Below are 52,335 nucleotides of genomic sequence, written 5' to 3'. Positions count from 1 at the left end.
AGTGGTTTTACCCACTACAGAAATTATAGAGCCAAACGAAATCAAAAGAACTCACAATGAATTGTGAGTTCTTTTCGTATTTATATGACTAGAATTTCTTCAATTTTTGATAAATATAAAATATAAGACCATTTTTTTTATCTTTTCCAGAAAATTTTGTATAATAGGAACACCAAAGATGAAGTGAGAAAGAAAAATGTACCAAGTAGTTGAAATGAAAGGGGATTTGGAACCGTGGTGGTTCTTAGAAGGCTGGCAAGAAGATATCATCAGTACTAAGGAATTTGAAAATTTTTATGATGCCCTCAAGTACTATAAAAAACTTTGGTTTGCCATGGAAGAAACCTTGCCAAGTTATATCAGCCGTAGTAGTGTCATGACTGCTTTTTGGGACCAAGAGGATAAACACTGGTGTGAGGAGTGTGACGAATACCTGCAGGTCTATCAATCGATTGCTCTTTTGGATGATTGGCAGGAAATTCCTGAGGAAAAATACCGTCCGGGATATGAAAAGCGAAATGACCTTCCAAATCATGCCCACTGTAAAATTAAACGTTAAACAATGCAGAAGCTCGAATTTTTTTCGGGCTTCTTTTCATTTTCTTAAACTTTTTACGAATAGGTCTATGAGGAGGTCCTTATGGTAACAGAATTTGCTAAGGAAATGATCAAAAATGCTGATAGTTGTGGGGCTCAAGACATCTATGTCATTCCACGTCGGGATAATTACGAGCTCTATATGCGAGTTGGCCAGGAGAGGAGATTAATTGATGTATATCGGCCTGATTTCATGGCTAGTCTTATTGGTCACTTTAAATTTGTGGCGGGAATGATGGTGGGTGAGAAGCGTAGGAGTCAACTAGGTTCCTGTGACTATGATTGTGGTGATGGTCAAAGGGTTTCTCTGCGTTTATCAACCGTTGGGGATTATCGCGGCTTAGAAAGTTTAGTTATTCGTGTTCTACATTCCGAACGTCGAGAATTGGTGTATTGGAATCAAGGAATCCAGCCGATTATGGATGCTTTGGATTATCGTGGCTTGTATCTCTTTGCAGGTCCCGTAGGTTCTGGAAAGACTACGCTTATGCATGAATTGGTTCAGGAGCGTTTTAAGGGACAGCAGGTGATTTCGATTGAAGATCCTGTGGAAATTAAACAGGATAATGTCTTGCAACTCCAGGTAAATCAGGCAATTGACATGACCTATGATAATTTGATTAAGCTATCACTACGTCACCGCCCGGATGTTTTGATTATTGGAGAAATTCGAGATAAGGAGACTGCTCGAGCAGTTATTAGAGCTAGTCTGACAGGAGCGACTGTTCTTTCAACTATTCACGCAAAGAGTGTGGCAGGTGTTTATGAGCGTCTTCTGGACCTTGGTGTAGATAAGTCTGAGTTGGATAATGCTCTTCAAGGGATTGCCTATATGCGTTTGATTAAGGGAGGAGGTGTGATTGATTTTGCCAGTGAAAATTTCCAAAGCCATTCGTCAACCAGCTGGAACCAACAGTTGGAAGGCTTGGTTCAACAAGGATATCTCACTGAAGGAGATATCCAAGGGGAAAAAATTAAAGATTAATCAGCAAGTCAAGGTTATCCAGCTTTTCAAACAACTTCTAAAGGCAGGGTTTACTTTAACTGAAATCGTAGCCTTTTTGGAGCGAAGTCACTTGTTGAAAGAATCGTCATTATCTCTTATGAAAGCAAGCTTAATGCGAGGCGACAGGCTAGACCAGATGTTTGCGTCAGTGGGTTTTTCGGACAATATTGTTACTCAGATTGCCCTTGCTGATAAGCACGGTAATCTTCTAGGGAGTTTAACCAAGATTGAAACCTACGTGCTTCGCATGACCAAGGTTCGTAAGAAACTCATGGAGGTAGCGACCTACCCTATTCTACTCCTGGGTTTCCTGATTCTGATTATGTTAGGACTTAAAAATTATCTTTTACCTCAACTGTTAGAGGGTGATGGTAAGGATAATTGGGCTGTACAGTTGGTTCAAATCTTTCCCCAGCTCTTTTTTGTGACTTTGTGTGGACTTCTTGTATTAAGCTTAATTCTTTATCTATGGGTCAAACACCAGCCAGCCCTTGTCTTTTATCGACGAATGGCAAAAATCCCTTTCATAGGCCAAACTGTCAGGCTATATACGACCGCCTATTATGCTAGGGAATGGGGAAATCTCTTAGGACAAGGCATTGACCTGTTAGACTTGGTTTCTCTTATGCAAGAGCAAAAGTCCAAGCTCTTTCGTGAGCTAGGGGCTGATTTAGAAGAGGCCTTGATGCTAGGACAGAGTTTTCCTGACCGTATTGCTACTCACCCTTTTTTCACTAAGGAATTATCCTTGATTATTGCTTATGGAGAGGCTAATGCTAGGTTGGGCTATGAGTTAGAAGTCTATGCTGAAGAGGTTTGGCAGGCTTTCTTTAACCGTCTTAATAAGGCAACAACCTTTGTGCAACCCCTCATTTTTGTTATTGTTGCTGTCGTGATTGTAATGATCTATGCAGCCATGCTATTACCAATGTATCAAAATATGGAAGGAATGATGTCATGAAAATGATGTTTAAAAAATTGAATGCCGTTAAACTACGAGCTTTTACGCTAATTGAAATGCTAGTCGTGCTTCTCATTATCAGTATCCTCCTCTTGCTTTTTGTTCCTAACTTGAGTAAGCAGAAGGATTCTGTTAAAGAGACTGGAAATGCGGCTGTGGTCAAGGTCGTGGATTCTCAAGCAGAACTTTATGAAATGAAGAATAACAAGACAGCTAGCTTAGCAGCTCTTGTTTCAGAAGGTCAAATCACGCAAAAACAGGCAGATTCATACAATGATTACTATGCGAAACATGGTGGCGAAAGCCGCTCAGTGGCCAATTAGAGCCTTCACCTTGTTGGAGAGTCTGGTGACACTAGCAGTGGTTGCCTTTCTCACTTTGAGTTTGTCAGGCTCAGTGACAGGTGTTTTTCAACAGGTTGAAACTAACCTTTTTTATCTGCGCTTTGAGTACCTATACCGAGATAGTCAGCGCTTGGCAGCGGCAGAAGGGGCCAATGTTGAATTGCAGTTGACCAAGGATAAAATCAGTAACGGAAAATCCAGTCTGGTGATTCCTAAAAGTATTCATCTTGATAAGGGGCAGACGCTAATGTTTGATGCTAAAGGAGGCAACTCGAGCCTCACCAAGATTCGTTTTTCAAGTGATAAGGAGGTGGTGACCTATCAGCTTAACATGGGCAGCGGTAAATATAAAAAGACGGTCTCTTAGAGGCTATATTCTTATCGAAAGCCTGGTAGCAATGGCTGTCTTAGTGCTTGTCAGTGGTCTTATATTAGATCAAATCAATACCAATCGTAGGTTAATGGCTAGGAATCTCCACCAACAGGAGGTCTTGAGTGTGGCAACCATGGCAGTTCAGACCAAACAGGATCAGTTGACCTTAAATGGCATCACAGTGACGGTAAAACGTAGCCAGCAAGGTATCGCGGTTTATGAATCAGGAAAGGAGATTATTCATGTCTCTCAATAGCAAGGTTCGTGCTTTTACCCTCTTGGAATGTCTAGTGGCCTTGTTGGTGATTGCTGGTTCAGTTCAAGTTTATCAAGGTCTGACCACAGTATTGGTGAGCAATGTTAAGCAGGTCAAGCAACAAGAAAGCCAAGACTGGCTTCTATTCGTTCAACAAATGGAGGCAGAATTAGAAGGTTGTCAGTTGGTAAAGGTAGAGGGGAACAAACTCTATGTCAAGCAGGATAATCAAGACTTAGCTTTTGGACTATCAAGTGCTACTGATTTTCGAAAAACAAATGCTGACGGTCGAGGCTACCAACCCATGCTTTTTAATGTAAAAGCTAGTACAATTAGCCAAAATAACCAGATAGTCACCATCCAAGTGACTCTTAAAAATGGGCTACAAAGGAGTTTTGTTTATGCTTTTGAAAAAACAGGTTAGGGGAGGCGTTCTTCTTTACGCTCTTTTTATGGCTGGCATTTTCACACTTCTTCTGCATGTTTATCTGGAGCGGGTGGTTGCTAGCTCTAGACAGAACCAAGCGCAAATGATTTCCAGTCAAAGTCGTCTCATGGCAGAGATGACCATGGACTTGGCGGACAAGAAAGCAGGTGCTTTTAGTTTCTCTCAGGGAACTACGACTTATGAGGTTAAGGACAAACAAGTGATTGTTAGAGTTGCCAGTAAAGGCCAAATCAAGACCTATCGTTATGTGAAGAAGCAGGAGCAGAAATAGAAATTCTCTTTCCTTTTTGATATGATAGAAGGACGGAGGAAATCATGAATTTTGAAGCAATTGAGACAGCCTTTGAGCTGTTGTTAGAAAATGTCCAAACCATTGAAAATGATCTTGGAACCCATGCTTACGATGCGCTTATTGAGCAAAATTCCTATTATTTGGGGGCTGAGGTAGCTAATGAAGTCATCATCAAAAACAACGAGAAATTACGTGCCCTTAATCTAAGCAAAGAGGAGTGGCGTCGTGCTTTTCAGTTCTTGTTTATCAAGCTAGGGCAATTGGAAGCCTTACAAGCCAATCACCAATTTACACCTGATGCTATTGGATTTATCATTCTTTACCTACTTGAAGGTTTGACCAAGGACGACCAATTAGATGTTTTGGAGATTGGTTCGGGGACAGGAAACTTGGCTGAAACTCTTCTAAATAATAGTCAGAAAACCCTTAATTATATGGGAATGGAAGTTGACGATCTCCTTATCGATTTGTCAGCTAGTATTGCTGATGTGGTGAATTCGAGTGCAGTTTACATTCAAGAAGATGCTGTTCGACCACATATTCTCAAAGAGAGTGATGTTATTATTAGTGACCTACCTGTTGGTTACTACCCTAATGATGAAATTGCGAGTCGTTTCAAGGTTGCAGCAACTGGTGAACACACCTATGCCCATCACCTTCTCATGGAGCAATCACTCAAGTACTTGAAGAAAGATGGTATTGCTATTCTTTTGGCACCAACTAATCTTTTGACAAGCCCACAAAGTGACTTGCTTAAGAAATGGCTATCAGGCTATGCTGATATTATTGCTGTTATCACTCTTCCAGAAGCAGCTTTTGGCAATAAACGTAACATGAAGTCTATCTTTGTGCTTAAAAAAAAAACTGAAAATGCTCCTGAGACCTTTGTTTATCCACTTAGCGATTTGCAAAACTCAGAGGTCCTCAAAGATTTTACAGAGAATTTCCAAAAATGGAAATCAGATAATTCCATTTTCTAGCAAAACATGTTAGAATAGGACTATATTATTGAAAGCGTTTTACAAAGAGGTGGCTTATGACAAAAACAATAGCAATTAATGCAGGAAGCTCAAGCTTGAAATGGCAACTATATGAGATGCCAGATGAAGTTGTTCTTGCTAAGGGTTTGATTGAACGTATCGGCTTGAAAGATTCTGTTTCCACAGTAAAATTTGATGACCGTTCAGAATCGCAAACTCTAGATATTGCTGACCATGTTCAGGCAGTAAAAATCTTGCTTGATGATTTGATTCGTTTTGATATTATCAAGAGCTATGATGAAATTACAGGTGTTGGTCACCGTGTGGTTGCTGGTGGAGAATATTTCAAAGAATCAAGCTTGGTGGATGAAGATGCCTTGGCTAAGATTGAAGAATTGTCAGCCTTAGCGCCTTTACACAATCCAGGTGCAGCTTCAGGGATTCGTGCCTTTAAGGAGCTCCTCCCAGATATTACGAGTGTTGCTGTTTTTGATACAGCCTTCCATACATCTATGCCGGAAGTGGCCTACCGTTATCCAGTGCCTAATCGTTACTATACAGACTACCAAGTCCGTAAGTATGGAGCACACGGAACTAGCCACCAATATGTTTCTCAAGAAGCAGCTAAGTTGTTAGGTAAGCCAATTGAAGAAACTAAGATTATCACAGCCCATGTGGGAAATGGTGTTTCTATTACTGCCGTTGATGGTGGTAAATCAGTAGATACGTCAATGGGCTTGACACCACTTGGTGGCGTTATGATGGGAACACGTACTGGGGATCTTGACCCTGCGATTATTCCATTTGTTATTGACCGCGAGCCTGAAATGGCAGATGCTGAGCGTATCCGTCACGTCTTTAATAAGGAATCAGGTCTTCTTGGCATTTCTGAAAAATCAAGTGATATGCGTGATATCATTGCTGGTAAGAATGCTGGCGATGAAAAATGTGCCTTGGCTTATGATCTTTATGTGGATCGTTTGCGTAAATACATCGCTCAATACTTCGGTGTGTTGAACGGAGCGGATGCTATCGTCTTTACAGCAGGTATTGGTGAAAACTCTGCAGAAGTTCGTGCTTCAGTTTTGGATGGTCTCACTTGGTTTGGTATTGAAGTGGATCCTGAAAAGAATGTCTTTGGACATGTAGGCGACATTACAACAGCAGAGTCAGCTGTTAAAGTATTTGTTATCCCAACAGATGAAGAGTTGGTGATTGCGCGTGATGTTGAGCGCCTTAAAACTAAATAAGTTATCAAAAATTTGATAAGACCAGAAAAGTTGGCTGAGTGATTGGCTAGCTTTTTTGAATGCACTGACAGAATCATTCGAATATTTCTATTTATGTGTAATTCTATAAGTAAAGAAAACTTTACAAAAAATGTAAAAAAGACTTTACAAAACATGTAAAGTGAACTATACTATAAATGTAAAGTTAACTTAACAAAGAAAAGTAAGGAGTTTAACTATTTGAGAATAAACGATAAGGTTGAGGTGCCACATGGAAACAAAAATTCAGGAACTTCGCAAGGCTAATAAGATTAGTCAGGCAGAGTTAGCAGATGAGATGGGGGTCACGAGGCAGACCATCATTTCACTCGAAAAAGGTCGCTATAATGCGTCGTTGGAACTGGCTTTTAAAATTGCTAGATATTTTGGAAAGACTATTGAAGAAGTCTTTATTTTTGAGGAAGATTAAGGAGAAAAGATATGTTTAAACAAGTCATGAAGAAAATTGGTGTTATTGTTTTAGCGCTCACTCTACTAATCTTAGATTTAACACTATTAGGTGCTTTCCCGCTACTTACTCAGGATGGTAAGTTTTCACTTGTGGAGCAAATAGGTTACGGTATTTGGGCATTAGGGAGTTTGGCTATTTTTATCGTGATTGCTTATAGATTTAAACTCTTATCGCTTAAAGAGATTAATTGGAGACGTCTCGTTGCGATTGCTTCTCTTAATCTCGTCATCTTTTTCCTAGGTGATCTTCTAGGGTATTTTATTGGTCAGTTAACACACAATGCGACTATGGAAAATCAAGATGCTTTAAATGCTATCTTTGCCCACGTACCATTCTATCTTCACCTAGTAGTCGCCGGTTTTATTATTCCGATTATGGAAGAAATCATTTTTAGAGGACTCTTAGCCAAGGTGCTCTTTGGAAAATACTTTAAGACGGGTCTTGTTATTTCCAGTCTTCTCTTTATGGCTGGTCACTCAGCATTTACGCTTCAGACAATTGTCATCTATGGTATTATGTCAGCTGGTCTTGCGATAACATATTATAAGACTAAGCGTATCGAGTACAGTATGGGTGTTCATATCTTCAACAATAGCATAAGTGTACTACTCAGTCTTTTCGTTTAAGGTGAATGATTAAAGTTATCATTGAAAAAATGTATATTGCTCTTATAAAGGATAATAGAGGGAGTGTTAAGATATGTTAATAAAAATGTTATTAGGAAATAGAAAAACAGAGGCCGAATTTAAGAAATACATTACACGAGTAGCCTGCTCTTTCTTTTCTTTGGGTATTTTGGGATTATTTATTGTTCGCTCTAACAGTCTTAGTGATTATACTCTAGGATTAGTATTGGGATTTACCATTGGGGTTTATGCCTTGTCAATCTATTATTTTGCTATACTTACCCATCCTAAACGTCTTCACCAGATGTATATTGCTGCCTACGATGAGCGAAATAAACAGATTTTAATGGCGACAGCAGTTGCAACTCTGATTTTAGAGTTTTTGCTTATCTTTGCTTTGATTGCTCTATATGCCTTTGTCAATATTCAGTTGCCATATGTTACAGTCTTATCAGTCTTGCTCTATGGCTTAGTATTGGGATTTGCTCTTATTCGTCTCATCCTATCTAAAATAGGATAAGAGTCTATATTATCTTGGAAAACTCCTCTTTCGTTTTCTTTTTGTCTTGTCAAATAAGTCATGTTGTATTATAATAAAAGTACAAACAGATGATGAAAAGAGGTGGATTCTCATGAACAAAGGGTCAATTCTCAAACGCTTTCTTTATTTTTTACTAGCTTTCCTAATACTAATTATTGATCAAGTTCCAACCATCTATTTAGGTGTCAAAGATATAAGGCTGGTCTGTCTCTTAATTTTTATCTTGCTTCTTATGAGCGCAGGAGCTCTTTTCTTAGGAAAACGTCTTGGGCTTTTCGAAGGCTTTAAGGCCCTTTCTTCCCTGAAGGCCTGGGGTATGATTGGCTTGACCTACCTAGGTATTTATATCGTTACTAGGATTGGTTCTATAGTCATGATGATGGAAGGTGTTAGTAATAGCACCAATCAGGCAGCCATAGAAAATGCCCATATGAATCCCTTCCTTCTCATAATGTTTACGGTAATTATGGCACCGATTGTGGAAGAGCTGGTTTTTCGAGGGCTCCTCATGGGACGCGTCTTTAATCCAGATTCTATTGTTGGCTTGATTGTTAGTAGTTTACTTTTTGGCCTTGTTCATATGCCGAATAGTATCGGTGTTTGGATTGTATATGCAGGTATGGGGCTTGCCCTTGGGATAGCATATCGTAAGTTTCAAAAGTTAGAGTACTGTATCATGGCCCATATCATTAACAATAGTATTGCGGTTTCAATGTTGTTACTCTTACAATTTTTAGCGCCATATATCAAATAAAGCTCGGAAGATTCCGAGCTTTATTCTTATAGTTTTTTGGCTTTAGCAATGGTTGTATCAATACTTGAAACTACACTATGGGTGAGGCCTGTACGCTCAAGGTCCATGAGACCGGCGATAGTAGTCCCACCAGGGCTACATACCTTATCAATAAGATCATGTGGACTGTTGCTACCAAGACTGAGATTTTCAGCAGTAGCTAGAACCGTCTGTGTGGCAATGGTCAGAGCGACCTGCTTACTTAGGCCGTTTTTGACACCAGCCTTGGCTAGAGCCTCGATAAAGAGGGCGATGTAGGCAGGGCTAGAACCTGCTAAGGCAGTGAAGGTATCAAAGTCCTTCTCAGCCAATTCAACAGTGGTTCCAAAACTGTCTGTGATTTCCTTGGCAACTGCCAAAAGGTCCTCGGATACCTTATCATTAGTACAAAGACCAGTAGTGCTTTTGAGAATTTGAGCATTAAGGTTCGGCATGATACGAATAAGAGGAATGTCTGGACTGGTGAGGGAAGCAAGGCGTTCTAAGGTCACTCCAGCAGCCATACTTATGATAGGTTGATGGAAATTGAGATCGGCTAGTACCTTATCAAACATTTGAGGTTTGATACCAAGGATGACCAGGTCAGCATTATCCAACAATTCCTGATGGGAAGCAGCCGCTTCAACCTCTAGTTCCTCTGCAATCTGGCGTGAACGAGCCAAGGAAGACCCTGAAATAATGATACGATGTGAGCTTGTATTTAGGCCGTTGATAATGGCTGTTGCCATTTTTCCGACACCGATAAAACCTATAATCATGGGTTACTCCTTGTCTTAGTAGTTTTTAATTAAATCTACTGTCGAGCGATCCAACTTCTTAACAATAGCTTGTAAGAAGGCCTGTGCTTCTAGGAAGTCATCCATCGCATAAAGGGTTTGGTGCGAGTGAATGTAGCGGGCACAAACACCGATAGTTGTTGATGGAATACCAGCATTCTGCAAGTGAGCGGCACCAGCATCTGTTCCGCCCGCAGCACAGTAGTATTGGTATTTGATACCAGCTTCTTCAGCAGTAGTTAAAAGGAAATCTTTCATATTTGGCAACATGATGTGACCTGGATCGAAGAAACGAATAAGTGTACCATCACCTACCTTACCTTGATTACCATAGATATCACCTGCAGGAGAACAGTCCACTGCAAAGAAAACTTCAGGATCAAATTTAGTGGTAGAGACATGGGCACCACGTAAACCAACTTCTTCTTGAACATTGGCCCCAGCGATTAGAGTATTGTTGAGTTCTCGATCCTTAACGTTTTCCAAGAGTTCACGAATCATGAGAACACCATAACGGTTATCCCAAGCTTTAGAAATGACATTCTTTTGATTGGCTGTGAGAATCGTTTCTGATTCAGGAATGATGACATCACCTGGGAAAACGCCGTAGGCATTAGCCTCTTCTTGGTTGGCAAAACCAGCATCAAAGACGATATCAGAAACACTAGGAAGACTTGAAGCTCCACCGCTAGCACGTAAGAAATGAGGTGGCACTGAACCTGAGATGACAGGATAGACACGACCGTCACGAGTGTGTAGGGTGAAGCGTTGTGAGCTGACAACCAGTGGGTTCCAACCACCAAGTTCGACGACACGGAAAGTCCCGTCTGCTTTGATTTCCTTAATCATAAACCCAACTTCATCCATGTGGGCAGCCACAAGCACCTTAGGGGCATTTTCTGCTTGGCTATGCTTGATACCGAAAATACCACCGAGACCGTCTGTTTGGACCTCATCTACAAGTGGGGTGATGTTTTTGCGAAGGTAGTCGCGTACAGGAGCTTCAAAGCCTGAAGTAGCACTGAGTTCAGTTACTTCTTTAATCTTGTCAAATAGGGTAGTCATAAAATCCTCCTTGAGTAGTACTTGCTACTATTTTAGCACGATTCTTAAGAGATAGGTAGCCTCTCCCCATTCATCTAAAATTATGGTAAAATGTTTCTTATGAAACGTAAAACATTGGCCTTGTTTGCTGGAGGCGTAGGAGCTTTAGGTCTCTTGGCAATGGCAGAGAAGTATAGACAGTCACGTGCAGAAATGAAGAAGGCTGCATTAATCCAAGATATTAGGCAAGAATTATCACACCTGGGGACTATCGCAGTCCTTTATACAAATCCCACTGATAAGGAAAATTCAGGGCTTACAGGAGGTATCGTCTTAGAGGATGGACGTGCCTATAGCTTTGTTTATGCAGAGGATATCTTGACCTATGAGGAGGAGCAGGTATGATTATTCCTAAGAATCTTGAAGAACTGGCAAGCTATGTCGAAAGTGATCAAAAGGTGGTTTTCTTTTTCACTGCCGACTGGTGTCCAGACTGCCAGTTCATCTATCCCGTTATGCCTGAAATCGAAGCCCTCCATCCAGATATGACCTTTGTGCGTGTTAATCGTGATGATTATATGGCTTTGGCACAAACTTGGAATATTTTTGGTATCCCAAGTTTTGTTGTGACTAAGAAAGGTCAGGAATTGGGGCGCTTGGTCAATAAAGCTCGTAAAACCAAAGAAGAAATCAATGCCTTTTTGTCGGAGATTTAAAAGATGAAAATCAATCACTTTCCTAATATCTCTTTTGATATTTCAGAAACCAAAGAAAAGTATCTGACAGAAAAAAATGAGAGGATCATCGAAGAATTATGCCAAGTTTTAGTAGAGCATTCCAAAATTGAAAGTGATATCTTCCTAAAACACCAAGAAATAAACACCTACAAAAAGGAAAATAATCTTCCTACACATCAGACTATTCCTGGAGAAATGGAGTTATTTGATGAATTTAAAGTGAAGTTGACTCCTTTAGCTCAAAAACACTTGACTGATAACTGTTATAAAAGAGGTTTTTCAGCTTCTTTTGGTTCTCCAGGCACCTATGATTTTGTGTTAGAGCCCTGTCGAGTTAAGTTTATTATGAAGAGTAAGGCTAAGATGTTTCTTGAATTTTCCTATGGGAATGACTTTTGGTACCACAAACAATTTATCTTAAAATTAACAGAGAGTGACTGGAAAATTGACAAGATTAGTTATCGCTATGGTAGTAACGACGATTCTTGGCATATCAGTCGATTTTAAAATCTAGAAAAAGAATTATTGAAGGAGAATCCATGATTTTGCATATAATAAAGAACAAGTTGGCGACGTTTTGTTGGTTATCTTAGAAGATACTAAAGACATCAAACGTAGCGTAGAACGTAAAGGTAAAGTGGCGCGTGTCACAGCTGATGAAACAGGCAAGACTCTTGCTTGGAATATTTTTGAAGCGTCAAGCCTCATTGATATCGAAGGTAACGGTCAAGTTTTCTTATCAGACCAAGATGTAGCTGTTTTGAACGAGGAATTGGCTAAAGAGGGCTTTGAAGAGCGTTTGGAAAACACACAAGGACCAGTCTTTGTGGTTGGACAAATTGATGAAATGGTTGCACATCCAGACAGTGACCACCTTAACATCTGTCAAGTGAACATTGGTGATAAGAAGGTCCAAATCGTTGCAGGAGCACCAAACGCAGCGCTTGGGCTTAAAACTATCGTAGCCCTTCCTGGTGCTATGATGCCTAGCGGTGCCCTTATCTTCCCAGGAAAACTTCGTGGTGAAGATAGTTATGGTATGATGTGTGCCCCACGTGAGTTGGCACTTCCAAATGCTCCACAAAAACGTGGTATTATTGAACTTGATGATTCAGCAGTAGTTGGTGAGGCTTTTGATCCAGCCAAACACTGGAAAGGGTAAATAAGACAAGAAGCGGTAAGTAAGTCGCTTTTTTTTTCAGGAGAGCTCATCCTGGCAAATGGTTCAAAATTTTCGAGAACCTCTTTATACTTACCAAGTTCATCATCAAAATATAATAGTATTGCTCTCAATCTCTATTATTTGCCAAAACAACTTTATCCGAGCAATTATCTAAAAAATGTGGCTTCAAGTTTATTAATCAAGTTGTGTTTTATTTATCTGTCAGACTCAGATTTGGTGATGATTATAAAAGAAAGGAAAGTTCAATGACTTACAACAAACATAAGGGAGTCCTTGTTTTTATGATTCTCTATACAGTCCTCTTTGTTTTTGATGGTATACGAGTATTTGATGCTCCCTTACCTTCTTCTTTAACGACCTATTTAGTTTATACCATCATGTTTTTGTATGGTTGCTTCCTATTTAAGTCTGAATTGCTCAAAAAGTGGGAAGAGGTCAGAAGTTCTAAAAGAAAATTTTTCTTGGGGGTTTTAAAAGGCTGGCTCTTACTTGTCCTGGTGACCATTTTCTTTGGACTACTATCGGCAATATTGAGGCAGGTTTTGGGACTAAGTGAACAAGGACTAAACGAGGCTAATATACAAAGCACCTTTAAAGAACAACCACTACTGATAGTAGTTTTCGCCTGTATCATTGGACCTTTGGTGGAAGAACTCTTTTTCCGTCAAAATTTATTGCATTGTTTACAGAGACATTTGCCAAGCTGGCTAAGCATTTGTGTGGTAGGATTTGTTTTCGCCTTTACCCATATGCACAGTTTGTCTTTATCAGAGTGGGTCAGTGCAGTTGGTTACTTAGGTGGCGGAGTAGCCCTTTCAATTATTTATGTGAATGAAAAAGGAAATATTTACTATCCCTTGATGGTTCATGTGCTAGGAAATATTTTATCTTTTATAGTATTGGTCATTGGTAGTATGCAATAAGTGGATTCCAAACTATTTCAGCTTACAAAGAAAAAGGCAAAGGACTCTCGTCTCTCTTCTATCAATAAAACAATTTCAAAACGGAGTGTTAAAATTATTTTAAGTGGTAACTCTGGGTCAGCAGAGGATGATTTGAGTAAGTAAACTAATGACAAGTTTGTATGGCAATAACTGTTCTTTGAATCGACAGCTCATACCAAGCTTCCTACTTCCTTTGCTAGTAGCTCAGCTCATCTTCAGATGTCTAATATTTAGTGACAAGTACATTTATTGCAGAACTCATCCTGCTTTTCAACCGAATAGATTTTACTTTTTTCTATTTAATTGAAGTCAATAATGTGATATATATCTTATTTTTATTCTTGCTTTTTCAAAATCTGTCACTTTTTTTACTTCCTCTTACGAATAGATAGGTGGAGGTAAAAAAATGTATAACAAAGTAATTTTAATTGGACGTTTGACAGCTACTCCTGAAATGGTTAAGACTGCTAGCGATAGGTCTTTTACACGTGTCACAGTTGCGGTTAATCGTCGCTATAAGACGCAAAATGGTGAGCGTGAGGCTGACTTTATTACAGTGGTTGTCTGGGGGCCTTTGGCTGAGACCTTAGCCTCTTATGCAAGCAAGGGGAGTTTAATTTCTCTTGATGGTGAGCTTCGTACCCGTAAGTACGATAAGGATGGCCAAACCCATTACGTTACTGAGGTGCTTTGTTCCTCTTTCCAACTTCTGGAGAGTCGTGCTCAGCGTGCTGTTAGGGAGAATAATCCTGATAATGACTTGGCTGACCTCGTCTTGGAAGAAGAACTTCCCTTCTAGTTTATCCTTTGACTAGCTATCTAGGTCTCCTATCTTTGAAGCAACCTCTCTAAAAAATCATTATCTTGTTCCATACCTTGTTTTGAAGAATTGTTGGAGATAAAACATTAAACACCTGTTAGATTAATAAACAGTAAAATTAGATAAGACTTAGGATGATAGGGGTTTAAAAGTATGGATAGAGTAGAGAAAGTTATTTGAAAAACCTTAAAATGTAGTTATAACATGGTTTTTTGCTATTTGGTTAATTAGCCAAAACAGTGTACACAATTAACAGTTCTTTCTCATTTATATCATTGTTTTATTACCAATTTTTAAATTAAATGATAGAGGTTTCGTGATAAACTATAGGTGGGTAAGGAAAAAGCTATAAAAGTTACTTTTATAGTAGGCATTATTTGTTTGGAAGGAAAGTGTGAAATATCACAACTAGAACACTATCCTTGCAATTGTTTGAGGCAGTTGCATTTTTGTTTATTGTTGTGAGGCCACAGGTCCATAATTGATTTCACAGACAATTGACTATGACACTCCGACTGACATATGAATTAGGATGTTAAGCGGTCGTTGACTTTTCGTCTAGCCTTGGGGGAACACATTGGTGTGATTCCTAAGACTCACCAGACTAATGTGTTTGAAGCTAGGATGATTCGTCTTAGCTTTTTTTGTGTCCTTTAAAATGGAGATCTTTGGTATTGATTTTCTTATGCTATAATAGAAGGACTAAGCGAGATAATATCTCGCAAATCTTGGAACGGGAGTGATACTAATGCTTGATTTTACCCAAGAAGAGAAAGACTTTTTTATGTCTGAAGCTCTTAAGGAGGCCGAAAAATCTCTAGATAAAGCAGAGATCCCAATTGGCTGTGTCATCGTTAAAGATGGCGAAGTCATCGGTCGTGGGCACAATGCACGTGAGGAGCTCAATCAAGCTATTATGCATGCGGAGGTCATGGCTATTCAGGAAGCTAATAGGACCGAGGGCAATTGGCGTTTGTTAGATTGTACCCTCTTTGTGACCATTGAACCCTGTGTCATGTGTAGTGGGGCCATCGGCCTGGCTCGTATTCCTAAAGTTATCTATGGAGCAAGTAATCAAAAGTTTGGTGGTGCGGGCAGCCTCTACGATATCCTACGAGACGAGCGTCTCAATCATCGCGTGGAAGTAGAGACCGGTATCATGGAGGAGGAGTGTGCTAAGATTATGCAAGACTTCTTCCGCCAGAGTCGTGAACGCAAAAAAGAAGCCAAACGATTGGCTAAATTGGAAACAATGCAAGATATGTAAACAAAAGTGCAAGTCCCTTTGGACTTGCATTTTTAATGGAAGATGAGTATTTTTGTTTTCCTGAAGACAGTTTAAGTCACTCTTTCTATGCTTTATTTTTTTCTTTCTCTCCTGTTAGAAGAAAAATAGGCATAAAGAGAATCAGAGTACCAAAAGCGGACTTCAAATTAGCATCAATAATTGGTGTTCCTAATCGTATATGAAAGATAAGGTTGATTAGGAGTATCAGAAGTAGGCTACTGATAATTCCAGCTAAAGCTATTTTTACGAGTAAATAGTTATTCATTTTAGGTGATTGATTAGTAGTAGTATCATTTGTTCGATTTATGGTATGTTTCATGAGTTATCATCCTCAAAATCTTTGAGATATCAGGTGAGTTCTGTTAGTTAGTGGGTGAGGTTATAGAAAGATTTACCCGCAGCATAGCTAAGGTCATAAGTCAGTTTCGCAGCAGCCATGCCAACAGAAATAGCCACCCAAGGAACCACTCCACCTGATACAGCTTCAAGTTCTTGAGTAGTCATGTGTTTACGATTGTTAATTGTCTTAGTCATTGTTCATATGTCCTTTCTTTTTATCGTGCAGAGTCCATGTAGCCGTTGTAGGCACCAAGGCAAATCATAGTTCCAATAGGTCCTGAAGCTAGGCAGAGCCCTCCAACGGCAAGGTTAGTCTTCCATCCGCCTCCTGTTACTGAGGCTAAATCAGAAGTGTTCATTTCTTTGTTAGTCATTATTGTTCTCCTTTTTTATTTTTGGTGAGTTTTAAAATCTCGTACCCTCTCACCATGAGTTAAGAGATATGTTAAACATGACTTCTCCTTTCAATAAAGTCAGCCATGTCACTAGCTTTTGGTGCTTTTCTCAAGCTATGGATTTATTATAAGGTGTCGAGAAATAAAAAAGTAGTGACATAAATGTCAACATGGTAAGTCTTATGTTTTATCGAAGTTTAGACTGACCGAAGGAAATAATAGGGACTGATAGGAAATAGGACTAGCTAGTCTTATCATAAGTTCTCTACTTGCAATCACTTCGATTTATGGTATAATATTTTTCGGAGCAACATCTGTGCGTGAAGCGGGTCAGGGGAGGAATCCAGCAGCCCTAAGCGATTTCAGGTGTGTGCTCTTTTTTTGTGTTAAGGAGGATTTATGGCCAAATTTAGTGTTTTTAAAGATCAAGAGAGCCTTTTTGCTTGTCCAATCTGTCAGGTACCAATGCATTTGGATTTGTCTAGCTTGGTTTGTCAGAATAGGCATACCTTTAATATTGCCAAGCAGGGCTTTGTCAATTTTTTAAGACAGACTAAGGGAGATAAGCACTATGATATGGCTTCTTTTGAAAAGAGGAGTCAGATTTTAGCAGCAGGCTATTACGATCCTATCCTGAAGGTGATTTCAGAGCGCTTGCGTGACCTTCCTGGACACTCGCACGTGTTAGATGTTGCCTGTGGTGAAGGCTATTATAGCCGTCAGTTGGCTCAACAGTTTGACAAGGATTTCATGGCCTTTGACTTGGCTAAGGATTCAATCCTTCTTGCGGCACGTCAAAATCCTCAGAAAAACGTAGCTTGGTTCGTTGGTGATTTGGCTCAATTGCCCTTACGTGAACACAGTATCGATGTCATTTTAGATATCTTTTCACCAGCTAATTATCAAGAATTTGGAAGACTTTTGTCTGATCAAGGCTTGATTTTCAAGGTTATTCCTCACGAAGGTCATCTTAAAGAGTTTCGCCAACTGTTACCGGAGGCGCAGGCTTATTCTAACCAGGATGTTCTGGAACATTTTCAAGAGTCTTGTGAGCTTTTGGAGCGTGTGACGATTGCTAAGACTTGGTCTATGCCATCAGAGCATGTTCAAACATTTGCTGAGATGACACCTCTTTTCTTCCATGCCAATAAGGATACTTTGGACCTGACTTCAGTGACGCAATTAACCGTTGCGGGAGAGCTGCTGGTTGGTCGTATTAGAGATGATAAGCAATCCTAACAGTCGTTGGGATTTTTTTGATGGGAAAATATCTCAGTTAGCTTGTTTGGTCTTCCTAAAAGGTGTATGATGGGAGCAATAAGTAAGAAAGTTTCAGTAATGGGTAAAAAGTGATGAAAAATAGAGCCTATAAGAACTACATTTTTGATTTTTATGGTACCTTGGTTGATATCCTAACCGATGAGAAGGATCCTATGTTATGGGATAAATTAGCCCAACTTTACCAAGCTTATGGGGCGGATTATAAGGGTGAAGGTCTTAAAAAATCTTATGCTAAGCGTGTGGCTCAGACTCGTAAGGAGTTAATAGAGATTAAAGGAGTTGCTTATCCAGAAGTTGATTTAGCTCACATTTTCAACCAGCTTTATGTAGATGCTCGGCCTCAGTCTAGTAACTCTAGTCAGCCGGACGATTGGGGAAATTTGATAGCCATGGTCTTTCGCGTCTTATCTCGTAAGCAGTTGTTAGCTTATCCGCATACCAAGGAGGTTTTGACCTTTCTAAAAGAGCAGGGTTGTCGTCTCTATCTCTTGTCTAATGCTCAAGCAGCCTTTACTAATGCTGAGATTGACTTAATGGAGTTAAGACCTTACTTTGATGCCATTTACCTGTCTTCGGATGTGGGTATCTGTAAGCCTCAACCTGAATTTTTAAAGCAAGTTTTGGATGATCATGGGTTAAAGCCATCTGATACTGTCATGGTGGGAAATGACCTGACGACTGATATTGCTGTGGCTGAGGCAGTTGGGATTGATGGTATCTTGCTGAATACCTTCCCTTATTCTCGTCGAGAGTTGGAGAAATCCCCAATCAAACCAGATCGAGTGATTACTGACATAGAGGCTCTAAAGACAAATTTTACATAAAAATACACTCTATTTGGCAAAAGCAAAGACAATTATCAGAATTTTTGGTATAATAATTCCTAACTTTATGTGAATGGAGAATCTCATGACTGCACAAAAAATGTCCGCACAAGAAATTATCGCTTTTATCGGTAATGCTGAAAAGAAAACGAATGTTAAAGTAACTTTTGAAGGGGAATTGGCAACCGCTGTTCCAGTTTCTGTCACTAAGCTTGGTAATGTTCTTTTTGGAGACTGGAAAGATATCGAACCACTTCTTGCGAATTTGACTGAAAACAAGGACTACGTTGTAGAACAAGATGGCCGTAACTCAGCTGTTCCATTGCTTGATAAACGTCACCTTAATGCGCGTATCGAACCAGGCGCTATTATCCGTGACCAAGTAACTATCGAAGATAATGCTGTTGTTATGATGGGCGCTGTTATCAACATCGGTGCTGAAATCGGTGCTGGTACTATGATTGATATGGGCGCAATCCTTGGTGGTCGTGCTACTGTTGGTAAAAACAGCCACATCGGTGCGGGTGCGGTCCTTGCTGGAGTGATTGAACCAGCTTCAGCAGATCCAGTTCGTATCGGTGACAACGTTCTTGTTGGTGCTAATGCTGTTGTTATTGAAGGTGTTCAAGTTGGTAACGGTTCAGTCGTTGCTGCTGGAGCTATCGTTACTCAAGATGTTCCTGAAAATGTGGTTGTAGCTGGTGTTCCAGCTCGCATTATTAAGGAAATCGATGAAAAAACACAACAAAAAACAGCACTCGAAGACGCTTTGCGTAACTTGTAACATATTGATAGTAGAGGCCTGTAAGGCCTCTATTTCTAGATTCTCTATAAAATAAGACAATAAAAAGGACAAAACATGACACTTGATTTAATTAAAATCAGACGCGACCTTCACCAAATTCCTGAAATTGGTTTGGAAGAATTTAAAACTCAGGCTTATCTCTTAGAGCGTATTGCTGGAATGACTGAAGGTAAGGACTTTGTGGAGCAACGTACTTGGCGTACAGGAATTCTTGTCTATCTTCACGGGCATGCTCCTGAAAAAACCATTGGTTGGCGTACAGATATTGATGGCCTCCCAATCGTAGAGGAAACAGATCTTGACTTCAAGTCTACTCATGAAGGTCGTATGCATGCTTGTGGACACGATATGCACATGACCACAGCACTTGGTCTTTTGGACCAGATGCTTCAAGTACAGCCTAAAAATAACATGCTCTTCCTCTTCCAACCAGCCGAAGAAAATGAAGCTGGTGGTATGCTTATGTATGAAGCTGGTGCCTTTGGAGATTGGTTGCCAGATGAGTTCTATGGCCTCCACGTCCGTCCAGATTTCAAGGTAGGTGATATTGCGACTAACACAAGTACCCTTTTTGCTGGAACTTGTGAAGTCCTCGTTACTTTCAAGGGGAAAGGTGGACATGCGGCCTTTCCACATGAGGCCAATGATGCTCTTGTAGCAGCTTCTTACTTTATTACTCAAGTGCAAACGATTGTCAGTCGTAATGTTGACCCTATTCAGGGTGGGGTAGTTACCTTTGGTTCTTTCCATGCAGGAACTACTAATAATGTTATCGCTGAAACTGCAGAGGTTTATGGAACTATTCGTACCCTTACTCAGAAAATGAGTCTCCTTATCCAGAAGCGCGTGCGCCAGATTGCAGAAGGTGTAGCAGCTAGCTTTGGTATGGAAGTGGATATCATGTTGAAACAAGGTGGTTATCTTCCTGTGGAAAATAATCCAGCCTTGGCCAAAGAGTTGATGGCCTTCTTTGATGCTAGCCCAGAAGTTAACCTGATTGATTGTCCACCGGCTATGACTGGAGAGGATTTTGGTTATTTGCTTAGTAAGGTTCCTGGTGTCATGTTCTGGTTGGGAATCGACACGCCATATGCACTTCACCATCCTAAGATGAGTCCAAACGAAGATGCCCTCGCTTTTGCAGTGGCTGAAATTGGAAAATTCCTTAAACACAAGGCAGAAGCCTAATCAGAGTCGATAAAGCTAAAAAATCTACCAAGTCTGACTTTTGGTAGATTTTTTGATATGATAAACCTATGAAAAATGAACTTAGAAAAACAGTCTTGGCTCAATTAACTTCACAAGAACCTGAGACTAAGGCTAAGATAGATAAACATCTTTTGGAGCAATTGATTGCCTTACCTGCTTATAAAGAGGCTCAGGTGATTGCGACTTATTTGTCTTTTCCTCATGAATATGATACCAATCTTTTAATCAATCAGGCTTTAAAGGATGGTAAACGACTTTTGATTCCTAAAACATATAAACAAGGTCGAATGATTTTTGTGGATTATGATCCAGATAATCTTGTTGCAACCTCTTTTGGCTTGATGGAACCTGCGTCTGATTTGGCTGTGGAAAAATCAGAGATTGATTTGATTCATGTGCCAGGAGTAGTTTTCAATGATGAAGGCTATCGTATTGGTTACGGAGCAGGTTACTATGACCGCTATTTGTCTGATTTTGAAGGGGAGACAGTTAGTACGGTTTATCCTTGCCAGAAACATGATTTTCAACCAGACAGCTATGATATTCCTGTTAAGGAGGTCGTCACATGCCAGTAAATGAGTGGAAAAAATACCCAGCAACCTATCTATTGTTGGGGCTTACGACGTTGACTTTTATCTGTCAATATCTTTTAAACGGCTTTCAAGCGACCTCGCCTTTGAGCCTTTTTAAGATGGGAGCTATGTACGGTGCGTTTGTTCAGTACAGTCCCTTGAACCTTTGGCGTCTTGTAACACCAATTTTTGTGCATATAGGTGTTGAGCATTTTCTATTTAATATGCTTACTCTTTACTTTATGGGGAAAATGGCTGAGCAGATTTTTGGGACTCTACGTTTTCTAGGGCTTTATTTGTTAGCTGGTGTTATGGGAAATGCCTTTACCTTACTTTTTACGCCTAATGTTATTGCAGCTGGTGCTTCGACATCCTTGTTTGGACTTTTTGCGGCTGTTGTGATTCTTGGTTATTACAGTCACAGCCCCTTGCTTAATCAGTTAGGCCGTAATTATTTGGCTTTGATTGTTATTAACTTAATCTTCAACCTTTTTACACCTAGTGTTGGGATTACAGGCCATCTCGGTGGTTTAGTTGGAGGTGCTCTTGCAGCTATCTTTTTGGCCAACAAGGTTGAAAGTCGCTTATTTAGTAGAGGTTGGCGTTCTACAGCTCTTTTAACCTATATTTTACTATTGCTGATTCTTCTAGGATTCACTTATTTTTAAGCCATATGAAAAATCCATCGAATGTTATGTTCGATGGATTTTATTTTAGTCTTTTTTAGCTGCTTTGCCTTCAAGTTTGTGGCCCAAGTCAATGAGGTATTGCTTGAGGTTATCTTTAACTTGAGGATGTTTAAGTGCGTAATCGATAGACGTTTTCATGAATCCGAATTTGTCACCGACATCATAACGGTCTCCAGTAAATTCGCGAGCAAAGACGCGTTGTGTCTTGTTAAGTGTATCGATGGCATCAGTCAGTTGGACTTCGTTTCCAGCACCTGGTTTTGAGTTTCCAAAATACCGAAAATTTCAGGTGTTAGAAGGTAACGTCCGATGATAGCAAGATCACTTGGTGCATCTTCTGGATTTGGTTTTTCAACGAAAGTTTCAACGCTATAACGTCCATTTTCGCCTTTGCCTTGAGGGGCGATGACACCATATGAGGAAACTTCTTCGTGAGGTACAGGCATAACTGCAATGGTTGATGCATGTGTTTCCTCATAGTCGTTAATGAGCTGCTTAGTCAAAGGTACTGCTTTGTCATTAGTGATATCCATGAGGTCGTCACCAAGCATGACAACGAATGGCTCATTTCCGACAAATGCTTTGGCTTGAAGAACTGCATCTCCAAGACCACGCGGATGGCTTTGACGGATAAAGTGGAGGTTGATAGCAGTGGTGTCATTAACCAATTTCAACAAGTCTGTCTTACCTTTTTGTTCCAAGTTGTATTCTAACTCGAAGTTTGAATCAAAGTGGTCTTCGATAGAACGTTTTGACTTACCAGTAACCACCAAGATATCTTCAATACCTGATTTGAGGGCTTCTTCAACGATAAATTGGATGGTTGGCTTGTCAACGATTGGCAACATTTCTTTGGCCAAGGCCTTAGTAGCTGGTAAAAAGCGTGTCCCGAGTCCTGCAGCGGGGATGATAGCTTTTTTAACTTTTTGATTCTTCATGAGAACTCCTTAGATTTTTATTTTTTATCCCATTCATTTTCAGAGCGCAATTCATTGGACATCATATTGAGAATAGATTCCTTGATATCAGCACCCTCATAGATAGATTTGTAGATTGCTGTTGTAATTGGCATGTAGACACCGAGTTCTTGGGCGATTTCGTAGGCAACCTTTGTGGTTGAAATACCTTCGATAACCATTCCCATGTTACGTTCAATGTTTTCTAGCTTTTCTCCACGACCGAGCGCATCCCCAGCACGCCAGTTACGTGAATGGATAGAAGTTCCTGTAACAATAAGGTCACCAACCCCAGATAGACCGCTGTAAGTCAAAGGATCGGCACCGAGTTTCACACCAAGACGAGTAATTTCTGCAAGTCCACGAGTAATAACGGCTGCCTTAGCATTGTCCCCATATCCCATACCGTGGAGGGCACCTGCACCTACCGCGATAATGTTTTTAAGAGCACCAGCTGTTTCAACACCAATCACATCTGAATTGGTGTAGAGGCGGAAGTAGTTATTACTGAAAATGCCTTGGACATAGCGTGCCACTTCAAGATCCTTAGATGCTGCTGTAATCAAAGTGATATCGCGAACGATAGTTTCTTCAGCGTGGCTTGGACCAGATACGACAACAATGTCACTGCGAAGTTCCTCAGGAATCTCTTCTTCAAGGATTGTTGAAAGACGTTCGTGTGTTCCGGGTTCCAATCCTTTTGAAGCATGCATGACAACGACTTTGTGGTCCAAAAGTTCGGCAACTTGTTTAGCAACTAAGCGAGTAACCTTGGTTGGAACAACAAAGAGAACAGCGTCGACACTATCTAGGGCTTCAGACAGTTCCTTGTAGGCTTTAATATTTTCATCCAAAACCACATCCTTGAAGTAGCGGGTGTTGGTGTGTTTCTCGTTAATTTCATCAATTTGTTCAGGGATGTTTCCCCAAATACGGACCTCGTGTCCGTTGTCGTTGAGTACCTGAGCAAGGGCAGTTCCCCATGAACCAGGGCCCAAGACAGCGATTTTTTGTTTTTTCATCATTAGGTCTCCCTTTAGGTCCTTTCTAACAAAGTAGAAAAAGACTGTATTCTTTTTCATTATAACATAAGAAAAGCATGTTTGTCTTGTACTCTCTGTTAGGAAGGCTGATGGCCATTTATTTTTTCAGCCAATTTTGGGCAATGTAGCCTCCAATGAGGGCAGCCATGAGCGTTCCTCCAATCAGGATTAAGACATGACTGCCTGTAAAGGGAACCATAACTTGATTGACATAATCTTGAGTTTTCCCTTTGGCCAGGAGCTGTGCGATATAAGCTTTGGGCGCAAGCCACATGGTGATAATGGGTGCTAAGTTCCCTAGGGAAAAAATCATATAGGAGAGTAGATTAAGTTTATTATTCTCATAGTTCCCTTTCTTAGCTAGAAAATCAGCGACAAGGCCGGCTAAAAAGCTAGGAAGAAAGGCTAGAACAAAGTGCCCAGAGGCAAAGAAGAAGAGGGACATAAAGATACCCAGACAGGTAATAGCTCCAAATTGTTTAGTTTTTCTGATAAGCCCCAAATAGACCCAACCTGCAAAGATAGCAGCTAAAGCAGGCGTATGATACATATTTTTGACTTTGAAAAAGATTAAATCAATGGCAACTGCAAGGGCTAGGCAAATAAAATAGAGTAGAATAGCTAGACTGGTTTGTTTGATGAATGTCTTTTGACGCATGAGGTCTCCTAATCAATGTGAGGTGTTTTAGTTTTATTGAGCCAAGAGTATGCCAAACCAATGAAAATACCTCCGCCAATCCAGTTACCGAAGAAAACGACTATCCACTGACGTAGAATATTTGCCAAAGTGAAATTACCTACAGCGTCACGCACACCGTTGAAACCGAGCAACATGAAAGAGGCAAAGTTAGCAATCAAGTGTTCATTAATCAAAAATACAAACATAAAGATAGCTGATAGCGCAATGAAAATTTTAGCAGATTCTTCTTTGAGGAGCATGTAGCCCAAGATGGCAATATTAACGAACATATTCGCTGTAATACCTTCTGTAAAGTTCATCCAATCTGTTTTTCCAAGCTTGGTTGAGACAGCAGTAACTAAGAAGCTCTTGTCAGTCAAATGTTGGAAAGAGAAGGATTGGTTGAAGAACCAGGCCAAGATAAGGGCACCGACAAAATTAAAGAAGGTACAGTAGAGGAGGATGGTACACATCTTGCTCCATTTGATTTTACCATAATAGGCACCACTGGTCAGGAACATCATGTTTGAAGTAGCCAACTCTCCATTGAATATGAGAACGAAGACCAGTCCGATGGCAAAGATAAAGGCAAAGACAAAACGAGAAAGGGCTGGAATACCTGTTGCGATAACATCCGCACCAATAATTCCTACAGCAGTCGACATGGTAAGATAAGCTCCTGCAAGCATAGAACGCAAGGCATAGCGCCCCAGACTTTCGTCAAAGAGAGCTTCTTTTTTAGCACAAGCAGCGAATACTTTTTCTTGAAATTGAGACATAGGTTTACCTCTAAAATATGTGGCATGGAGCATGGCAAATGCGCAAGCTCGAGTGAAACTTAATCTAGGATGACCATGAAAAAAAGTCAGGACAGTTGTCCCAACTTTTCCAAGTCTTAATATGAGGATGCTCCAGATGTGGCATCTGCGGATGGGGCTGCGTCGCCACCATGACCACCCGCATCTGATGCACCAGATGTGGCGTCGCTACCGCCATGACTAGCTGCAGCTGGTGCAAAAGGACCGCTTCCTCCGACAAGGCGTTGACCAGTTGTTTCGAGATACCAGTCAAGCCATGGTTTAAAGTTAAAGACGATTTCATTGATTCCTGCATAAGAACCATCATCATAGTACATAGCCTGATAGTTATGCGTATTGATAACTCCTTCAGGTGACCCAGGAACAATCGTACGAACATATTCTTGGTTACCATTACGCAGTGTACCGATAACCCATTCCACATTTTTCATACGAGCTGGTGGAAGTGAGCCGTGAACAGTTGACATACGGCTACCAGATTGAGGTGGCACACGTTTGGCAAACATAGTGTCAGGATCTTGATGGGCGTTGTTGTAGTAGAGGAACTGGTTGTTATCATCGGCATAGGTCAATTCAAATGGCATAGCCTTGAGGAACATGTCAATTTGATTAACCGTCAAAATACCGTGGTCCAATTTCACGTAGGTATCACCAGATACCGCACCAGTGATTTCAGCTACTTTTTCTACCCACTCTGGATCGTCAGGATCAACTTCGGTAACAGTTGTAGCGATTGGGTTGTTACAATCCAAGTCTTCAGGTTCAATTGGTTTTGGTTTTTTCAATTTAGAAACCACTCCTACATATTGGATGAAATTGTCTAAGCATTGTTCAAGGAAATTAATAGTACCTTCGTTAGTAATGTTCCCCTCAAGGTCAAAAGCTTCTTTAGCCTTTCCAAGCAAGAATTCATTACCTGGAAGTGTATAAGCATTAACACCAGGCGCTTCAAGGATTTTACGCAAATGCACTTGGGCACGTGAAGTTCCTTGGTCGTAGTAAGAAGCACCAACAATCATTACAGGCTTGTTTTCAAAAGGGTGCACTTCGAATGATAGCCACTCTAATACTGATTTAAGTGCTGCAGAGATAGTGTGGTTGTGCTCAGGTGTTGCAATGATGACACCGTCAGCGCGTGTAATTTTGTTATTAAGTAAGCGAAGTTGGAAACTTTCATTCCATTTTTCATCTTGGTTAAACATAGGAACTTCATCAATTTCCAAAACTTCAAGTTCAAATTTAATTTTAAAATGTCTTCTGATAAATTCGAGCAGTTTACGGTTATATGATTGATCATAATTTGCTCCAACGAGTCCAACAAATTTCATATTTTATATTCTCCTGTCTTATAGGCTTTCCCAGTCGAAGTCTTCAGCTTCTTTATGTAATAACTCTGTAGCATGTGAGAGTTTACCAGTAATTTTGACGTAGAGACGGAAGTCATCGAAAATAGCATCTAATTTTTTGATGACATCGAGGTCAACTAAATCGCCGTTGCTATCAAAAGCTTGAAGGGAATGTGAAAGCAAGAATTCGTCTGGAAGCACGTTAGCTTTGATTTCTGGAGCATTCAAAATTTGACGAAGTTGTAGCTGTGCACGAGAAGCTCCTAGAGTTCCATAAGATGCTCCTGTAATCATAACAGGCTTATTCAAAAGAGGGAAAACACCGTATGAGACCCAAGCTAAAGCATTCATGAGAACAGCTGGAATTGAGTGGTCATACTCAGGTGTTCCAATAATAACCCCATCAGCCTCATCGATTTTTTTAACGATTTCAAGGACACTTTCTGGCAATTGTTTGTTAGCGGGTTTGTTAAAGACAGGGAGGTCTTTGATTTCAACAAGTTCGATGTCTGCCTTATCTGCAAAATGTTTCTGAATATATTGCAATAATTGTCTATTAGTTGAACGTTTTGAATTCGTACCAACAAGTCCGATGAATTTCATGACAATTCTCCTTAAAAGTATTATATCTATTATTATGTTAGCGTTTTCCTGGTTAAAAGTCAATCTTCGTTTAATGAGAAAGTGATTAGACTATTACCTTTGTCATCTTATTTCGAATAGATTATAATAGGATAGATTTAAAAGTCTGAAGCTAGCATGGCTAGTTTTACAAGAATTAATTTATAGATGTATCGAAAGGAAAAATAATGACAAAAATTCGTGGATTTGAACTTGTATCAACCTATACCAATCAGGACTTGCTTCCAAAACGGGAGACAGCCCATGCAGCTGGCTACGACTTAAAGGTGGCAGAGCGCACAGTGATTGCACCAGGAGAAATCGTCCTCGTCCCAACTGGGGTCAAGGCTTATATGCAAGCGGGTGAGGTGCTATATCTTTATGATCGTTCTTCTAATCCTCGCAAAAAAGGTCTGGTCTTGATCAACTCTGTTGGAGTTATTGATGGCGATTACTATGGAAATCCAGGGAATGAGGGTCACATCTTCGCCCAGATGAAAAATATTACGGATCAGCCCGTGACTCTTGAAGTTGGGGAACGCATCGTTCAAGGTGTCTTTATGCCCTTCTTAATTGTAGATGGAGATGAAGCTGACGGTGTTCGTACAGGTGGTTTCGGATCGACAGGGAAATAGAGAAAGAATATGGCAGACTATTTATTAGTTGTAGATATGCAGTCAGATTATGTTGCTGTTGGAAAAGCGTATCATGAAGAACTGATTGCAGCTGTAAATGACAAAATTGCTAGCTATCCCAGCGACCGGGTTATCTATATTCTCAATCGTTTTTTCTGGGAGAGAAAAGATAGAAAGAAGAAATTTACGACCGGCTTGCTGCTTGTATCTTCTTGTATCTTTGAGAAGCGTCGGGCTTCTTGCTTTACTAATCCAGATTTAAAAGAGTTTCTGGAGGGGAATGCTGCTAAAAGCTTAGAGTTTATAGGGGTAGATGGCAATGGCTGTGTCAAGGCTTCCATTTTGGCAGCTGTCAAGGAGAATTATCAGGTTTCTGTTGATTTGTCCGCTGTCGGAGTTGCCAACCAGAAGAAATTTAAAAAAACATTGCATAAGTGGCATTCTGTCGGAGTAATCGTAGAAGGAGAATTATCATAGCAAAGAAAAAATCAACTTTTGTTTGTCGAGAATGTGGCTACAATTCACCCAAATATCTAGGGCGCTGTCCCAACTGTTCTTCTTGGTCCTCTTTTGAAGAAGAGGTTGAGGTGCAGGAGGTGAAAAATGCCCGTGTCAGTTTGACGGGTGAAAAGTCTAAACCAACTAAATTAAAAGAAGTATCCTCAATCAATTATGCCCGCATAAAGACTGATATGGACGAGTTTAACCGTGTTTTAGGTGGCGGTGTGGTTCCGGGCAGTCTGGTTCTTATTGGAGGAGATCCAGGGATAGGGAAATCAACCCTCCTCTTACAGGTGTCAACGCAACTGGCTAACAAGGGTACGGTCCTCTATGTATCTGGAGAAGAATCTGCCGAGCAAATCAAATTGCGGAGCGAACGTTTAGGTGATATTGATAACGAATTTTATCTTTATGCTGAGACTAATATGCAAGCCGTTCGCAGCCAAGTAGAGGCCATAAAACCCGATTTCCTCATTATCGACTCTATTCAGACCATCATGAGTCCAGAGATTTCTGGCGTTCAAGGTTCTGTATCTCAGGTTCGTGAAGTCACTGCTGAACTCATGCAGATTGCCAAAACCAATAACATTGCCACATTTATTGTTGGGCATGTGACCAAGGAGGGACAGCTGGCAGGACCACGTATGTTGGAACACATGGTGGATACTGTGCTCTATTTTGAGGGGGAACGTCATCATACCTTCCGTATTTTACGAGCAGTCAAAAACCGTTTTGGTTCAACCAATGAGATTGGGATTTTTGAGATGCAGTCTGGTGGTTTGGTAGAGGTGCTAAATCCTAGCCAGGTTTTCTTAGAGGAACGCCTAGACGGTGCTACAGGTTCTGCCATTGTTGTGACAATGGAAGGTAGCAGACCTATCCTAGCTGAAGTTCAAGCCTTGGTGACACCAACCGTCTTTGGTAATGCCAAGCGGACAACGACGGGACTGGACTTTAACCGTGTCAGCCTCATTATGGCTGTTTTAGAGAAACGTTGTGGCCTTCTTCTCCAAAATCAAGATGCCTATCTCAAATCGGCTGGTGGTGTCAAATTGGACGAGCCAGCTATTGACCTTGCTGTAGCGGTTGCGATTGCTTCTAGTTACAAGGAGCTTCCAACCAATCCACAAGAAGCTTTTATAGGAGAAATTGGGTTGACTGGAGAGATTCGCCGAGTAACTCGCATTGAACAGCGCATTAATGAAGCTGCTAAATTAGGTTTTACTAAGATTTATGCTCCGAAGAATTCCCTGCATGGCATGAAAATTCCAGAAGGTATCCAGGTCGTTGGAGTTACGACAGTGGGAGAAGTACTCAAAAAAGTCTTTTCTTAAAAAAATACCTCAAAGCCAGAATTTGGAAGCGCTTGCAAAAATACCTGTTCGATGCTATACTTTTCTTAAGAATAGGGAGGTATTTATTATGCAATTTTTCACAGACAGCAACATGCAGTTCCCTTTAGTTGAGTTATCTCTTAATCAAGGTGAAACAGTCTTTATCCAGCGTGGCAGTATGGTATATCACACACCGAATGTGACACTGAGTACCAAATTAAATGCCAGTGGATCAGGTTTAGGTCGCTTTGTAAAAGCAGTTGGGCGTTCAATGGTTTCGGGCGAAAGTAGCTTTATTACTCAGGTTGTCTCGCAGTCCAATAACGGCTATATAGCCTTGGCCCCTGATTCTCCAGGTCAGGTGATTCCACTTTATTTAGGTGAAAAACAGTACCGACTCAACGACGGTGCCTTTCTAGCACTTGATGGCACAGCTTACTATACAATGGAGCTCCAGTCTGTTGGTAAGGCTCTTTTTGGTGGTCAGGGTGGTTTCTTTGTGATGACAACCCAAGGCCAAGGAACACTCTTGGCAAATGCCTACGGTTCTATTAAAAAAATTGAGCTAAACAACCAAGAAGTGACTATTGATAATGCTCATGTCGTTGCCTGGAGTCAGACACTTGATTACAATATTCACTTGGAAAATGGTTTCTGGCAGTCTATTGGGACAGGAGAGGGTGTTGTGAATACCTTTAGAGGAACAGGTGAAATTTATGTTCAAAGTCTCAATCTTCAAACCTTTGCAGGCTTGCTTAATAGATACTTACCAAAACGTTCATAGTATAAATTGAAGGAGAGTGGATGCTTGTTAGCATCTATTCTCCTTTTTATATTGCGAACTCAATAGCTGACAAGTTAATAAAAAGATGATAAGATAGTGTTTAAATAATTTGATAGTCAAATTATTTTCTTCATTAGAAAGTGAGTTATTATGTCTTATTTTGAAAACTTTCTCAATGCCAACAAAGCCTATGTTGATCTCCACGGGACAGCCCATCTTCCCTTGAAACCAAAGACTAAGGTGGCTATTGTGACTTGTATGGATTCACGCCTTCACGTTGCCCAGGCCTTGGGGTTGGCCCTAGGTGACGCTCATATTTTGCGTAATGCGGGTGGTCGTGTAACGGAAGATATGATTCGTTCTTTGGTCATTTCTCAACAACAGATGGGGACACGAGAAATCGTAGTTCTTCACCATACAGATTGTGGTGCTCAGACCTTTAAGAACGACGAGTTTACCGCCTATCTCAATAAGGAACTTGGTGTTGATGTTTCTGATCAAGATTTTCTTCCATTCACAGATGTAGAAGAGAGTGTTCGTGAAGATATGGCTATTCTTCGTCAGTCACCGCTTATCCCTGAGGATGTTATCATCTCCGGTGCGGTTTATGATGTAGATACTGGTCGAATGACTCAAGTTTATCCCTAATACCGAAAAGTTTAGCAGGCATGATTGCCTGCTTTTTTCATGGTTTGACATAAAAAAACTCAGCATAAAATATAAATGCTGAGTTAATCTAGTTTTTAAGAAACGATAAAAATGAGAATCACAGTCCCTAAATAGAAAAGACTGGTGATAAAAAAGCTGATACGCCAGAATAACTTAAGAAAACGTTTAAACTTGAAAGATTGTGTTTTTCTTAGCATCTGAATTGTGATAATGATAGCCACCAAGGATAATAAGATAGTGATGTAAGGCAAAAAGCTATGGGTGAAGAAACGGGCTGACACAGCAACCACCTCAATAAAATAAAGAGGGAAGGTAAGGTCAGCAAAATTAAGCCCGAGGTATTTTAAACTGAAGAAGCGGTGGATAATAAAAGCAAAGATAGGTGTTAAAATCAAAAATGCTATAGCAAAGAATTTATATAGAATCATAAGTCTATTTTACCTCGAAAAGTCCTTTATGTAAATTTTTTCCTAAACTTAATAAGAAATTCTTGCATCTAAAAAGAATTTCTGTATAATAGATAAGGTATGTAAAAACATACTTGTGGGAGGTAACAAAACTTACTTACCGCCAAAACCACAATAGGAGGAAATTACAAAATGGCTAAAAAAGTCGAAAACATCGTAAAACTTCAGATTCCTGCTGGTAAAGCGACTCCAGCTCCACCAGTTGGACCAGCTCTTGGTCAAGCCGGAATCAACATCATGGGATTCACTAAAGAGTTTAACGCTCGTACAGCTGACCAAGCTGGTATGATTATCCCAGTTGTTATCTCTGTGTATGAAGATAAATCATTTGATTTCATCACTAAAACACCACCAGCTGCTGTTCTTTTGAAAAAAGCTGCAGGTGTTGAAAAAGGTTCAGGTACTCCAAACTCAGTTAAAGTTGCTTCAGTAACTCGTGCACAAGTACAAGAAATTGCTGAAACTAAAATGCCTGACTTGAACGCTGCAAACATCGAATCAGCTATGCGTATGATCGAAGGTACTGCACGTTCAATGGGATTCACTGTTACTGACTAATTCAGTTAACAAGAAAACCACAGACGTCGTCTCACTTCGCTGAGTGACGTGGAAGATGAAAGTCGTTATGACCACATTACACAAGGAGAAATAATTAACATGGCTAAAAAAAGCAAACAAATGCGTGCTGCTCTTGAGAAAATCGACAGCACAAAAGCTTACAGCGTAGAAGAAGCTGTAGCTCTTGCACAAGAAACTAACTTCGCAAAATTCGATGCTACTGTTGAAGTATCATACAACCTTAACATCGACGTTAAGAAAGCTGACCAACAAATCCGTGGAGCAATGGTATTGCCAAACGGTACTGGTAAAACTCAACGCGTTCTTGTATTTGCTCGTGGTGCTAAAGCTGAAGAAGCTAAAGCAGCAGGTGCTGACTTCGTTGGTGAAGACGAACTCGTTGCTAAAATCAACGGTGGATGGCTTGACTTTGACGTTGTTGTTGCAACACCAGATATGATGGCAATCGTTGGTCGTCTTGGACGTGTCCTTGGACCACGTAACTTGATGCCAAACCCTAAAACTGGTACAGTAACTATGGACGTTGCTAAAGCAGTTGAAGAGTCTAAAGGTGGTAAAATCACTTACCGTGCTGATAAAGCAGGTAACGTACAAGCTATCATCGGTAAAGTTTCATTCGAAACTGAAAAATTGGTTGAAAACTTCAAAGCATTTAACGATGCAATCCAAAAAGCTAAACCAGCTACAGCGAAAGGTACTTACATCACAAACCTTTCAATCACTACTACACAAGGTGCTGGTATCAAAGTTGATCCTAACTCATTGTAAGAGTAGTAAAAAACCTATCTTCGGATAGGTTTTTTTTCTTACTCTAGGCACGAAATTTGAGTAGAAAATAAAAAATATTCAGAAAGTAGTGCTGCTTTTTCGAATTTATGGTATAATTTAAACGTATACACATAATTATTGATTTTGAACTTTTTACGTTGCGAATTAAGGAGGCAATGAATGAAAAAGAGTAAGGTATTTTTACTAGCAGCCGTAGGCCTATTATCTGTAGGTGTTTTAACGGCTTGCTCATCATCAAGTAAGACATCTGGTAAGACTTATAATTATGTTTACGGTGGCGATCCTGCAACCCTAGACTATGTTTCTACAAATAAGAAAAACATGACGACAGCCGTTAGTAACGGTGTTGATGGTCTGTTTGAAAATGACCAATATGGGAATCTAAAACCTTCTGTCGCTGAAAACTGGTCTGTTTCTCAAGATGGTTTGACATATACTTACAAGATTCGTAAGGGTGTCAAATGGTACACTTCAGACGGCGAAGAGTATGCCAATGTAACAGCTAAAGACTTTGTAACAGGTCTTAAGCATGCTGCTGATACTAATTCTGAAGCGATTTATTTGCTACAAAACTCTGTTAAGGGCTTGAATGATTACCTGTCAGGTGCCAACAAGGACTTCTCAAATGTAGGTATCAAAGCAGTTGATGATTACACTTTGCAATATACGCTTAGTCAACCAGAACCTTACTGGAATTCAAAATTGACCTACTCAGTTACTTGGCCTGTTAATGAAGATTTCTTGAAATCTAAAGGTAAAGACTTTGGTAAGTCAACAGACCCAACATCTATTCTTTATAACGGTCCATATCTTCTTAAATCTTTGACAACGAAGTCATCTATTGAGTTCACCAAGAATGAAAACTATTGGGATAAGGATAATGTCTATTTTGATACAGTCAAATTGACTTACGATGATGGTACAGACCAAGAATCCTTGGAACGTAACTTCACTGATGGAGTCTATAACTTAGCTCGTCTATACCCAACTAGCTCAAACTATTCTAAAGTTGAAAAACAGTACAAAGACAATATTTTCTATACACAACCTGGAGCAGCTGTAGAAGGTGTCGGTATTAATATCGATCGTCAAACTTATGACCATACATCTAAAGAAAATGATCAGCAAAAGACATCAACTAAGACAGCTCTTCTTAACAAAGATTTCCGTCAAGCATTAGGTTTTGCTATTGACCGTACGAATTATGCTGCACAACTTAACGGTAAAGAGGGTGGTAGTACTGCCGTTCGTAATATCTATGTTAAACCAGACTTTGTTCAAGCAGATGGTAAGGACTTCGGAACAATGGTAATGGATCAACTTCCAGCTTATGGTGATGAGTGGTCTGGTGTGAATCTTGCAGATAGTCAAGATGGTCTTTATAATCCAGAAAAAGCTAAGGCTGAATTTGCTAAAGCCAAAGAAGCTCTTCAAGCAGAAGGGGTTCAGTTCCCAATCCATTTGGATGTTCCTGTCAATCAGTCAAATAAAATCTTTGTGAACCAAGTGCAGTCACTTAAACAATCTATTGAATCAGCTCTTGGAAAAGATAATGTTGTACTTGATCTTCACCAATTGTCAACTGATGATTTCTATAACATTACCTACTCTGCTTCAAATGCAGCGGCAGAGGATTGGGATTTGTCAGTAGGTGTGGCTTGGGAGCCTGATTACCTTGATCCATCAACTTATCTTGATGTTTTGAAGACTACAAATAGTGAAAATACTAAATCTTTCATGGGTTATGACGATCCAAATAGTCAAGCGGTTCAAAAAGTAGGTCTTAAAGAATATGACCAATTGGTTGATGATGCTTCTAAGGAAACAACAGACTTGACGGCTCGTTATGAAAAATATGCAAAAGCTCAGGCATGGTTGACGGATAGTGCACTTTATATCCCAACGACTACTTATAACGGTGCAGCCGCTGTAGTTTCTCGTATTAAGCCATTCTCAGGAGCTTATGCTCAAGCTGGTGATAAAGGTTCTACATACTACTTCAAGTATCTTAAATCTCAAGATGATATTGTGACTAAGAAACAATACGATTCAGCTTATAAAGATTGGCTTAAAGAAAGAGCGAAATCTAATGATAAAGCTCAAAAAGATCTTGCCAAACACGTTAAGTAATCTATCGAAAACGTCTACCTTTAGGTAGTCGTTTTTTTAACAAAATTTCTCGAACCACCCCTAGATTGTGATATAATAAGAAAGATTGGTACTCGCTTCTAGATTTTTATTTGGAAAGTTTGGGGGATAGAGTTGCCTACTGGTACTTATCATCTTAAGTTAGTCCTAAGAAAGGGACTTTAGGCTCAATAGGTATCCAAAGACTGAAGAATGAAACATAAAAAGGAGATTTATCTTGGCTAAAGATATCCGCGTTCGTTACGCACCAAGTCCAACAGGGCTTCTACACATTGGTAATGCTCGTACAGCATTGTTTAACTACCTTTATGCACGTCATCATGGCGGTACATTTATTATCCGTATTGAAGATACTGACCGTAAACGTCACGTTGAAGATGGTGAGCGTTCACAGCTTGATAACTTGCGTTGGTTGGGAATTGACTGGGATGAAAGTCCTGAAACACATGAAAACTATCGTCAATCAGAACGTTTACCGCTTTACCAAAAATATATTGATCAACTTTTGGCAGAAGGTAAAGCCTATAAGTCATATGTAACTGAAGAAGAGTTGGCTGCAGAGCGCGAACGTCAAGAAGCAGCTGGTGAAACTCCTCGTTACATTAACGAGTTCCTTGGCATGACTGAAGAAGAAAAAGCTGCCTACATCGCAGAACGTGAAGCGGCAGGTATTGTACCTACAGTTCGTTTGGCGGTTAATGAGTCAGGGATTTATAAATGGCATGATATCGTTAAGGGAGATATCGAATTTGAAGGTGGTAATATCGGTGGTGATTGGGTTATCCAGAAGAAAGATGGATACCCAACTTACAACTTTGCGGTAGTTGTTGATGACCATGATATGCAAATTTCACACGTTATCCGTGGAGATGACCATATTGCCAATACACCAAAACAACTCATGGTTTATGAAGCTCTTGGTTGGGAAGCACCTGAGTTTGGACACATGACCCTTATCATCAATTCTGAAACTGGTAAGAAGTTGTCTAAACGTGACACTAACACCCTTCAATTTATCGAAGATTACCGTAAAAAAGGTTACCTTCCAGAAGCAGTCTTTAATTTCATTGCTCTTCTTGGTTGGAATCCTGGCGGTGAAGACGAAATCTTTTCTCGTGAAGAACTCATTAAACTTTTTGATGAAAACCGTCTAAGCAAGTCACCAGCGGCCTTTGACCAGAAGAAATTGGACTGGATGAGTAACGACTACATTAAGAATGCAGATTTCGATAAGGTCTTTGCTCTTTGCAAACCTTTCTTGGAAGAAGCTGGTCGTTTGACAGATAAAGCTGAAAAATTAGTGGAACTCTACAAACCACAAATGACAGCAGCAGAAGAAATTGTCCCTCTTACAGATCTCTTCTTTGAAGATTTCCCAGAATTGACAGAGGCTGAAAAAGAGGTTATGGCTGGTGAAACAGTACCAACAGTACTTAAAGCCTTTAAAGCCAAACTCGAAGCTATGTCTGATGATGAGTTTGTTGTTGAAAACATTTTCCCACAAATTAAGGCTGTTCAAAAAGAAACAGGAATCAAAGGGAAAAATCTCTTCATGCCAATCCGTATTGCTGTTTCAGGAGAAATGCACGGTCCAGAATTGCCAGATACTATTTTCTTGCTCGGACGTGAAAAATCAATCAAACATATTGATCAAGTTCTTGCAACATTATAAAAACAAACCCAACAATTGTTGGGTTTTCGAATGCACATAAACAATGTATCAGCAATTAATGGGGTATTACTAAGAGTGTATTTGTAATATAATGATGATATTTCGTAATCATATCATCATTTTCAAAACTTTAAATTAGTTTTATAATAGATTGGTAATAAAAAGTAGGGAGGAGTGAGCATTATGAGAAGATTTGGTTGGTATTTCTACTACGTCATTGGCATGTACCCATAAAAAGAGGTAATGAGTCAGTTAAAGAGCTTAGAAAAACTAAGCTCTTTTTTATGTTTATGAAAAGTAAGGGATATGGGAAATGGTCTGACGCTCATATTAATAATTGATAGTTCTTAACCGAGAAAAAATAAATTTATATTTTTAGCTTTTTCTAATAGGAGTGACGCTAAATTATATATTTATGTTACAATAAAGTAGGTTGATTTTTGAAAGGAAAGGGGGGAGTCTAGAGATGATCGTTTTGTTTACGGTTCTACGTCTATTGGCTATTTTAATTGTTAGTCACGATATGTCAGGTTTGCTCAAAACTTGGAAGAGTAAATGCTGGTTTATCGCAGGGAGTCTCTTGCTCTCTCTATTTGTCGGAGGTATTACAGGGTCGCTCTTAGCACTTTTGTTCTGCTATCTTTTCTTAAATAAAATATCGAGTAGTGAAAAGAATTCTTTTCTTTTCACCTTTTTGCCGTGGGTTTTTGTTGAAGTCACCTCGAAACTGCTTCAACTTTACTTTTTCCCATGGATTTTTCAAATTAATTATTTACAGGTCAAGGACACCCCAGTACTTATTGCTTTGTCTTATCTCTTGATTTATCCAATTTTTCATCTGATTGTCAAAGTATTCTTTATTGACTTTGGTGCTCTCAATGTTATGGGAAATAACCATACTTACCAAGTTAGGCAACGCTTATTGGTTGGGGTTACTCTGGCTTATATTGTTTTATCTTTAATTATTTTCTATGCCAGTAACATCTTTCCTTACACAGGCCTCTTTATTTATTTAGCAGGCAGTATTACGATTGTTTACTCCATTCTCTTTATTTTGCTCTTTGCTCAGCTTAATATCTATTCTAAGAGAAGAGTGAAAAACCAGTTGGCCGAAGAAATGGCTAGACATGAGGAAAGTTTAGAGGAATATAGCCACCGTTTAGAAAATCTCTATAATGATATTTCTCAGGTGAAGAAGGATTATCTTGAAGGACTTAAAACAATGGAGGTTAGTATCCAACGTCGAGACTTACCTGCTTTGAAACAAGAGTATGCAGAGCTTTTAGAGAAATCTGGAAATAGCTTAACTTTGTCAAATTATGAATTGTCACGTTTGATCAACTTAGAAATCACGTCTCTCAAGAGTCTCTTTTCTGCTAAAGTGCTTGAGGCAGAGAACTTAGGAATTAAGGTCAATTTGGAGTTACCAGATGTTATATCGTCAACTCAGATAGAGGCCTTAGATTTGGTTGTGATTTCTTCTGTCTTCTTAAACAATGCTATTGAGTCGGCGGTGGATTCTGAAGATCCTACTTTAACCATATCCTTCTTTAAAAATCAAGGTTATCTTATCTTGGTTATTGATAATACAACCAGAGAAGAACGTATTCCTGTGTCAAGGATTTTTGATGAAGGGGTTTCTAGTAAAGGTGAAGGTCGAGGACTTGGTTTGTCCAAGGTCGCAGATATACTTAATCGCTATCCAAAAGTAAATCTTGAGACTCGTAGTTGTGACCATCATTTTACTCAGGTCCTCTCTTTTCAGGATAATTGATAAATCAAAGATAATATTTGTGGAGGATAAGGGAAAATAGAAAGGGGAAAAGCAAATGCAACTTGCGATTGATGGCCTTATTGCTTTGGTTGTTGTCGTTTCACATCTTGTGATTTTAGCTAGAATGGCTTATCTAGATGTTTTTACTTACCGTTATATTCCTTATGTAATCGTAGTAACTGCCGTTAAGTGGTTAGCCAAGGTTCTATGGCAAATTGATATTCCAGATGCAATCTATCTCCTAGTCTTTATTTTTCTTGAAAAACCTCAGGCTTTACGAGAAGAAAAGTATTTTTATGCTTTCTTTGCCCCTGTCTTTTGGACCTTGATTACAAGTTTCTTTAGTTTTTATCTTTTCCGAGTTTTCTTTAATAAGCCGGTCGAGTTGGTTCCAAACCATTTAGGAATCTTGGCTGTTGATAGTGTTGTTCTTCCTTTCTTTCTAGGCTTGCAAAAAATGTTCGGTTTAGATAGCTTTTTTAAGGAACCATATCAGGACTTGCAGGATAAATATAAGAGCATGCTTTTGCAAGTTGATCATATTTTAATTATCAGTTATCTGCTTATCCTCTTTAAACAGGAGATATTCTCCTTGCTCCTGAGTCAGACCTACCTCCCGGGTTACCCTCAAATTTATATTTGGGTTGGTTTTCTTATACACATGTATATTCTTGTTCGTTTTGTTTCCTACGGTAAAGATGTTCGTGATAGTAAAATTCTTAGAGAACAAGAGGAGCATTTGAGGAGTCTGGAAGCTTATAATGAAAAAATCGAAACTGCCTATAAGAGTGTACGCTCATTTAAACATGATTATGAAAATATACTCATTAGTATGCAGACAAGTATTGATAGTGGGGATTTTGACCTTATTGAACAAACCTATCAGGATATTTTGAAAAAGGCGGGTCAAGAACTCATTGAAGAAGATGACGAAAATGTCTCTTGAGTATAAACAGGAAATATTATCATGAACTTACAACTTTGGACCATGGTATCTCTTGAAAATAGTATTATTCAGATTATTAGTTTTCATATTACCTGGTTTATTTATAAAAAACTAACAAGGAGCACACTAGCTTACTGGAAAGTATTTTGTTTAAGTCTCTTAGGTATAGTGGTATCACTTGGTAAAGGTGATGGCTTCTATTATCAAGTTGTTATCTTTTTAGCTTTGGCCCTAAAGGAACGTCGGGAACATCGTTTGACGCTCTGGGCAAGCCTCTTTTTTGGAGCTTTCTCGGTTATTTTTACAGATTTATTTGCGACTTTTACACCATATTATGTATTTAATAATTTGTTTACAAATATGACTTTGAGTGAGATTCAAGAAAACTTCTTCCTCAAATTGTTATCTTTTGTACTGATTTACCCATTCTTTCTCTATGTCAATTATCTTTCAAGTTCAGATGTTGATAAGGTCAAGGAATTGATTTATTCACGTGGTCGCGAACGTCTGTTGATAGCCGTTGATCTGACCTTTGCACTCTACATTACTTGTAGTACTATTTTGGTATCAACAGGTAGTGATGTGGGAGAGCCAATTTTTATTGCAATGGCAGTTTATCTCCTAATGGTAACAACCTTGAACCGATATTCTCATAAATTTGTCAGAGAACGTAGTAAGGAAGCTGTGGAGACCTATGTCTATAACTTGGAGGTCTATAATAAACATATTGAGGATCTTTTTACAAAAGTAAAGCCTATTGAAAAAGATTTTGAGAGTCTTTTGGTAGCTCTTGAGACTCCATTGGCTAAAAATCAATTATCAGAGGTTTTATCCGTTTATCATGAGCATTTGAATCATCTTAAACTTGATAATTTGGACTTAAATGATAAGTTGGCTCCTCTGTTCGAGATTCCTTATCCGGTATTAAGAAGTTGGATTGTAAACCAAATCATTCCTTTGGAACAAAAGGGTATCACCGTTAGGTTGGATGTCAACGTTGATGCTTATCCTAACAATTTAAATATTGCAGTTCTTATTAGAGTTTTGGAACGTTGCGTGAACTTAGCTGAAAAACTTTGGGCCAAGGAGCCGGAGACAGATATTGGTTTCCTTATTCAACAGAATGAGGATGGCAATCTCAGCTTTATTCTTGAGAATACCAACCAGGAAGCTGATCCGAAACTAGACGATAGTCTGACTATTAGTCGTGATTTTGCCCAGTTTTGCTGGTCAAACGGTATCGGTTTAACAAATAAAAAAGAATTATTTAAAACCTATCAAATTGTTACGGTAGGACTATAATCGTAGAAAGGAGGATAACTATGCTAGGTAACATCTTATTTCAAATTTTGATGTTTGTCATCATTTGGGATATCTACTTACGTATTGGTGGGCAAAACACTAATCTTAAAAATCGTATGCTTTATTTGTTATTTGATGTTGCTCTATGCATTTGGGGACAACTCATTGGACGCTATATAGGCATAGTACCTCCCTTAGTAGCCATTGTAACATTGACATTTAGTTATCAACTGAATAAAAGTGTCACTTCTGTAGAGCGCTTTTTTCTAGGTTTTTACCCGGTGGTACTCGTCGATTTGGCAAGACGTTTTTTGGCTACCTTCTTCTTCCCACCGATACTTGGCATAACTGCTGCTACTTTAAACAACAATATTTGGTGGTCTATGGTACCACTTTCCTTTGTCATGTTGACGGTCAGAATAGTAGATTTTATTTTACGTCTAGATTTTACAGATATCTTGAAAGTTGCTGCCCAACAAGAAAAAAAGAACCGTCTGGGTTTGGTCAACATGCTTCTTTTGCTTTATTATTTAGTTATCTTTTTGGTGTCGACATTTGATACTTATTTTCCAGAGTTACATCTTGAGAGTAGGTTTCGTGTACCATTGGTAATGGGATATCTCTACTTACTCCTCTTTGTACTAGGAGCTGTGAACCAGTTTGCTAAGGAAAAAATAGAGCAGGATTTGGCCATGAAGCAAGCCAACTATCTTGATGATTTGAAGCGCGAGAATACTAGGGTGGAAGGTTTGTATAGAGACTTGATGCATGTTCGCTCTAACTATAATTTTCTGCTTAATAATTTGAGAGATATCGAAAGAACAGGAGATATTCGTTCTTACAAAAAAGATTTAGTTGATCTTTATGTCAATCGAGATCAGCACAGCTTTTCGACTCAGGTCACAGATTTGGATAATATCCAAAACCCAAGTATTCATAGTCTACTTTCATCAAAATATCATGAAGCTCAGATGTATCGACTCAATATTCATGCAGAGATTCCAGATCCAGTGACTCATAACTATCTAACTGATTTAGATTTAGCTGTGGTTTTGGGTCATCTCATGGATAATGCTATTGATGGTGCTCGTAAAGCCAGTGAGGGTTTCATTAGTCTGGCCTATTTTGATGAAGAAGATTGCCAGAGTTTTATTATTGAAAGTACAATTGCAGATGAGCAAGTTCCACTTTCAATGATGAGTACCCAGACTCCTCATCCTGGGGGTGGTATAGGTGTTAATGCTGTTCAAGATATCTTGGAACGTTATCCGAATACGTCCTTCTCTGTCCGTAGTCAGAATCATAAAATGATGCAAATACTAGAAATGAGGCCCTAATATGAATATTTACATTTTAGAAGATGACTTAATGCAGCAAACACGTATTAGTGACATCATCAGAGAATTGGTTTCAGAGGGCACGTTTTCCGTACGAAAACTTGAAGTTTTTTCTAAACCCCACAAACTATTGTCCGGTATCAACGAGAAGGGTAACCATCAGGTTTTCCTTTTAGATATTGATATTGATGGTGAGCGAAAGAAGGGGCTAGAAGTCGCCTCAGAAATTCGCCAACAAGATGCTAATGCGGTTATTATTTTTGTGACAACTCACTCAGAGTTTGCACCGATTAGTTTTAAATACAAGGTTTCTGCGTTAGATTTTATTGATAAGACAGTTTCTAATGCAGAGTTCAAACAACAACTAAAACAAACATTGACTTTTGTAAATCAAAAAGTTGGAGATGTGGATGATGATGAGATATTTGTGTTTGAAACAGCACAGTCTCGAATCCAAGTCCCTATGAGAGATATTTATTATTTTGCGACTGCTGTGACACCTCATAAGGTGATGCTGATTACCAAAACAGAGCGTTTGGAGTTTTATGCCAATCTTGGAGATATTACTTCGGTGAATAAAAAACTCTTTTCTTGTCATCGTTCGTTTTTAGTTAATTTGGATAATATTTCTCGTATTGATAAGAGTCAGTTGATGATTTACTTTGAGAATGGCGATTCTTGTCCAGTTTCACGTTTGAAAATGAAGGCCTTGCTTAAAAAATGGTCAGATGTAAAAGAACATTAGTCATCGACTAATGTTCTTTTTAGTCTAAAAAAGCATGTGTTTATTTTATAGGTGATTGATTATCTTATAGGTGAGCAAATTCTGTAAAAACACAAAATAGATGTCCTTTAGTGATGGAATTTAGAGATTTATAAAAAAATAACTAAAAAAAATGCAGTTCAGGATGAAAAAACGACATTCTATGAAATCGTGTAGACAATTAAATTGAAAAAAGTTATTATGTAATCAAGATATGTGATTCGGAAATGAGACATCGTCAATCTTATTGAAATCTACATACACTTTATGAAAATAAATAATGTACTTTTATATAACTTTTTCCTAATCCCCATTTTTTATTGGCCGCTCGTCCAATTACATATCTTTTTTATAGAAATTAATAGGCTTGAGAAATCAAGCCTTTTTTGTTTTTAAGGGGATTAGTGCAGATTAGGATAAAAAAATACATTCTGTGAGTGAAATTCGACATTTTAGGAAATGAAGATATACATTTGGGGATTGCATGCTATAATGTAATCAAGGTTAGAGAGCAAGAAGAATGTATGGTTTAAGTTAGTCCCTTAAACATAATAATTTCCCTCATTCATTCTATCTAAAATTGCTGTTGTGTTCTCTACCGATGATGCTGTTGTTCAAAAGGTCTGTACTTTGTACAGGCCTTTTGGCATTTTAGAAGATAAATAGTTAAAGATGCTTTTGAATCTATTTGTATAGTTTCAAAAGTGTTTTTTATTTTTCATCACCTTTTGCATAAAAATGAATAAAAATTAAGAATTAGGCACTTTTTAGGTCAAAATAGTAAATAAAAACAAATAAAAACGAAATAAATATAAAAAAATAACAAAAAAGTGTTGACAAGTGAATAAATATGCAATATAATAAATCTCGTAAGGTTGATAGAGATAGCAACCGTAAGAAAATATAAGAAAAGAGAAAATATTATGTCAAAAGAGAAAGTTATTCTTGCCTATTCGGGAGGTCTTGATACCTCAGTCGCTATTACATGGCTTAAAAAAGATTACGATGTTATCGCTGTTTGTATGGATGTCGGTGAGGGTAAAGATCTTGAGTTCATCCATGACAAAGCTTTGACAGTTGGAGCTATCGAGTCATACGTGCTTGATGTCAAAGATGAGTTTGCTGAAGACTATGTGCTTCCAGCACTTCAGGCTCACGCTTACTATGAACAAAAATATCCTTTGGTTTCAGCGCTTAGCCGTCCAATTATTGCTAAAAAATTAGTTGAGATTGCTCATGAAACAGGAGCAACAACTATCGCTCACGGTTGTACTGGTAAAGGTAATGACCAAGTTCGTTTCGAAGTTGCCATTGCTGCCCTAGATCCAAGTCTTAAAGTAGTAGCGCCAGTGCGTGAATGGAAATGGTCTCGTGAGGAAGAAATTGAGTATGCTAAGGCTAATGGTGTTCCAGTTCCAGCAGACCTTGATAATCCTTACTCAGTCGATCAAAACCTTTGGGGACGTGCTAACGAGTGTGGTGTTCTTGAAAATCCTTGGAATCAAGCTCCAGAAGAAGCTTTTGGAATTACTAATTCACCAGAGTCTGCACCAGATGAAGCTGAATATGTCGATGTAACCTTCAAAGAAGGGAAACCAGTTGCCCTTAACGGTAAAGAAATGAAATTGGCTGACCTTATCCAAGAAATGAATGTTATTGCTGGCAAACATGGTGTTGGACGTATCGACCACGTTGAGAATCGTCTTGTGGGTATCAAGTCACGTGAAATTTATGAATGCCCAGGAGCTATTGCGCTTTTGACAGCTCATAAAGAAATTGAGGACCTAACTTTGGTACGTGAAGTTTCTCATTTCAAACCAATTCTTGAAAATGAATTGTCAAACCTTATCTACAATGCTTTGTGGTTTAGCCCGGCAACACAAGCTATCATTGCTTATATTAAGGAAACACAAAAAGTTGTTAATGGTATCGCTAAAGTCAAACTTTATAAAGGGCATGCTCAGGTTGTAGCACGTCAATCAGCTAATTCATTGTATGATGAAAACTTGGCTACTTACACATCAGCGGACAGCTTTGATCAGGATGCTGCGATTGGATTTATCAAGCTTTGGGGGCTTCCAACACAGGTAAATTCTCAAGTTAACCATCCATTTGACAATTAATGACAGATTTCATAAGAAAAGTAGGATATTAGAAGAAAAATGCTTCTTATCAGATAAAAGTGGACAGGGAGTCACATCTGATACTCTTTTCTTATAACTTATATTATTATCGTTAAGGCGTTCTGAGAGGCGTCACGAGCCTAAATAAACTACGACTGAGATCGGGATTTAGGAAAACAAGTGTCCAGAGAGACAAATTAAGCTAGACAAATACTATCTAGCTTTTTTCATTTAAGTTATTGTGACCCAAGAGGTCGTTGCTTGTTATAAGTATTAAGAAAGGATGGAAGATTATCTCAGTGTAGGGAAATCTTCAAAATAAAACTATGGCAGAAAATCATAAACTATGGGGCGGTCGGTTCGAAGCTAGTCTTGAAAAATGGGTAGAAGAATTTGGTGCTTCAATCTCCTTTGACCAAAAGATGGCAGAGTTTGACCTTAAAGGGTCTATTGCCCATGTCACTATGCTTGGTGAGACAGGAATTATTACCAAAGAGGAAGCTTTACAAATTAAACAGGGATTGGAAGAGCTGCTTGAGGAATATAAGGCTGGTAAACTAGAATTTGATGTTTCTAATGAAGATATTCATATGAATATGGAAAGTCTTTTAACAGCTAAAATTGGACCAGTAGCAGGAAAACTTCATACAGCACGTTCACGTAACGACCAAGTGGCAACGGATATGCACTTGTATCTAAAAGCCAAACTCGTGGAAGTTATTGAGAAACTTGATAACTTACGTGGTACTTTAGTCAACCTAGCAGACAAACATACCTACACAATTATGCCAGGCTACACCCACTTGCAGCATGCACAACCGATCTCTTTTGGTCACCACCTGATGGCTTATTACAACATGTTCACACGTGATGCTGAACGTTTTGAATTTAATATCAAGCATACGGATATCTCTCCACTCGGAGCTGCTGCCCTAGCAGGAACAACTTTCCCGATTGATCGTAATATGACATCTGATTTAATGGGCTTTGCAAAACCATATAGCAATTCCTTGGATGCTGTTTCCGATCGTGACTTTATTCTCGAATTCTTGTCAAACTCAAGTATTCTAATGATGCATATGACACGTATTTGTGAAGAAATCATTAACTGGTGTTCTAACGAGTTTAAGTTTGTAACTCTATCTGATACTTTTTCAACAGGCTCTTCCATTATGCCTCAAAAGAAAAACCCAGATATGGCAGAACTAATTCGTGGGAAATCAGGTCGTGTCTATGGCAATTTGATTGGATTATTGACGGTGATGAAGTCATTACCTTTGGCCTACAATAAAGATCTCCAAGAAGATAAAGAGGGTATGTTTGATACGGTAGAGACGATTACTGTCGCTATTGATATTCTTGCAGGCATGCTCAATACAATGACTGTTAACGATAAACATATGGCAGAGTCAACAGAGAAAGATTTTTCAAATGCTACAGAGTTGGCTGATTATCTTGCATCTAAAGGCCTTCCATTCCGTGAAGCACATGAGATTGTTGGAAAGCTCGTTCTTGAGTGTACCAAAGCTGGTTATTACCTTCAGGATGTTCCTCTCGAACGTTATCAAGAAGTTTCAGATTTAATTGAAGAGGACATCTATGAGACACTCAAATCTCATACAGCTGTTGAACGTCGTCATTCCCTTGGTGGAACTGGTTTTGACCAGGTTAAATGGCAAATCAAAGAAGCTCAAAAAGCTCTAAAAAAATAAGTCTCTAAGGCCCTAACCATAAGGTTTTGGGCTTTTTTGCTATTTATGATATAATAGTACTAATTTTGAGTTTGGAGTCGCATTTTGAAAAAATCTTATCGCGTTAAGAAAGAGAAAGACTTTAAAGCATTATTTGATGCAGGACACAGTGTTGCTAATCGAAAATTTGTTGTCTACTGTCTGGATCGTAATCTACCTCATTTTAGAGTGGGTTTGTCAGTCAGTAAGCGTCTTGGTAATGCGGTTACTCGGAATCGGGTAAAACGTCGTCTACGACATGCACTGATGGACATGTCATCTCAGTTAGAACATCAAGATTTTGTCGTTATTGCTCGTAAAGGTGTCGAAGACTTAAGTTATCAAGACATTTATAGCAATCTCGTTCATGTCTTAAAAATAGCAAAGTTATATAAGGACTAAAAAATTATTTTGCTTCTTTACATTGTAGGATAAACTAAGATCACTCCTGATTTTTGAGATACTCTTAATGAATGGAAGCGAAGCAGTTCTTTATCGTATTAAAAAGGAGTTTTTAGTGAAGAAAAAACTTAATATATCTATTTTAGGTGCAGGTGCTCTCTTGCTTTTGTCCGCATGTGGACGAAGTGATGTTACAAGTCACTCTACAGGCCTTTGGGAACGTCTTATTTTAATATTTGGGAAGGCTATTCAGGGGCTTTCATTTGGTGGTTCTATTGGATTAGGTATTATTATTTTCACAATTTTAATTCGTGCGGTAATGATTCCTCTTTATAATCGCCAAATTAAGTCAAGCCGTGAACTACAAGAGTTGCAGCCAGAGTTACGTCGCTTGCAGAGTGAGTATCCTGGACGCGAGAATCGTGAAGCTCTTGCTTATGCACAACAAGATCTTTATAAAAAGCATGGTGTAAATCCTTACGCAAGCTTCGTTCCTCTCTTGATCCAATTTCCTATTTTGATGGCTCTTTATGGAGCACTCACACGAGTACCAGAATTGCGAGAAGGAACATTCCTCTGGGTTGACCTAGGTCAGAAAGACCCTTACTTTATTCTTCCGATTTTGGCGGCTGCTTTCACCTTCCTTTCAACTTGGTTGACCAATAAGGCAGCTAAAGATCGTAGTGCAATGCTTCTTGTTATGAATATCATGCTTCCAATCTTTATTTTCTGGTTTGGAACTCAGATTTCTTCAGGGGTAGCACTTTATTGGGCGGTTTCAAACGCCTTCCAAGTTATTCAGATTTTGGTTTTTAATAATCCGTTTAAAATCATCGAAGAACGTAATCGTTTGGAAGCGGAAGAAAAAGAACGTAAAGCTAAGATTCGTCGTGCCAAGAAAAAGGCGCATAAACGTAAATAAGGAGGCTTATTATGGTTGTCTATTCTGGACGAACAGTCGAACAAGCTATCGAAAAAGGTTTGAAAGATCTTAATTTACCCCGTATGAGGGCTCATATTAAGGTGATTTCTCGTGAGAAAAAAGGTTTTTTAGGGTTCGGAAAGAAGCCAGCTCGAGTTAGCGTTGAACCAATAAATGAAAAGATAGCTCATGAAGCAGATCAAAACACCGTTAAAGTGGCTCCTGATGCTATAAAACAATTCGACGATTCTGTCGCAAGTCCAAAAGACGAAACGATTGCTTTCAATAAAGTGACAAAACTCGTTACGGTTTCAGATAATAAGGAAATTGCACAAGAAAACTTAAAGCAACCAGTGTCTACAGAGCCCCTTGGTGAAGAGCTGCTAGATAAGAAACAGGAGCAACCAAAGGCAACAATTATTCCTCTATCTGTTAAACGTGAGTCATCAGAAGAGGATGCTACAGAATTTATGGCAAGTTCGCTTGAACCTCAACTAGAATCAATCGCTAAAGTTCAGACTTTGGAAACTCCAGCAGGAGATTTCAGTGATTTTGTGGCATCTGAGTTTAGTTCGGATGATTCTTCTGAAAATAATTTAGAAGATATTCAAGCAGCTGCAGATGATGTTTTATCATATCTCGAAAAAATTATCTATGAAATGGATGTTGATGCTAGCCTAGAGGTTAGTCACAATCGTCGCAATATTATCATTCAGATTGAAACAGATCAGCCTGGTCGTGTTATCGGTTATCATGGCAAGGTTCTCAAGTCTTTACAACTTTTAGCGCAAAATTATTTGCACGATCGTCATTCTAAACGCTTTAGTGTTGTTCTTAATGTTCGTGATTATTTGGAGCAGCGCACAGAGACTTTGATTGATTTAGCAGAAAAAACAGCAGCTAAAGTAAAAGAAACAGGCCGAGAGTATGTTATGGATCCAATGACGAATAGCGAACGAAAAATTATCCATAAGGCACTTTCTCAAATTGAAGGGGTTGAAAGTCACTCGGAAGGGGACGATCCTAATCGTTACGTTGTTGTGACAAAAGTATAATTAGAATAGCGTTATTGCTTACAGAAACTAGTCTTATTTGAAGGCTAGTTTTTTTGACAATCAAAAGTAAACGGTGTATACTTTTAGTTAAAAGTAGCCGCTGTCTACTGATATGGAATAGGAGTCAAAATGAAACGTAATACTGCTGAATTGAAGGAAAAGTTAATCGCAACTGGAATCGAGGAGATAAGAGTAAGAGGTATCGATCAACTATCTATCCGAACGGTAGCTCAAAGATGCGGGGTCACCCATGGAGCACCCTATAAGCACTTTGAAAATAAGGATGTATATCTTCAAGTAGTTTTGGAGCGTTTATCTGAAATTTTTTTGAAGTATCTGACACAAGGGGTAGACTCTTCGCTTGATGTAAGAGGTCAATTAGTATTAATGGGCCGTAATTTTGTGGAATTTGCTCAAAAAGAAACAAATAGCTTTGAGGCTTTGTTTATTAAGTTTCCTTTCAATTATATGGAACTAACCCAGGACAGCATCTCTGTTAATGCCCATTTACCAGGGTTTGAGCACTTTAAGAGTGTGGTTCTGAAGCTGAAAAGTAAAATGAATATTTCGGGTAGTGAGGTAGAAATATTAGTTCATATCTGGAGTTTTATTACTGGATTAGCTGTTTTGGTAAGGAGTCCTATTGGTGATAATTTCGATAGTAACACTATTGAAGAGACTGTTAGTACTATGTTAGATATCTACGTTAAAGGAGCGAAACAATGAAAACCTTAATTATCTACGCACATCCAAGCGACAAGAGCTACAATGCCTCTATACTAGAGACAGTCAAGGAGAATTTATCGTCTAAACATGAGTTAAAGGTTCTAGATTTGTATAAAGAGCGGTTCGATCCTGTTTTACACTTTGATACAACGCATAGGAGAAGAGACCTAGCGCACGATGTAGCTATGAAAGACTACCGAGATTTAATAATTTGGGCAGATCAGTTGATTTTTATTTTTCCAACTTGGTGGAGTGGAATGCCGGCTATCTTGAAAGGATTTATTGAACGCGTTTTTGTTGCTGGTTTTGCCTATGAAAATACACCCCGTGGATTGGATGGTAAACTGACTGGGAGAGCTTGGATTATAACAACCCATAATACACCGAAAATTATTCTACCTTTAGTTCAAGATTATAGCAAAGTCCTAAAATTTCAAGTCCTAAAACCTTGTGGTATTAAATCGGTCAAAGTTACCCAGATTTCACCCGTTGAGTATATGAGTGATTATAAGCGAAAAGAGATGCTCAAGAAAATAGCTAAAATAGCAAGAAGGTTATGAGCAAGCAATGATATAGGGATAGCATTGTAGTCTACAATTATTACTAGCCTTCGGGCTTCAAAGATATAATGAAATTAATATCTAAGTAATTCTTGACAAGATTAAGCTATTGCTATAAAATGGTATGGTATGTTTAGTAACTGATCAAAAATAGCCGGCTAAACGAATACGAAAATCTATCAGGAGGTATTCAACGTGAAACGTACTTATCAACCAAGTAAAATCCGTCGTCAACGTAAACACGGGTTCCGTCACCGTATGTCAACTAAAAACGGACGTCGTGTTCTTGCAGCTCGTCGTCGTAAAGGACGTAAAGTTCTTTCAGCTTAAGACATTATTGAAAGCAACAGTGCTCGAGACTGTTGCTTTTTTGTTTGCTATGAATGTTAGTGTTGGTGTTTGATGCTATTCATCGAGAGTTTGAAAATATAAAGCTGACAATTCTTGTAATTTTTGATAAACTAAAGCGGTTGTGGATAATGACCACTGACTAAAAAATACTTAGGACTGTTTTTCCTAATGTTAGGAGTATAAATGACTGATTTTCCTATTAAATATCGTCTTATAAAGAAAGAAAAACACACAGGAGCACGTCTGGGGGAAATTATCACGCCTCATGGAACTTTTCCAACACCGATGTTTATGCCTGTAGGTACCCAAGCTACAGTGAAAACGCAATCTCCTGAAGAATTAAAACAGATGGGTTCAGGAATTATTTTGGCCAATACCTATCATTTATGGCTAAGACCTGGTGATGAGCTCGTTGCTAAAGCTGGAGGACTCCATAAATTCATGAATTGGGACCAAGCGATTCTTACAGATAGCGGTGGTTTCCAAGTTTATTCATTGGCAGAAAAACGCAATATTTCTGAAGAAGGTGTAACATTTAAAAATCACCTTAATGGAAGTAAGATGTTTTTATCTCCTGAAAAAGCGATCTCGATTCAGAACAATCTCGGTTCAGATATTATGATGAGCTTTGACGAATGTCCTCAATTTTACCAACCATACGATTATGTAAAAAACTCTATTGAACGGACAAGTCGTTGGGCAGAACGAGGGCTAAAAGCACACCGTCGCCCACATGATCAAGGCCTATTTGGAATTGTGCAGGGAGCAGGTTTTGAAGATCTTCGCAGACAGTCTGCACAGGATTTGGTTTCTATGGATTTTCCAGGTTATTCAATTGGAGGTCTTGCAGTAGGAGAAACTCATGAAGAGATGAATGCAGTTCTAGACTTTACTGTACCTTTACTTCCTGAGAATAAACCACGTTATCTCATGGGAGTAGGAGCACCAGATAGTTTGATTGACGGTGTTATTCGTGGCGTTGATATGTATGATTGTGTTCTCCCAACACGAATTGCTCGTAATGGAACTTGTATGACGAGTCAAGGGCGTCTCGTGGTAAAAAATGCGAAGTATGCAGAAGATTTTAGTCCTATAGATCCTGAGTGTGATTGTTATACATGTAAGAATTACACACGTGCTTATGTGAGACATTTGTTGAAAGCAGATGAAACGTTTGGAATTCGCCTGACAAGTTACCATAATCTCTACTTCTTGGTAAATTTAATGGCCAAGGTACGACAAGCTATTATAGATGACAATTTACTTGAGTTTCGCCAAGATTTCATCGAAAAATATGGTTATAATGCAAGTAAAAGAAATTTTTAAATAATTTATTTAGCAGTACATGATTATACTGCTTTATTTTTTTCAAAACCCTATTGACAATAACTAAATTGGGTGTTAAGATATAAAAGTTGTCTTAACAGACTTGCCACAAAC

Annotated in this window: 61 protein-coding genes, 1 other RNA gene and 1 pseudogene; 51 read left to right on the top strand and 12 right to left on the bottom strand. The window is 39.0% G+C overall.

Annotated elements, in window-relative coordinates; all coding sequences use genetic code 11:
* Window positions 1-196 precede the first annotated feature (196 nt).
* The 14 genes from HMPREF2867_RS07075 to HMPREF2867_RS07010 all read left to right on the top strand — a co-directional run bounded on the left by HMPREF2867_RS07075 (window position 197) and on the right by HMPREF2867_RS07010 (window position 8,918).
* On the top strand, window positions 197-559 hold the full coding sequence (locus HMPREF2867_RS07075) for a DUF1033 family protein (RefSeq protein WP_002887019.1): 363 nt from the start codon (window positions 197-199) through the stop codon (window positions 557-559).
* A gap of 81 nt (window positions 560-640) precedes the next feature.
* Window positions 641-1,582, top strand: coding sequence for a competence type IV pilus ATPase ComGA (gene comGA, locus HMPREF2867_RS07070; RefSeq protein ID WP_070576722.1), 942 nt, complete (start codon window positions 641-643; stop codon window positions 1,580-1,582).
* Window positions 1,464-2,564 (top strand): competence type IV pilus assembly protein ComGB, encoded by a 1,101-nt coding sequence (comGB, locus tag HMPREF2867_RS07065; protein WP_141750996.1) that lies wholly within the window; start codon window positions 1,464-1,466, stop codon window positions 2,562-2,564. The genes comGA and comGB overlap by 119 nt, the downstream gene beginning before the upstream one ends.
* Window positions 2,561-2,887 (top strand): competence type IV pilus major pilin ComGC, encoded by a 327-nt coding sequence (comGC, locus tag HMPREF2867_RS07060; protein ID WP_070576715.1) that lies wholly within the window; start codon window positions 2,561-2,563, stop codon window positions 2,885-2,887. Before comGB ends, comGC begins: the two co-directional genes overlap by 4 nt.
* Window positions 2,847-3,275 carry a competence type IV pilus minor pilin ComGD gene (gene comGD / locus HMPREF2867_RS07055; RefSeq protein WP_256263070.1) on the top strand — a complete coding sequence of 143 codons (429 nt, stop codon included), beginning with the start codon at window positions 2,847-2,849 and terminating at the stop codon, window positions 3,273-3,275. Before comGC ends, comGD begins: the two co-directional genes overlap by 41 nt.
* 31 nt (window positions 3,276-3,306) lie before the next feature.
* Complete coding sequence (comGE, locus tag HMPREF2867_RS07050; protein ID WP_002887015.1) at window positions 3,307-3,537, top strand: competence type IV pilus minor pilin ComGE; 231 nt, start codon at window positions 3,307-3,309, stop codon at window positions 3,535-3,537.
* On the top strand, window positions 3,524-3,961 hold the full coding sequence (gene comGF / locus HMPREF2867_RS07045; protein ID WP_002887014.1) for a competence type IV pilus minor pilin ComGF: 438 nt from the start codon (window positions 3,524-3,526) through the stop codon (window positions 3,959-3,961). Before comGE ends, comGF begins: the two co-directional genes overlap by 14 nt.
* Complete coding sequence (gene comGG / locus HMPREF2867_RS07040; protein WP_002887013.1) at window positions 3,939-4,256, top strand: competence type IV pilus minor pilin ComGG; 318 nt, start codon at window positions 3,939-3,941, stop codon at window positions 4,254-4,256. The genes comGF and comGG overlap by 23 nt, the downstream gene beginning before the upstream one ends.
* A 44-nt stretch (window positions 4,257-4,300) precedes the next feature.
* A complete protein-coding gene (locus HMPREF2867_RS07035) occupies window positions 4,301-5,257 on the top strand; it encodes a class I SAM-dependent methyltransferase (RefSeq protein WP_070576710.1) in 957 nt (318 codons plus the stop codon).
* Window positions 5,258-5,313: 56 nt separating this feature from the next.
* Window positions 5,314-6,507 (top strand): acetate kinase, encoded by a 1,194-nt coding sequence (locus HMPREF2867_RS07030; protein WP_002885831.1) that lies wholly within the window; start codon window positions 5,314-5,316, stop codon window positions 6,505-6,507.
* Between the two features lie 250 nt (window positions 6,508-6,757).
* On the top strand, window positions 6,758-6,955 hold the full coding sequence (locus HMPREF2867_RS07025; protein ID WP_002885716.1) for a helix-turn-helix transcriptional regulator: 198 nt from the start codon (window positions 6,758-6,760) through the stop codon (window positions 6,953-6,955).
* Between the two features lie 11 nt (window positions 6,956-6,966).
* A complete protein-coding gene (locus HMPREF2867_RS07020) occupies window positions 6,967-7,623 on the top strand; it encodes a CPBP family intramembrane glutamic endopeptidase (protein ID WP_002887011.1) in 657 nt (218 codons plus the stop codon).
* A gap of 73 nt (window positions 7,624-7,696) precedes the next feature.
* Complete coding sequence (locus HMPREF2867_RS07015; RefSeq protein WP_037605837.1) at window positions 7,697-8,143, top strand: hypothetical protein; 447 nt, start codon at window positions 7,697-7,699, stop codon at window positions 8,141-8,143.
* Window positions 8,144-8,255: 112 nt separating this feature from the next.
* A complete protein-coding gene (locus HMPREF2867_RS07010) occupies window positions 8,256-8,918 on the top strand; it encodes a CPBP family intramembrane glutamic endopeptidase (protein WP_002887009.1) in 663 nt (220 codons plus the stop codon).
* A 26-nt stretch (window positions 8,919-8,944) separates the two neighbouring features.
* Here HMPREF2867_RS07010 and proC read toward each other — a convergent pair whose 3' ends face one another.
* Both proC and pepA read right to left on the bottom strand, forming a co-directional pair.
* Window positions 8,945-9,715 (bottom strand): pyrroline-5-carboxylate reductase, encoded by a 771-nt coding sequence (proC, locus tag HMPREF2867_RS07005; RefSeq protein WP_002887008.1) that lies wholly within the window; start codon window positions 9,713-9,715, stop codon window positions 8,945-8,947.
* A gap of 15 nt (window positions 9,716-9,730) precedes the next feature.
* On the bottom strand, window positions 9,731-10,798 hold the full coding sequence (pepA, locus tag HMPREF2867_RS07000; protein ID WP_070576708.1) for a glutamyl aminopeptidase: 1,068 nt from the start codon (window positions 10,796-10,798) through the stop codon (window positions 9,731-9,733).
* A 99-nt stretch (window positions 10,799-10,897) separates the two neighbouring features.
* Between pepA and HMPREF2867_RS06995 the strand changes: the two genes are divergently transcribed.
* The 7 genes from HMPREF2867_RS06995 (at window position 10,898) to tadA (ending at window position 15,728) form a co-directional block, all read left to right on the top strand.
* On the top strand, window positions 10,898-11,182 hold the full coding sequence (locus HMPREF2867_RS06995; protein WP_070576705.1) for a DUF4651 domain-containing protein: 285 nt from the start codon (window positions 10,898-10,900) through the stop codon (window positions 11,180-11,182).
* Window positions 11,179-11,493, top strand: coding sequence for a thioredoxin family protein (locus tag HMPREF2867_RS06990; RefSeq protein WP_014635108.1), 315 nt, complete (start codon window positions 11,179-11,181; stop codon window positions 11,491-11,493). Before HMPREF2867_RS06995 ends, HMPREF2867_RS06990 begins: the two co-directional genes overlap by 4 nt.
* Window positions 11,494-11,496: 3 nt before the next feature.
* The gene (locus HMPREF2867_RS06985; RefSeq protein WP_070576702.1) at window positions 11,497-12,021 is read left to right on the top strand and encodes a hypothetical protein; all 525 of its coding nucleotides are present in this window, start codon (window positions 11,497-11,499) and stop codon (window positions 12,019-12,021) included.
* A 28-nt stretch (window positions 12,022-12,049) separates the two neighbouring features.
* Window positions 12,050-12,676, top strand: coding sequence for a YtpR family tRNA-binding protein (ytpR, locus tag HMPREF2867_RS06980; protein ID WP_070576699.1), 627 nt, complete (start codon window positions 12,050-12,052; stop codon window positions 12,674-12,676).
* 266 nt (window positions 12,677-12,942) lie between these two features.
* Window positions 12,943-13,620 carry a CPBP family intramembrane glutamic endopeptidase gene (locus HMPREF2867_RS06975; RefSeq protein ID WP_070576695.1) on the top strand — a complete coding sequence of 226 codons (678 nt, stop codon included), beginning with the start codon at window positions 12,943-12,945 and terminating at the stop codon, window positions 13,618-13,620.
* A gap of 427 nt (window positions 13,621-14,047) precedes the next feature.
* Entirely contained in the window at window positions 14,048-14,440 is a 393-nt protein-coding gene (locus HMPREF2867_RS06970) for a single-stranded DNA-binding protein (protein ID WP_070576692.1), read from the top strand.
* Between the two features lie 769 nt (window positions 14,441-15,209).
* On the top strand, window positions 15,210-15,728 hold the full coding sequence (tadA, locus tag HMPREF2867_RS06965) for a tRNA adenosine(34) deaminase TadA (RefSeq protein ID WP_060971580.1): 519 nt from the start codon (window positions 15,210-15,212) through the stop codon (window positions 15,726-15,728).
* Window positions 15,729-15,813: 85 nt separating this feature from the next.
* Here the strand turns inward: tadA and HMPREF2867_RS11450 are convergent, their stop codons facing one another.
* The 3 genes from HMPREF2867_RS11450 to HMPREF2867_RS06950 are packed head-to-tail and all read right to left on the bottom strand — an operon-like array spanning window position 15,814 to window position 16,462.
* Window positions 15,814-16,068: a hypothetical protein gene (locus HMPREF2867_RS11450; protein WP_070576689.1), complete on the bottom strand. Its 255-nt coding sequence runs from the start codon at window positions 16,066-16,068 to the stop codon at window positions 15,814-15,816.
* Between the two features lie 47 nt (window positions 16,069-16,115).
* Window positions 16,116-16,283, bottom strand: a complete 168-nt coding sequence (locus tag HMPREF2867_RS06955; protein WP_002892002.1) for a class IIb bacteriocin, lactobin A/cerein 7B family — start codon at window positions 16,281-16,283, stop codon at window positions 16,116-16,118.
* Window positions 16,284-16,303: 20 nt separating this feature from the next.
* The gene (locus HMPREF2867_RS06950) at window positions 16,304-16,462 is read right to left on the bottom strand and encodes a class IIb bacteriocin, lactobin A/cerein 7B family (RefSeq protein WP_002892000.1); all 159 of its coding nucleotides are present in this window, start codon (window positions 16,460-16,462) and stop codon (window positions 16,304-16,306) included.
* 320 nt (window positions 16,463-16,782) lie between these two features.
* Here HMPREF2867_RS06950 and ffs point away from each other — a divergent pair.
* The 7 genes from ffs (at window position 16,783) to HMPREF2867_RS06915 (ending at window position 21,842) form a co-directional block, all read left to right on the top strand.
* Window positions 16,783-16,868: signal recognition particle sRNA small type (ffs, locus tag HMPREF2867_RS06945), an RNA gene on the top strand.
* Between the two features lie 14 nt (window positions 16,869-16,882).
* Window positions 16,883-17,722 carry a methyltransferase domain-containing protein gene (locus HMPREF2867_RS06940; RefSeq protein ID WP_070576686.1) on the top strand — a complete coding sequence of 280 codons (840 nt, stop codon included), beginning with the start codon at window positions 16,883-16,885 and terminating at the stop codon, window positions 17,720-17,722.
* 113 nt (window positions 17,723-17,835) lie between these two features.
* Window positions 17,836-18,588 carry an HAD family hydrolase gene (locus HMPREF2867_RS06935; RefSeq protein ID WP_070576682.1) on the top strand — a complete coding sequence of 251 codons (753 nt, stop codon included), beginning with the start codon at window positions 17,836-17,838 and terminating at the stop codon, window positions 18,586-18,588.
* A gap of 85 nt (window positions 18,589-18,673) precedes the next feature.
* Window positions 18,674-19,372, top strand: a complete 699-nt coding sequence (dapD, locus tag HMPREF2867_RS06930; protein WP_070576679.1) for a 2,3,4,5-tetrahydropyridine-2,6-dicarboxylate N-acetyltransferase — start codon at window positions 18,674-18,676, stop codon at window positions 19,370-19,372.
* Between the two features lie 75 nt (window positions 19,373-19,447).
* Window positions 19,448-20,581 (top strand): N-acetyldiaminopimelate deacetylase, encoded by a 1,134-nt coding sequence (locus HMPREF2867_RS06925; RefSeq protein ID WP_070576676.1) that lies wholly within the window; start codon window positions 19,448-19,450, stop codon window positions 20,579-20,581.
* A gap of 68 nt (window positions 20,582-20,649) precedes the next feature.
* Complete coding sequence (locus tag HMPREF2867_RS06920; RefSeq protein ID WP_070576673.1) at window positions 20,650-21,177, top strand: 5-formyltetrahydrofolate cyclo-ligase; 528 nt, start codon at window positions 20,650-20,652, stop codon at window positions 21,175-21,177.
* Window positions 21,168-21,842, top strand: coding sequence for a rhomboid family intramembrane serine protease (locus tag HMPREF2867_RS06915; RefSeq protein ID WP_002891988.1), 675 nt, complete (start codon window positions 21,168-21,170; stop codon window positions 21,840-21,842). The genes HMPREF2867_RS06920 and HMPREF2867_RS06915 overlap by 10 nt, the downstream gene beginning before the upstream one ends.
* A gap of 45 nt (window positions 21,843-21,887) precedes the next feature.
* Here HMPREF2867_RS06915 and galU read toward each other — a convergent pair.
* The 6 genes and pseudogenes from galU to HMPREF2867_RS06885 form a co-directional block, all read right to left on the bottom strand.
* Window positions 21,888-22,801, bottom strand: a pseudogene (gene galU, locus HMPREF2867_RS06910) (UTP--glucose-1-phosphate uridylyltransferase GalU).
* A gap of 17 nt (window positions 22,802-22,818) precedes the next feature.
* Window positions 22,819-23,841 (bottom strand): NAD(P)H-dependent glycerol-3-phosphate dehydrogenase, encoded by a 1,023-nt coding sequence (locus HMPREF2867_RS06905; RefSeq protein WP_060971571.1) that lies wholly within the window; start codon window positions 23,839-23,841, stop codon window positions 22,819-22,821.
* 118 nt (window positions 23,842-23,959) lie between these two features.
* Window positions 23,960-24,520, bottom strand: coding sequence for an MptD family putative ECF transporter S component (locus HMPREF2867_RS06900; RefSeq protein WP_070576671.1), 561 nt, complete (start codon window positions 24,518-24,520; stop codon window positions 23,960-23,962).
* A gap of 8 nt (window positions 24,521-24,528) precedes the next feature.
* Window positions 24,529-25,320: a formate/nitrite transporter family protein gene (locus HMPREF2867_RS06895; protein ID WP_070576667.1), complete on the bottom strand. Its 792-nt coding sequence runs from the start codon at window positions 25,318-25,320 to the stop codon at window positions 24,529-24,531.
* A gap of 116 nt (window positions 25,321-25,436) precedes the next feature.
* Window positions 25,437-26,687 carry an NAD(P)H-dependent oxidoreductase gene (locus tag HMPREF2867_RS06890; protein WP_070576664.1) on the bottom strand — a complete coding sequence of 417 codons (1,251 nt, stop codon included), beginning with the start codon at window positions 26,685-26,687 and terminating at the stop codon, window positions 25,437-25,439.
* Between the two features lie 18 nt (window positions 26,688-26,705).
* On the bottom strand, window positions 26,706-27,308 hold the full coding sequence (locus tag HMPREF2867_RS06885) for an NADPH-dependent FMN reductase (protein WP_002886986.1): 603 nt from the start codon (window positions 27,306-27,308) through the stop codon (window positions 26,706-26,708).
* Window positions 27,309-27,514: 206 nt separating this feature from the next.
* Here HMPREF2867_RS06885 and HMPREF2867_RS06880 point away from each other — a divergent pair, with 206 nt between their 5' ends.
* The 5 genes from HMPREF2867_RS06880 (at window position 27,515) to HMPREF2867_RS06860 (ending at window position 31,228) form a co-directional block, all read left to right on the top strand.
* Window positions 27,515-27,961, top strand: coding sequence for a dUTP diphosphatase (locus HMPREF2867_RS06880; RefSeq protein ID WP_002886985.1), 447 nt, complete (start codon window positions 27,515-27,517; stop codon window positions 27,959-27,961).
* A gap of 9 nt (window positions 27,962-27,970) precedes the next feature.
* Entirely contained in the window at window positions 27,971-28,438 is a 468-nt protein-coding gene (locus HMPREF2867_RS06875; protein WP_070576661.1) for an isochorismatase family protein, read from the top strand.
* Window positions 28,435-29,796: a DNA repair protein RadA gene (gene radA, locus HMPREF2867_RS06870; protein WP_072903619.1), complete on the top strand. Its 1,362-nt coding sequence runs from the start codon at window positions 28,435-28,437 to the stop codon at window positions 29,794-29,796. The genes HMPREF2867_RS06875 and radA overlap by 4 nt, the downstream gene beginning before the upstream one ends.
* Window positions 29,797-29,884: 88 nt before the next feature.
* On the top strand, window positions 29,885-30,580 hold the full coding sequence (locus tag HMPREF2867_RS06865; protein WP_037598509.1) for a TIGR00266 family protein: 696 nt from the start codon (window positions 29,885-29,887) through the stop codon (window positions 30,578-30,580).
* Between the two features lie 150 nt (window positions 30,581-30,730).
* Window positions 30,731-31,228: a beta-class carbonic anhydrase gene (locus tag HMPREF2867_RS06860; protein WP_038676829.1), complete on the top strand. Its 498-nt coding sequence runs from the start codon at window positions 30,731-30,733 to the stop codon at window positions 31,226-31,228.
* Window positions 31,229-31,323: 95 nt separating this feature from the next.
* Here HMPREF2867_RS06860 and HMPREF2867_RS06855 read toward each other — a convergent pair whose 3' ends face one another.
* On the bottom strand, window positions 31,324-31,677 hold the full coding sequence (locus tag HMPREF2867_RS06855) for a DUF3397 domain-containing protein (RefSeq protein ID WP_038676827.1): 354 nt from the start codon (window positions 31,675-31,677) through the stop codon (window positions 31,324-31,326).
* A 171-nt stretch (window positions 31,678-31,848) separates the two neighbouring features.
* Between HMPREF2867_RS06855 and rplK the strand changes: the two genes are divergently transcribed.
* The 18 genes from rplK to tgt all read left to right on the top strand — a co-directional run bounded on the left by rplK (window position 31,849) and on the right by tgt (window position 52,221).
* Window positions 31,849-32,274 (top strand): 50S ribosomal protein L11, encoded by a 426-nt coding sequence (rplK, locus tag HMPREF2867_RS06850; RefSeq protein WP_002885648.1) that lies wholly within the window; start codon window positions 31,849-31,851, stop codon window positions 32,272-32,274.
* A gap of 99 nt (window positions 32,275-32,373) precedes the next feature.
* Complete coding sequence (gene rplA, locus HMPREF2867_RS06845; protein ID WP_002885800.1) at window positions 32,374-33,063, top strand: 50S ribosomal protein L1; 690 nt, start codon at window positions 32,374-32,376, stop codon at window positions 33,061-33,063.
* A gap of 180 nt (window positions 33,064-33,243) precedes the next feature.
* On the top strand, window positions 33,244-35,214 hold the full coding sequence (locus HMPREF2867_RS06840) for a peptide ABC transporter substrate-binding protein (protein WP_037611118.1): 1,971 nt from the start codon (window positions 33,244-33,246) through the stop codon (window positions 35,212-35,214).
* 235 nt (window positions 35,215-35,449) lie between these two features.
* Complete coding sequence (gene gltX, locus HMPREF2867_RS06835) at window positions 35,450-36,904, top strand: glutamate--tRNA ligase (RefSeq protein ID WP_037611119.1); 1,455 nt, start codon at window positions 35,450-35,452, stop codon at window positions 36,902-36,904.
* Between the two features lie 466 nt (window positions 36,905-37,370).
* Window positions 37,371-38,678, top strand: coding sequence for a GHKL domain-containing protein (locus tag HMPREF2867_RS06830; protein WP_037598506.1), 1,308 nt, complete (start codon window positions 37,371-37,373; stop codon window positions 38,676-38,678).
* Window positions 38,679-38,733: 55 nt separating this feature from the next.
* Window positions 38,734-39,624 carry a hypothetical protein gene (locus HMPREF2867_RS06825; protein WP_002891966.1) on the top strand — a complete coding sequence of 297 codons (891 nt, stop codon included), beginning with the start codon at window positions 38,734-38,736 and terminating at the stop codon, window positions 39,622-39,624.
* Between the two features lie 21 nt (window positions 39,625-39,645).
* Window positions 39,646-40,926, top strand: a complete 1,281-nt coding sequence (locus tag HMPREF2867_RS06820; protein WP_070576658.1) for a hypothetical protein — start codon at window positions 39,646-39,648, stop codon at window positions 40,924-40,926.
* A 20-nt stretch (window positions 40,927-40,946) separates the two neighbouring features.
* Window positions 40,947-42,263 (top strand): GHKL domain-containing protein, encoded by a 1,317-nt coding sequence (locus HMPREF2867_RS06815; protein ID WP_037600062.1) that lies wholly within the window; start codon window positions 40,947-40,949, stop codon window positions 42,261-42,263.
* A gap of 1 nt (window position 42,264) precedes the next feature.
* Window positions 42,265-43,008, top strand: a complete 744-nt coding sequence (locus HMPREF2867_RS06810; RefSeq protein ID WP_037600060.1) for a response regulator transcription factor — start codon at window positions 42,265-42,267, stop codon at window positions 43,006-43,008.
* Window positions 43,009-43,949: 941 nt separating this feature from the next.
* Window positions 43,950-45,149 (top strand): argininosuccinate synthase, encoded by a 1,200-nt coding sequence (locus tag HMPREF2867_RS06805; RefSeq protein WP_037598503.1) that lies wholly within the window; start codon window positions 43,950-43,952, stop codon window positions 45,147-45,149.
* Window positions 45,150-45,475: 326 nt separating this feature from the next.
* Entirely contained in the window at window positions 45,476-46,861 is a 1,386-nt protein-coding gene (argH, locus tag HMPREF2867_RS06800) for an argininosuccinate lyase (protein WP_037601513.1), read from the top strand.
* Window positions 46,862-46,945: 84 nt separating this feature from the next.
* Window positions 46,946-47,281, top strand: coding sequence for a ribonuclease P protein component (gene rnpA / locus HMPREF2867_RS06795; RefSeq protein ID WP_037600055.1), 336 nt, complete (start codon window positions 46,946-46,948; stop codon window positions 47,279-47,281).
* A 115-nt stretch (window positions 47,282-47,396) separates the two neighbouring features.
* The gene (locus HMPREF2867_RS06790; protein WP_070576655.1) at window positions 47,397-48,203 is read left to right on the top strand and encodes a membrane protein insertase YidC; all 807 of its coding nucleotides are present in this window, start codon (window positions 47,397-47,399) and stop codon (window positions 48,201-48,203) included.
* Between the two features lie 11 nt (window positions 48,204-48,214).
* On the top strand, window positions 48,215-49,258 hold the full coding sequence (gene jag / locus HMPREF2867_RS06785; RefSeq protein ID WP_070576653.1) for an RNA-binding cell elongation regulator Jag/EloR: 1,044 nt from the start codon (window positions 48,215-48,217) through the stop codon (window positions 49,256-49,258).
* A 129-nt stretch (window positions 49,259-49,387) separates the two neighbouring features.
* Window positions 49,388-49,984 carry a TetR/AcrR family transcriptional regulator gene (locus HMPREF2867_RS06780; RefSeq protein WP_070576650.1) on the top strand — a complete coding sequence of 199 codons (597 nt, stop codon included), beginning with the start codon at window positions 49,388-49,390 and terminating at the stop codon, window positions 49,982-49,984.
* A complete protein-coding gene (locus HMPREF2867_RS06775; protein WP_070576647.1) occupies window positions 49,981-50,544 on the top strand; it encodes an NAD(P)H-dependent oxidoreductase in 564 nt (187 codons plus the stop codon). The genes HMPREF2867_RS06780 and HMPREF2867_RS06775 overlap by 4 nt, the downstream gene beginning before the upstream one ends.
* Window positions 50,545-50,739: 195 nt before the next feature.
* On the top strand, window positions 50,740-50,874 hold the full coding sequence (gene rpmH / locus HMPREF2867_RS06770; protein ID WP_002885866.1) for a 50S ribosomal protein L34: 135 nt from the start codon (window positions 50,740-50,742) through the stop codon (window positions 50,872-50,874).
* A gap of 204 nt (window positions 50,875-51,078) precedes the next feature.
* The gene (gene tgt / locus HMPREF2867_RS06765) at window positions 51,079-52,221 is read left to right on the top strand and encodes a tRNA guanosine(34) transglycosylase Tgt (protein WP_070576644.1); all 1,143 of its coding nucleotides are present in this window, start codon (window positions 51,079-51,081) and stop codon (window positions 52,219-52,221) included.
* The last annotated feature ends 114 nt before the right edge of the window (window positions 52,222-52,335 follow it).

The organism is Streptococcus sp. HMSC064H09 (assembly GCF_001812625.1).
Lineage (GTDB): Bacteria > Bacillota > Bacilli > Lactobacillales > Streptococcaceae > Streptococcus.
Note: the sequence above shows the minus strand (reverse complement) of the source record. Positions and strands in the feature narration are given on the sequence as shown.

Excerpts from the sequence above, each read along its gene's own strand:
- HMPREF2867_RS06990 (WP_014635108.1), top strand. The coding sequence starts at position 11,179 with ATGATTATTCCTAAGAATCTTGAAGAACTGGCAAGCTATGTCGAAAGT.
- HMPREF2867_RS06955 (WP_002892002.1), bottom strand. The coding sequence starts at position 16,283 with ATGACTAAGACAATTAACAATCGTAAACACATGACTACTCAAGAACTT.
- HMPREF2867_RS06985 (WP_070576702.1), top strand. The coding sequence starts at position 11,497 with ATGAAAATCAATCACTTTCCTAATATCTCTTTTGATATTTCAGAAACC.
- HMPREF2867_RS06975 (WP_070576695.1), top strand. The coding sequence starts at position 12,943 with ATGACTTACAACAAACATAAGGGAGTCCTTGTTTTTATGATTCTCTAT.
- HMPREF2867_RS06780 (WP_070576650.1), top strand. The coding sequence starts at position 49,388 with ATGAAACGTAATACTGCTGAATTGAAGGAAAAGTTAATCGCAACTGGA.
- HMPREF2867_RS06815 (WP_037600062.1), top strand. The coding sequence starts at position 40,947 with ATGCTAGGTAACATCTTATTTCAAATTTTGATGTTTGTCATCATTTGG.
- HMPREF2867_RS07020 (WP_002887011.1), top strand. The coding sequence starts at position 6,967 with ATGTTTAAACAAGTCATGAAGAAAATTGGTGTTATTGTTTTAGCGCTC.
- HMPREF2867_RS06925 (WP_070576676.1), top strand. The coding sequence starts at position 19,448 with ATGACACTTGATTTAATTAAAATCAGACGCGACCTTCACCAAATTCCT.
- HMPREF2867_RS06890 (WP_070576664.1), bottom strand. The coding sequence starts at position 26,687 with ATGAAATTTGTTGGACTCGTTGGAGCAAATTATGATCAATCATATAAC.
- tadA (WP_060971580.1), top strand. The coding sequence starts at position 15,210 with ATGCTTGATTTTACCCAAGAAGAGAAAGACTTTTTTATGTCTGAAGCT.
- rplK (WP_002885648.1), top strand. The coding sequence starts at position 31,849 with ATGGCTAAAAAAGTCGAAAACATCGTAAAACTTCAGATTCCTGCTGGT.
- HMPREF2867_RS06905 (WP_060971571.1), bottom strand. The coding sequence starts at position 23,841 with ATGAAAAAACAAAAAATCGCTGTCTTGGGCCCTGGTTCATGGGGAACT.
- HMPREF2867_RS06900 (WP_070576671.1), bottom strand. The coding sequence starts at position 24,520 with ATGCGTCAAAAGACATTCATCAAACAAACCAGTCTAGCTATTCTACTC.
- HMPREF2867_RS07075 (WP_002887019.1), top strand. The coding sequence starts at position 197 with ATGTACCAAGTAGTTGAAATGAAAGGGGATTTGGAACCGTGGTGGTTC.
- HMPREF2867_RS06880 (WP_002886985.1), top strand. The coding sequence starts at position 27,515 with ATGACAAAAATTCGTGGATTTGAACTTGTATCAACCTATACCAATCAG.
- comGC (WP_070576715.1), top strand. The coding sequence starts at position 2,561 with ATGAAAATGATGTTTAAAAAATTGAATGCCGTTAAACTACGAGCTTTT.
- HMPREF2867_RS07025 (WP_002885716.1), top strand. The coding sequence starts at position 6,758 with ATGGAAACAAAAATTCAGGAACTTCGCAAGGCTAATAAGATTAGTCAG.
- HMPREF2867_RS06875 (WP_070576661.1), top strand. The coding sequence starts at position 27,971 with ATGGCAGACTATTTATTAGTTGTAGATATGCAGTCAGATTATGTTGCT.
- HMPREF2867_RS07010 (WP_002887009.1), top strand. The coding sequence starts at position 8,256 with ATGAACAAAGGGTCAATTCTCAAACGCTTTCTTTATTTTTTACTAGCT.
- HMPREF2867_RS06810 (WP_037600060.1), top strand. The coding sequence starts at position 42,265 with ATGAATATTTACATTTTAGAAGATGACTTAATGCAGCAAACACGTATT.
- HMPREF2867_RS06860 (WP_038676829.1), top strand. The coding sequence starts at position 30,731 with ATGTCTTATTTTGAAAACTTTCTCAATGCCAACAAAGCCTATGTTGAT.
- HMPREF2867_RS06950 (WP_002892000.1), bottom strand. The coding sequence starts at position 16,462 with ATGACTAACAAAGAAATGAACACTTCTGATTTAGCCTCAGTAACAGGA.
- HMPREF2867_RS07035 (WP_070576710.1), top strand. The coding sequence starts at position 4,301 with ATGAATTTTGAAGCAATTGAGACAGCCTTTGAGCTGTTGTTAGAAAAT.
- comGG (WP_002887013.1), top strand. The coding sequence starts at position 3,939 with ATGCTTTTGAAAAAACAGGTTAGGGGAGGCGTTCTTCTTTACGCTCTT.
- HMPREF2867_RS06935 (WP_070576682.1), top strand. The coding sequence starts at position 17,836 with ATGAAAAATAGAGCCTATAAGAACTACATTTTTGATTTTTATGGTACC.
- tgt (WP_070576644.1), top strand. The coding sequence starts at position 51,079 with ATGACTGATTTTCCTATTAAATATCGTCTTATAAAGAAAGAAAAACAC.
- HMPREF2867_RS06895 (WP_070576667.1), bottom strand. The coding sequence starts at position 25,320 with ATGTCTCAATTTCAAGAAAAAGTATTCGCTGCTTGTGCTAAAAAAGAA.
- HMPREF2867_RS06970 (WP_070576692.1), top strand. The coding sequence starts at position 14,048 with ATGTATAACAAAGTAATTTTAATTGGACGTTTGACAGCTACTCCTGAA.
- HMPREF2867_RS06775 (WP_070576647.1), top strand. The coding sequence starts at position 49,981 with ATGAAAACCTTAATTATCTACGCACATCCAAGCGACAAGAGCTACAAT.
- HMPREF2867_RS06825 (WP_002891966.1), top strand. The coding sequence starts at position 38,734 with ATGCAACTTGCGATTGATGGCCTTATTGCTTTGGTTGTTGTCGTTTCA.
- HMPREF2867_RS06855 (WP_038676827.1), bottom strand. The coding sequence starts at position 31,677 with ATGATTCTATATAAATTCTTTGCTATAGCATTTTTGATTTTAACACCT.
- HMPREF2867_RS06805 (WP_037598503.1), top strand. The coding sequence starts at position 43,950 with ATGTCAAAAGAGAAAGTTATTCTTGCCTATTCGGGAGGTCTTGATACC.
- comGF (WP_002887014.1), top strand. The coding sequence starts at position 3,524 with ATGTCTCTCAATAGCAAGGTTCGTGCTTTTACCCTCTTGGAATGTCTA.
- HMPREF2867_RS06915 (WP_002891988.1), top strand. The coding sequence starts at position 21,168 with ATGCCAGTAAATGAGTGGAAAAAATACCCAGCAACCTATCTATTGTTG.
- comGD (WP_256263070.1), top strand. The coding sequence starts at position 2,847 with ATGCGAAACATGGTGGCGAAAGCCGCTCAGTGGCCAATTAGAGCCTTC.
- pepA (WP_070576708.1), bottom strand. The coding sequence starts at position 10,798 with ATGACTACCCTATTTGACAAGATTAAAGAAGTAACTGAACTCAGTGCT.
- dapD (WP_070576679.1), top strand. The coding sequence starts at position 18,674 with ATGACTGCACAAAAAATGTCCGCACAAGAAATTATCGCTTTTATCGGT.
- HMPREF2867_RS06885 (WP_002886986.1), bottom strand. The coding sequence starts at position 27,308 with ATGAAATTCATCGGACTTGTTGGTACGAATTCAAAACGTTCAACTAAT.
- HMPREF2867_RS06830 (WP_037598506.1), top strand. The coding sequence starts at position 37,371 with ATGATCGTTTTGTTTACGGTTCTACGTCTATTGGCTATTTTAATTGTT.
- rplA (WP_002885800.1), top strand. The coding sequence starts at position 32,374 with ATGGCTAAAAAAAGCAAACAAATGCGTGCTGCTCTTGAGAAAATCGAC.
- HMPREF2867_RS06840 (WP_037611118.1), top strand. The coding sequence starts at position 33,244 with ATGAAAAAGAGTAAGGTATTTTTACTAGCAGCCGTAGGCCTATTATCT.
- HMPREF2867_RS07015 (WP_037605837.1), top strand. The coding sequence starts at position 7,697 with ATGTTAATAAAAATGTTATTAGGAAATAGAAAAACAGAGGCCGAATTT.
- HMPREF2867_RS06920 (WP_070576673.1), top strand. The coding sequence starts at position 20,650 with ATGAAAAATGAACTTAGAAAAACAGTCTTGGCTCAATTAACTTCACAA.
- jag (WP_070576653.1), top strand. The coding sequence starts at position 48,215 with ATGGTTGTCTATTCTGGACGAACAGTCGAACAAGCTATCGAAAAAGGT.
- HMPREF2867_RS11450 (WP_070576689.1), bottom strand. The coding sequence starts at position 16,068 with ATGAAACATACCATAAATCGAACAAATGATACTACTACTAATCAATCA.
- HMPREF2867_RS06820 (WP_070576658.1), top strand. The coding sequence starts at position 39,646 with ATGAACTTACAACTTTGGACCATGGTATCTCTTGAAAATAGTATTATT.
- HMPREF2867_RS06995 (WP_070576705.1), top strand. The coding sequence starts at position 10,898 with ATGAAACGTAAAACATTGGCCTTGTTTGCTGGAGGCGTAGGAGCTTTA.
- HMPREF2867_RS06940 (WP_070576686.1), top strand. The coding sequence starts at position 16,883 with ATGGCCAAATTTAGTGTTTTTAAAGATCAAGAGAGCCTTTTTGCTTGT.
- comGE (WP_002887015.1), top strand. The coding sequence starts at position 3,307 with ATGGCTGTCTTAGTGCTTGTCAGTGGTCTTATATTAGATCAAATCAAT.
- argH (WP_037601513.1), top strand. The coding sequence starts at position 45,476 with ATGGCAGAAAATCATAAACTATGGGGCGGTCGGTTCGAAGCTAGTCTT.
- comGA (WP_070576722.1), top strand. The coding sequence starts at position 641 with ATGGTAACAGAATTTGCTAAGGAAATGATCAAAAATGCTGATAGTTGT.
- HMPREF2867_RS06865 (WP_037598509.1), top strand. The coding sequence starts at position 29,885 with ATGCAATTTTTCACAGACAGCAACATGCAGTTCCCTTTAGTTGAGTTA.
- HMPREF2867_RS07030 (WP_002885831.1), top strand. The coding sequence starts at position 5,314 with ATGACAAAAACAATAGCAATTAATGCAGGAAGCTCAAGCTTGAAATGG.
- proC (WP_002887008.1), bottom strand. The coding sequence starts at position 9,715 with ATGATTATAGGTTTTATCGGTGTCGGAAAAATGGCAACAGCCATTATC.